50 protein-coding genes (1 of these 50 cut by a window edge) are annotated in these 56786 nt (G+C 65.1%); 19 read left to right on the top strand and 31 right to left on the bottom strand.

Features of this window, described 5'->3' with window-relative positions:
* Positions 1 to 13: 13 nt before the first annotated feature.
* The 4 genes from AC5WJ1_RS07510 to AC5WJ1_RS07495 form a co-directional block, all read right to left on the bottom strand.
* The gene (locus AC5WJ1_RS07510) at positions 14 to 1273 is read right to left on the bottom strand and encodes an MFS transporter (RefSeq protein ID WP_135706266.1); all 1260 of its coding nucleotides are present in this window, start codon (positions 1271 to 1273) and stop codon (positions 14 to 16) included.
* A 95-nt stretch (positions 1274 to 1368) separates the two neighbouring features.
* The gene (locus tag AC5WJ1_RS07505) at positions 1369 to 2037 is read right to left on the bottom strand and encodes a DUF4286 family protein (protein ID WP_135705167.1); all 669 of its coding nucleotides are present in this window, start codon (positions 2035 to 2037) and stop codon (positions 1369 to 1371) included.
* Between the two features lie 161 nt (positions 2038 to 2198).
* Entirely contained in the window at positions 2199 to 3110 is a 912-nt protein-coding gene (locus AC5WJ1_RS07500; protein ID WP_434032808.1) for a LysR family transcriptional regulator, read from the bottom strand.
* 133 nt (positions 3111 to 3243) lie between these two features.
* Positions 3244 to 4146, bottom strand: coding sequence for a LysR family transcriptional regulator (locus tag AC5WJ1_RS07495; protein ID WP_133098238.1), 903 nt, complete (start codon positions 4144 to 4146; stop codon positions 3244 to 3246).
* Between the two features lie 170 nt (positions 4147 to 4316).
* On the opposite strand from AC5WJ1_RS07495, the gene sdhC reads away from it, so the two are divergent.
* Genes sdhC through AC5WJ1_RS07475 form a run of 4 tightly spaced genes read left to right on the top strand, consistent with a single transcriptional unit; the run spans position 4317 to position 7619 of the window.
* A complete protein-coding gene (sdhC, locus tag AC5WJ1_RS07490) occupies positions 4317 to 4724 on the top strand; it encodes a succinate dehydrogenase, cytochrome b556 subunit (protein WP_271815643.1) in 408 nt (135 codons plus the stop codon).
* Between the two features lie 11 nt (positions 4725 to 4735).
* Positions 4736 to 5101 (top strand): succinate dehydrogenase, hydrophobic membrane anchor protein, encoded by a 366-nt coding sequence (gene sdhD / locus AC5WJ1_RS07485; RefSeq protein ID WP_135705164.1) that lies wholly within the window; start codon positions 4736 to 4738, stop codon positions 5099 to 5101.
* A 3-nt stretch (positions 5102 to 5104) separates the two neighbouring features.
* On the top strand, positions 5105 to 6883 hold the full coding sequence (gene sdhA, locus AC5WJ1_RS07480) for a succinate dehydrogenase flavoprotein subunit (RefSeq protein ID WP_135705163.1): 1779 nt from the start codon (positions 5105 to 5107) through the stop codon (positions 6881 to 6883).
* A 34-nt stretch (positions 6884 to 6917) separates the two neighbouring features.
* The gene (locus tag AC5WJ1_RS07475; RefSeq protein WP_133098578.1) at positions 6918 to 7619 is read left to right on the top strand and encodes a succinate dehydrogenase iron-sulfur subunit; all 702 of its coding nucleotides are present in this window, start codon (positions 6918 to 6920) and stop codon (positions 7617 to 7619) included.
* A 136-nt stretch (positions 7620 to 7755) separates the two neighbouring features.
* Here AC5WJ1_RS07475 and AC5WJ1_RS07470 read toward each other — a convergent pair whose 3' ends face one another.
* Positions 7756 to 8496 (bottom strand): FadR/GntR family transcriptional regulator, encoded by a 741-nt coding sequence (locus tag AC5WJ1_RS07470; protein ID WP_133098579.1) that lies wholly within the window; start codon positions 8494 to 8496, stop codon positions 7756 to 7758.
* A 267-nt stretch (positions 8497 to 8763) separates the two neighbouring features.
* On the opposite strand from AC5WJ1_RS07470, the gene uxuA reads away from it, so the two are divergent.
* Both uxuA and AC5WJ1_RS07460 read left to right on the top strand, forming a co-directional pair.
* Entirely contained in the window at positions 8764 to 9804 is a 1041-nt protein-coding gene (gene uxuA / locus AC5WJ1_RS07465; protein WP_494476477.1) for a mannonate dehydratase, read from the top strand.
* A 47-nt stretch (positions 9805 to 9851) separates the two neighbouring features.
* A complete protein-coding gene (locus AC5WJ1_RS07460) occupies positions 9852 to 10871 on the top strand; it encodes a Bug family tripartite tricarboxylate transporter substrate binding protein (RefSeq protein ID WP_135705160.1) in 1020 nt (339 codons plus the stop codon).
* A gap of 196 nt (positions 10872 to 11067) precedes the next feature.
* On the opposite strand, the gene AC5WJ1_RS07455 is transcribed toward AC5WJ1_RS07460, so the two are convergent.
* The 4 genes from AC5WJ1_RS07455 to AC5WJ1_RS07440 all read right to left on the bottom strand — a co-directional run bounded on the left by AC5WJ1_RS07455 (position 11068) and on the right by AC5WJ1_RS07440 (position 16514).
* The gene (locus tag AC5WJ1_RS07455; RefSeq protein WP_494476476.1) at positions 11068 to 11859 is read right to left on the bottom strand and encodes a transcriptional regulator; all 792 of its coding nucleotides are present in this window, start codon (positions 11857 to 11859) and stop codon (positions 11068 to 11070) included.
* Between the two features lie 781 nt (positions 11860 to 12640).
* Complete coding sequence (locus AC5WJ1_RS07450) at positions 12641 to 13762, bottom strand: hypothetical protein (RefSeq protein WP_434032854.1); 1122 nt, start codon at positions 13760 to 13762, stop codon at positions 12641 to 12643.
* A gap of 170 nt (positions 13763 to 13932) precedes the next feature.
* A complete protein-coding gene (locus AC5WJ1_RS07445) occupies positions 13933 to 15591 on the bottom strand; it encodes a hypothetical protein (RefSeq protein ID WP_218959781.1) in 1659 nt (552 codons plus the stop codon).
* A gap of 320 nt (positions 15592 to 15911) precedes the next feature.
* Entirely contained in the window at positions 15912 to 16514 is a 603-nt protein-coding gene (locus AC5WJ1_RS07440) for a transcriptional regulator (RefSeq protein WP_255519982.1), read from the bottom strand.
* A gap of 859 nt (positions 16515 to 17373) precedes the next feature.
* Between AC5WJ1_RS07440 and AC5WJ1_RS07435 the strand changes: the two genes are divergently transcribed.
* Positions 17374 to 18753 (top strand): undecaprenyl-phosphate glucose phosphotransferase, encoded by a 1380-nt coding sequence (locus AC5WJ1_RS07435; protein WP_195432161.1) that lies wholly within the window; start codon positions 17374 to 17376, stop codon positions 18751 to 18753.
* Between the two features lie 74 nt (positions 18754 to 18827).
* Positions 18828 to 19940, top strand: a complete 1113-nt coding sequence (locus tag AC5WJ1_RS07430) for a glycosyltransferase (RefSeq protein ID WP_494476475.1) — start codon at positions 18828 to 18830, stop codon at positions 19938 to 19940.
* Positions 19941 to 19961: 21 nt separating this feature from the next.
* Here AC5WJ1_RS07430 and AC5WJ1_RS07425 read toward each other — a convergent pair whose 3' ends face one another.
* The 7 genes from AC5WJ1_RS07425 to AC5WJ1_RS07395 all read right to left on the bottom strand — a co-directional run bounded on the left by AC5WJ1_RS07425 (position 19962) and on the right by AC5WJ1_RS07395 (position 28617).
* Complete coding sequence (locus AC5WJ1_RS07425; protein WP_494476474.1) at positions 19962 to 21128, bottom strand: hypothetical protein; 1167 nt, start codon at positions 21126 to 21128, stop codon at positions 19962 to 19964.
* 130 nt (positions 21129 to 21258) lie between these two features.
* Complete coding sequence (locus tag AC5WJ1_RS07420) at positions 21259 to 22467, bottom strand: lipopolysaccharide biosynthesis protein (protein WP_135705155.1); 1209 nt, start codon at positions 22465 to 22467, stop codon at positions 21259 to 21261.
* The gene (locus tag AC5WJ1_RS07415; RefSeq protein ID WP_195432152.1) at positions 22467 to 23699 is read right to left on the bottom strand and encodes a polysaccharide pyruvyl transferase family protein; all 1233 of its coding nucleotides are present in this window, start codon (positions 23697 to 23699) and stop codon (positions 22467 to 22469) included. The genes AC5WJ1_RS07420 and AC5WJ1_RS07415 overlap by 1 nt, the downstream gene beginning before the upstream one ends.
* Positions 23662 to 24741, bottom strand: a complete 1080-nt coding sequence (locus tag AC5WJ1_RS07410) for a hypothetical protein (protein ID WP_195432150.1) — start codon at positions 24739 to 24741, stop codon at positions 23662 to 23664. The genes AC5WJ1_RS07415 and AC5WJ1_RS07410 overlap by 38 nt, the downstream gene beginning before the upstream one ends.
* Positions 24742 to 24789: 48 nt before the next feature.
* Entirely contained in the window at positions 24790 to 27024 is a 2235-nt protein-coding gene (locus tag AC5WJ1_RS07405) for a polysaccharide biosynthesis tyrosine autokinase (RefSeq protein WP_494476473.1), read from the bottom strand.
* A gap of 19 nt (positions 27025 to 27043) precedes the next feature.
* Entirely contained in the window at positions 27044 to 27481 is a 438-nt protein-coding gene (locus AC5WJ1_RS07400; protein ID WP_135705151.1) for a low molecular weight protein-tyrosine-phosphatase, read from the bottom strand.
* Positions 27478 to 28617, bottom strand: coding sequence for a polysaccharide biosynthesis/export family protein (locus AC5WJ1_RS07395; protein WP_494476472.1), 1140 nt, complete (start codon positions 28615 to 28617; stop codon positions 27478 to 27480). The genes AC5WJ1_RS07400 and AC5WJ1_RS07395 overlap by 4 nt, the downstream gene beginning before the upstream one ends.
* Before the next feature lie 770 nt (positions 28618 to 29387).
* Between AC5WJ1_RS07395 and galU the strand changes: the two genes are divergently transcribed.
* From galU to AC5WJ1_RS07380, 3 genes are read left to right on the top strand one after another with little or no spacing between them, the layout of a single operon-like run.
* Positions 29388 to 30284 carry a UTP--glucose-1-phosphate uridylyltransferase GalU gene (gene galU, locus AC5WJ1_RS07390; protein ID WP_494476471.1) on the top strand — a complete coding sequence of 299 codons (897 nt, stop codon included), beginning with the start codon at positions 29388 to 29390 and terminating at the stop codon, positions 30282 to 30284.
* 11 nt (positions 30285 to 30295) lie between these two features.
* A complete protein-coding gene (locus AC5WJ1_RS07385; protein ID WP_195432149.1) occupies positions 30296 to 30649 on the top strand; it encodes a hypothetical protein in 354 nt (117 codons plus the stop codon).
* Positions 30650 to 30682: 33 nt separating this feature from the next.
* Positions 30683 to 31498: an undecaprenyl-diphosphate phosphatase gene (locus tag AC5WJ1_RS07380; protein ID WP_195432147.1), complete on the top strand. Its 816-nt coding sequence runs from the start codon at positions 30683 to 30685 to the stop codon at positions 31496 to 31498.
* A gap of 89 nt (positions 31499 to 31587) precedes the next feature.
* Here the strand turns inward: AC5WJ1_RS07380 and AC5WJ1_RS07375 are convergent, their stop codons facing one another.
* Positions 31588 to 32682, bottom strand: a complete 1095-nt coding sequence (locus AC5WJ1_RS07375) for a hypothetical protein (RefSeq protein ID WP_494476470.1) — start codon at positions 32680 to 32682, stop codon at positions 31588 to 31590.
* Between AC5WJ1_RS07375 and AC5WJ1_RS07370 the strand changes: the two genes are divergently transcribed.
* Together AC5WJ1_RS07370 and AC5WJ1_RS07365 are read left to right on the top strand one after the other, a co-directional pair.
* Positions 32681 to 32950: a hypothetical protein gene (locus tag AC5WJ1_RS07370; RefSeq protein WP_240745959.1), complete on the top strand. Its 270-nt coding sequence runs from the start codon at positions 32681 to 32683 to the stop codon at positions 32948 to 32950. The genes AC5WJ1_RS07375 and AC5WJ1_RS07370 overlap by 2 nt on opposite strands.
* Before the next feature lie 729 nt (positions 32951 to 33679).
* The gene (locus tag AC5WJ1_RS07365) at positions 33680 to 34327 is read left to right on the top strand and encodes a cysteine peptidase family C39 domain-containing protein (RefSeq protein WP_255519980.1); all 648 of its coding nucleotides are present in this window, start codon (positions 33680 to 33682) and stop codon (positions 34325 to 34327) included.
* A gap of 32 nt (positions 34328 to 34359) precedes the next feature.
* On the opposite strand, the gene AC5WJ1_RS07360 is transcribed toward AC5WJ1_RS07365, so the two are convergent.
* The 6 genes from AC5WJ1_RS07360 to AC5WJ1_RS07335 all read right to left on the bottom strand — a co-directional run bounded on the left by AC5WJ1_RS07360 (position 34360) and on the right by AC5WJ1_RS07335 (position 42180).
* The gene (locus AC5WJ1_RS07360) at positions 34360 to 36570 is read right to left on the bottom strand and encodes a penicillin-binding protein 1A (protein ID WP_135705146.1); all 2211 of its coding nucleotides are present in this window, start codon (positions 36568 to 36570) and stop codon (positions 34360 to 34362) included.
* Between the two features lie 409 nt (positions 36571 to 36979).
* Positions 36980 to 38020 (bottom strand): AraC family transcriptional regulator, encoded by a 1041-nt coding sequence (locus AC5WJ1_RS07355; protein WP_494476530.1) that lies wholly within the window; start codon positions 38018 to 38020, stop codon positions 36980 to 36982.
* 156 nt (positions 38021 to 38176) lie between these two features.
* A complete protein-coding gene (locus tag AC5WJ1_RS07350; RefSeq protein WP_133098587.1) occupies positions 38177 to 38512 on the bottom strand; it encodes a hypothetical protein in 336 nt (111 codons plus the stop codon).
* A 100-nt stretch (positions 38513 to 38612) separates the two neighbouring features.
* Positions 38613 to 39857 carry a complex I 51 kDa subunit family protein gene (locus AC5WJ1_RS07345; protein ID WP_133098588.1) on the bottom strand — a complete coding sequence of 415 codons (1245 nt, stop codon included), beginning with the start codon at positions 39855 to 39857 and terminating at the stop codon, positions 38613 to 38615.
* A 19-nt stretch (positions 39858 to 39876) separates the two neighbouring features.
* On the bottom strand, positions 39877 to 41526 hold the full coding sequence (locus AC5WJ1_RS07340) for an FAD-binding protein (protein ID WP_494476469.1): 1650 nt from the start codon (positions 41524 to 41526) through the stop codon (positions 39877 to 39879).
* A gap of 15 nt (positions 41527 to 41541) precedes the next feature.
* Positions 41542 to 42180, bottom strand: a complete 639-nt coding sequence (locus tag AC5WJ1_RS07335; RefSeq protein ID WP_135705144.1) for a 2Fe-2S iron-sulfur cluster-binding protein — start codon at positions 42178 to 42180, stop codon at positions 41542 to 41544.
* 105 nt (positions 42181 to 42285) lie between these two features.
* On the opposite strand from AC5WJ1_RS07335, the gene AC5WJ1_RS07330 reads away from it, so the two are divergent.
* The 6 genes from AC5WJ1_RS07330 (at position 42286) to AC5WJ1_RS07305 (ending at position 49745) form a co-directional block, all read left to right on the top strand.
* Positions 42286 to 43728, top strand: coding sequence for an anion permease (locus tag AC5WJ1_RS07330; RefSeq protein WP_494476468.1), 1443 nt, complete (start codon positions 42286 to 42288; stop codon positions 43726 to 43728).
* A 17-nt stretch (positions 43729 to 43745) separates the two neighbouring features.
* Positions 43746 to 44681 (top strand): DUF2950 domain-containing protein, encoded by a 936-nt coding sequence (locus tag AC5WJ1_RS07325; protein WP_494476467.1) that lies wholly within the window; start codon positions 43746 to 43748, stop codon positions 44679 to 44681.
* Complete coding sequence (locus AC5WJ1_RS07320) at positions 44678 to 45820, top strand: DUF3300 domain-containing protein (RefSeq protein WP_494476466.1); 1143 nt, start codon at positions 44678 to 44680, stop codon at positions 45818 to 45820. Before AC5WJ1_RS07325 ends, AC5WJ1_RS07320 begins: the two co-directional genes overlap by 4 nt.
* Before the next feature lie 449 nt (positions 45821 to 46269).
* Entirely contained in the window at positions 46270 to 47190 is a 921-nt protein-coding gene (locus tag AC5WJ1_RS07315; protein WP_494476529.1) for a TauD/TfdA dioxygenase family protein, read from the top strand.
* A gap of 24 nt (positions 47191 to 47214) precedes the next feature.
* Positions 47215 to 48276, top strand: a complete 1062-nt coding sequence (locus AC5WJ1_RS07310) for a beta-keto acid cleavage family enzyme (protein ID WP_133098594.1) — start codon at positions 47215 to 47217, stop codon at positions 48274 to 48276.
* 149 nt (positions 48277 to 48425) lie between these two features.
* Entirely contained in the window at positions 48426 to 49745 is a 1320-nt protein-coding gene (locus AC5WJ1_RS07305) for a multidrug effflux MFS transporter (protein WP_494476465.1), read from the top strand.
* Positions 49746 to 49791: 46 nt separating this feature from the next.
* Here the strand turns inward: AC5WJ1_RS07305 and mdcH are convergent, their stop codons facing one another.
* The 8 genes from mdcH to AC5WJ1_RS07265 form a co-directional block, all read right to left on the bottom strand.
* On the bottom strand, positions 49792 to 50724 hold the full coding sequence (mdcH, locus tag AC5WJ1_RS07300) for a malonate decarboxylase subunit epsilon (RefSeq protein WP_135705138.1): 933 nt from the start codon (positions 50722 to 50724) through the stop codon (positions 49792 to 49794).
* Positions 50712 to 51368 (bottom strand): malonate decarboxylase holo-ACP synthase, encoded by a 657-nt coding sequence (locus tag AC5WJ1_RS07295; protein WP_195432130.1) that lies wholly within the window; start codon positions 51366 to 51368, stop codon positions 50712 to 50714. Before AC5WJ1_RS07295 ends, mdcH begins: the two co-directional genes overlap by 13 nt.
* The gene (gene mdcE, locus AC5WJ1_RS07290; RefSeq protein ID WP_494476464.1) at positions 51356 to 52192 is read right to left on the bottom strand and encodes a biotin-independent malonate decarboxylase subunit gamma; all 837 of its coding nucleotides are present in this window, start codon (positions 52190 to 52192) and stop codon (positions 51356 to 51358) included. The genes AC5WJ1_RS07295 and mdcE overlap by 13 nt, the downstream gene beginning before the upstream one ends.
* Complete coding sequence (locus AC5WJ1_RS07285) at positions 52189 to 53040, bottom strand: biotin-independent malonate decarboxylase subunit beta (protein WP_494476463.1); 852 nt, start codon at positions 53038 to 53040, stop codon at positions 52189 to 52191. Before AC5WJ1_RS07285 ends, mdcE begins: the two co-directional genes overlap by 4 nt.
* Positions 53037 to 53354: a malonate decarboxylase subunit delta gene (locus AC5WJ1_RS07280; protein WP_195432127.1), complete on the bottom strand. Its 318-nt coding sequence runs from the start codon at positions 53352 to 53354 to the stop codon at positions 53037 to 53039. Before AC5WJ1_RS07280 ends, AC5WJ1_RS07285 begins: the two co-directional genes overlap by 4 nt.
* The gene (locus tag AC5WJ1_RS07275) at positions 53354 to 54301 is read right to left on the bottom strand and encodes a triphosphoribosyl-dephospho-CoA synthase (protein ID WP_195432126.1); all 948 of its coding nucleotides are present in this window, start codon (positions 54299 to 54301) and stop codon (positions 53354 to 53356) included. Before AC5WJ1_RS07275 ends, AC5WJ1_RS07280 begins: the two co-directional genes overlap by 1 nt.
* The gene (gene mdcA, locus AC5WJ1_RS07270; RefSeq protein ID WP_133098601.1) at positions 54301 to 55959 is read right to left on the bottom strand and encodes a malonate decarboxylase subunit alpha; all 1659 of its coding nucleotides are present in this window, start codon (positions 55957 to 55959) and stop codon (positions 54301 to 54303) included. Before mdcA ends, AC5WJ1_RS07275 begins: the two co-directional genes overlap by 1 nt.
* A 134-nt stretch (positions 55960 to 56093) precedes the next feature.
* Positions 56094 to 56786, bottom strand: the 3' portion of a protein-coding gene (locus tag AC5WJ1_RS07265) for a LysR family transcriptional regulator (RefSeq protein ID WP_135705132.1). Its footprint extends 225 nt past the window's final position; only the last 693 of its 918 coding nucleotides appear in the window; its start codon lies off the right edge, out of view; the stop codon is at positions 56094 to 56096.

The following is a 56786-nucleotide window of genomic DNA, read 5'->3' as shown; positions in this document are numbered from 1 at the left end:
GGCCATGGCCGGCCTAGTGTTCGAGCGGCTTGTGCGCCGTTTCGCGGGCAACCAGCAGCGCAACCAGCGTCACGCCCAGTGCCGCGCAGACGTAGAGCGACACCGCGCCGGTCGTGCCGTACGCCTTGTACAGGCTGGTGATGATGAGCGGAGCGAAGCCGCCGCCGAGGATGCCTGCCAGGGTGTAGGCCAGGGACGAGCCTGCATAGCGCACCCGCGTCGGAAACTGCTCGGTCACGAACGCTGCCTGCGGGCCGTACATGACGGCGTGGATCTGCAGCCCCAGCACCACCGCCACGCAGATCTGCCACGGCTGGCTGCTGTCCATCAGCACGAAGAACACGAACGCCCATACGATCCCCAGCAGCGCCCCGACGATGTAGACCGGCCGGCGGCCGAGCTTGTCGGACAGCGCACCGAACAGCGGCACCGTCAGCGCATTGCCGGCCGCGCCCAGCATGGTCGCGGTCAGTGCCAGCGGTCGCGACAGGTGCAGCACGCTGGTGACATAGGTCAGCGTAAACACCACGACCAGCGCATAGAGCACGTCCGAGCCGATCCGCACGCCGCCGGCCACCAGCAGGCGCCGCCAGTGCGAGACGAACACTTCCTTCAGCGGGGTCTTGGCCTGCGCATTGTGCGCAGCCATTTCCTTGAACGCCGGCGTTTCCTCGACGCCGCGCCGCAGCCACAAGCCGAACACCACCAGCGCCACGCTGGAAACGAACGGAATGCGCCAGCCCCACGCCAGGAAGTCCTCCGGGCTCAGGAACAGCGACACCAGCGCAATGAAGCCGGTGCCCAGCAGCGTGCCGGCCGACGGACCCACCTGCGTAAAGGAGGCATTGCGCCCACGCTGGTCCTGCCTGCCGTGCTCCATCGCCAGCAGCACCGCGCCGGCCCACTCGCCACCGATGGCGGCGCCCTGGACAAAGCGCAGTGCCACCAGCAGCAGCGGGCTCCAGATGCCCCACGATGCATAGGTCGGCAACAGGCCCATCACGCCGGTGGCGATGCCCATCAGGATCAGCGTGGTCACCAGCACAAAGCGGCGGCCGAGCTTGTCGCCAAGATGGCCGAACACCATGCCGCCGAGCGGCCGGGACACATAGCCGACGGCATACGTGGAGAACGCCAGGATCGTGCCCGTGAGCGGATCGAAGGACGGAAAGAAGATGACGTTGAAGACCAGCGCCGCCATCAGGTTGTAGACGGTAAAGTCGTACCACTCCAGCGTGGTCCCGATCGAGCTGGCCGCGGCCAGGCGGCGCATCCTTGCGCTGGCGTTGGCGTTGGCGTTTGCGTTTGCATTTGCCTCGTGCGCGCCGGCTGCGGAGCCGACGTCGGCTGCCGTAGAGATCATTTCGCTCATGACGTCAGTTCCTTTGCGTAGAGTTTCCACTTGAGGATGTAGCGCGTTGCGCCTGCGGCATCGGCGTGCAGGCCCTGCGCCGCGATGCTCAGCGCAAGCTCGCTTGCCTGTTCATCGCTGCTCTCCACGACGAACAGGGGAAGCAGCTCGCGGCCTTCCAGGCTCTCGTTGGGCAAGGGTTGACTGAGTTCGTCGTCGGGGACCAGAAGATAGGAGCGGACATACCCCGCGCGCAGCGAGAGTTCATCTCCAACCTCGCCGGCCCGTTCGATGAGGGACACGGCATCGTCTGCACGCGGCAGTGGAAGGACCGCGATCCAGCTGCCGCTGCCCTGCCCCACCGAGGCGTTGACCGCGCACACGCGGCGCATCGGCCTGCGCATGCGCCCGAGATTGGTGACCGACCACGGGGTCTGGTGCCGGAAGGCTTGCCTGTAGGCGGCCGAGGTGAACGCGGCCAGCGATTCGGTGCGATAGAGGCCAAGGTACTTCGGGCCGCCGTGCACCGCCTGGTAACGCGCGGCCGAGATAAAGCCCGGCACGCGTGCACGCTCCTCTACGTGTTCGCGGTCGTACCACAGGTTGAAATCGGCTTCATCCGCCGCGTCCACATCGGACGCGACGAACAACAAGCCATGTTGGGGAATGGCCGCAGGATTGCTCATCTGACTCTATCTCCTCTGATGGGGTGATCGCCGTGTTCGGCGGATGAGTCGATGATCGTTGCAGCAGCGAGTCAGGACAAACGGGAAATTGTTGGTCCTTCCGATCAGTTTTTCTTGTGGATGCGGCCGGGAAACCGCACCAGGCTGGCGCAATGGCCGCTCTAGGCACCCGAATATGGTGCGGGCAGCGACTCGACGAACCGGTCCGATTCGCGGCAGGCCAGTTCGGCAACGAAACGGATGGCCTCGGAAACGCCGTGGTCGTGATAGCTGACCACGACGCGCTGCGGTGGCAGCGGGACATCGCAGGCAAGCAGGCGCAGTTCGCCACGCTCCACCTGCTCGCGCACCGGCGCCAGCGGCATCAGGGCATTGCCGAAACCGCCCCTGACCAGCCTGACAATGGCAGCGATCGAGCTGACGCAATGCACCTTGCCCACCGGCAGTCCGGCCTTGCGATACAGCTCCTTGAGCGCAACATGGGGTTGCGAGCCCCGGCTCATGGTGATGGTCGGATGCTGCAGCAGCCCGGCCAGCACGCCCTCACCCGGCTGCGGCTCGCCCGGCGGGCCAACCCAGCCCATCGCCATCGACAGGCAGGGCATGCTGGCAATGCCTTCGCCGACAGCGGTGTCGGTCTGCAGCGCGATATCGATGGCGCCGGCGCGCAGGCTCTTGTGCAGCCCTTCGGTCGTCTCGGAGGTGATCTGCACCTCGATGCCGGGATAGGTCGAACTCAGGTGCCGCAGGAAGTCGACCAGCCAGGTATGCACCACGGTTTCGATGGCGCCGATGCGCACCAGCCCGAGCAGTTGCTGGTCGGAGCGGCCCAGCACCATGATCTCGCGCTGCAGTTCGAGCATCCGCTCGCCATAGCTGAGCAGGCGCAGGCCAACCGGCGTCAGCCGCAGGTCGCGGGCCTCGCGTTCAAAGACGCGGGCTCCAATTTCCTGCTCGAGCGAGGCGATGCGGTTCGACATGGCAGCCTGCGTGATGTGCAGGTGGTCGGCAGCGGCGCGGAAGCTGCCAAGCCGCGCGACCCACATGAAGGCCTCGATGAAACGTGTATTCAAGGGCACCTCTGCGCCAGGCGGCCTGAAACCACACCAGTCATGGTGTTGTCCCCTCTTATTTATGTGTCGATTTTCCGGGGATTGTACCTGCGTGCCCGGCGCGTCCGTTCGAACGACTGCGGTGCCCTACGGCTCAGCCTGCGTTGGCGCCGGCACGGAATCCCTGAGCCATTGCCAGAAAATTGGCCGTTTTCGCAGGCGTCGACTCGATCCGGGAAGCCAGTGCCAGCCGGATCGAGACCGGGCTGCCAACGATGTCCTTATAGACAACGCCCTCGACCTGTATCTGGCAAACCGAGGCAGGAACGATGGAAACGCCGAACTCCGCTGCCACGAGATTGACGACCGAAGAGAGCTGCGGCGCTTGCTGCCCGGCGATGAGATCAAATCCGGCCTGCTTGCAAGCGCCCACAATGACGTCATGCAAGGTCGGACTCGCTTCGCGGGGCAGCAGGACAAACTGGTCTTCCGCCAGTGCGTCGAGGGATATCCGGCGCCGCCTGGCAAGTGGATGGGTTGCAGGGAGCACGACCTTCATCGGTTCCACCGCAATGTGCTGCAGTTGAACCCCGGCCGGCGACTGCCCGCTCAATCGGACAAAGGCCACATCGACCCGGCCATCGTTGAGAAAGGCGAGGAGCTGGGATGTATTGCCTTCCGCCAGGGTGAGGACAACGTTGGGGTAATCCTGCCGAAACGCGCGGATCAGCCTGGAGACCACCGGGTTGAACGCGGCGGAGCCGGTAAATCCGATATTGAGTCGCCCGATCTCGCCCCGTCCGGCGCTTTGCGCTTTTTCTACGGCTGTGCGCGTGTCATGGAGGATGCGCCTGGCATCCGTTGCGAACGCCTCGCCCGCTTCCGTCAGTACCACGCCATGCCCGGTCCGGCGAAACAGCTTGACGCCCAACTCCTCCTCCAGCGCGTGAATCTGCTGGCTGAGGGGCGGCTGTCCAATGCCGAGCCTTTCCGCCGCCCGCGTGACGTTGCGCTCGTCGGCGACGGCGAGGAAGTACCGAATATGCCGCAGCTCCATGCGATATCTGCCGTTTTATATATCAGAAAGATGCGATAGATATTGGACAGTATATCAGCGGAAGGCCAAAATACGCGCGTATCACCCCTTGCCGGGTACTTCACGGTGTCGAAGACCGTGTTGTTCGCGGCAAAGGCGGCGAATCACCCCACGACAAGAATCAGCGCCCCATGGAAAAGCAACTATCCACCAGGCCCGAATACCGGAATATCGGTATCTCGCAGATCGCGAAATACCGGTTGCCCTGGGCCGGCAAGGTATCCATCCTGCATCGCGTGAGCGGTGCCTTGATGTTCCTCCTCCTTCCCTTCGTCCTGTACCTGTTCGAGCAGAGCATTACCTCCGAACTGAGCTTCGCAAAGTTCTCGGCCCTGTTGTCCGGCGGCTTTGTCAAGCTGGTTGTGCTGGCCCTGATCTGGGGTTATCTGCATCATTTCTGCGCCGGTATCCGCTTTCTGCTGCTGGATGTGCACGTTGGTGTTTCCAAGCCCGCCTCGGCCAAGTCTGCCATCAGCGTGCTGGTTGTCAGCCTGCTGCTTACCCTGATTTTCGGCCTGAAGCTGTTCGGCCTGTTCTGAGGAGAATCACGGTGGCAAACAACAATATCGGTCCCAAGCGCCTGGTCGTCGGCGCCCATTACGGCCTGAAAGACTGGCTCGCGCAACGCGTCACGGCCGTGATCATGGTGGTGTTCACCGTGGTGCTGGCCATTGCCTTCCTGCTGTCGAACGGCGCTTCGTACGAAGCGTGGGCAGGGCTCTTCGCCAACCAGTGGATGAAGATCATCACGTTCCTGACCATCCTGTCGCTGCTGTATCACGCCTGGATCGGCGTGCGCGACATCTGGATGGACTATGTCAAGCCGATGGCGGTGCGCCTGGTGCTGCAAGTTCTTACGATTCTGTGGCTCGTCGGTTGCGCGGGCTACGCTGCTCAGATTCTCTGGAGGGTGTAATAAATGGTCGCAGTCAAGACTGGATTGCCGCGTCGCCGCTTTGACGTGGTCATCGTCGGTGCTGGCGGCGCCGGGATGCGCGCATCCCTCCAGCTCGCGGAAGCCGGCCTGAACGTGGCCGTGCTGTCCAAGGTGTTCCCGACCCGCTCGCACACCGTGGCGGCGCAGGGCGGCATCGGTGCTTCGCTGGGCAACATGAGCGAAGACAACTGGCACTATCACTTCTACGACACCATCAAGGGCTCGGACTGGCTGGGCGACCAGGACGCGATCGAGTTCATGTGCCGGGAAGCGCCGAAGGTCGTGTACGAACTCGAGCACTTCGGCATGCCGTTCGACCGCAACCCGGATGGCACCATCTACCAGCGCCCGTTCGGCGGCCACACCGCCAACTACGGCGAGAAGCCGGTGCAGCGCGCCTGCGCCGCGGCGGACCGTACCGGCCACGCGCTGCTGCATACGCTGTACCAGCGCAACGTGCGCGCCAAGACCCACTTCTTCGTCGAGTGGATGGCGCTGGACCTGATCCGCGACCAGGACGGCGACGTGCTGGGCGTGACCGCGCTGGAAATGGAAACCGGCGAGGTCTACATCCTCGAAGCCAAGACCACGCTGTTCGCGACCGGCGGTGCCGGCCGTATCTACGCTGCGTCGACCAACGCCTTCATCAACACCGGTGACGGCCTGGGCATGGCCGCACGCGCGGGCGTGCCGCTGGAAGACATGGAGTTCTGGCAGTTCCACCCGACCGGCGTGGCCGGCGCGGGCGTGCTGATCACCGAAGGCGTGCGCGGCGAAGGCGGGATCCTGCGCAACAAGGACGGCGAGCGTTTCATGGAACGCTATGCGCCGACGCTGAAGGACCTGGCGCCGCGCGACTTCGTCTCGCGCTCGATGGACCAGGAAATCAAGGAAGGCCGCGGCTGCGGCCCGAACGGCGACTACGTGCTGCTCGACCTGACCCACGTCGGCGCCGAGACCATCATGAAGCGCCTGCCGTCGATCCGCGAAATCGGCATGAAGTTCGCCAACGTCGACGCGATCAAGGAACCGATCCCGGTGGTCCCGACCATCCACTACCAGATGGGCGGCATCCCGACGAACTACCACGGCCAGGTCGTGGTGCCGAAGAATGGCAGCCCGAACGAAGTGCTGAATGGTTTCTACGCGATCGGCGAATGCTCGTGCGTGTCGGTGCACGGCGCCAACCGCCTGGGCACCAACTCGCTGCTCGACCTGGTGGTGTTCGGCCGTGCCGCCGGCAACCACATCATCGCGCAGAACCTGAAGCAGAAGGAACACAAGCCGCTGCCGGCCGACGCCGCTGACCTCGCGATGTCGCGCCTGGCCAAGCTGCAGGCCACGTCGTCGGGTGAATACACGCAGGACGTCGCCAACGACATCCGCAAGAACATGCAGTCGCATGCCGGCGTGTTCCGCACCCAGAAGCTGATGGACGAAGGTGTCGACCGCATCCTGGAAGTGGCCGAGCGCGCCGACAACATCCACCTGAAGGACAAGTCCAAGGTCTTCAACACCGCGCTGGTGGAAGCCCTGGAAGTGGCCAACCTGGTGGAAGTGGCCAAGGCCACCATGATCTCGGCGGCCGCCCGCAAGGAATCGCGCGGTGCGCACGCGCACAGCGACTTCCCGAACCGCGATGACCAGAACTGGCTCAAGCACACGCTGTTCTACAGCGAAGGCAACCGCCTCGACTACAAGCCGGTGAAGATGGAACCGCTGACGGTGGAAAGCGTGCCGCCGAAGGCCCGTACCTTCTGAGCACCGCATCGTAGAGACAACAGGACCCACAGAAATGAAGCGTATTTTCGAAGTCTACCGCTACGATCCGGACAAGGATGCGGCGCCGCGCATGCAGACCTACGAGGTCGAACTCGACGGTCACGAGCGCATGCTGCTGGACGCGCTGGTCAAGCTCAAGAAGCTGGACGAGACCATCTCGTTCCGCCGTTCGTGCCGCGAAGGCGTGTGCGGCTCGGACGCGATGAACATCAACGGCAAGAACGGCCTGGCGTGCCTGACCAACATGCGCGAGCTGCCGGACCGCATCGTGCTGCGTCCGCTGCCCGGGCTGCCGGTGGTGCGCGACCTGATCGTCGACATGACGCAGTTCTTCAAGCAGTACAACTCGATCAAGCCGTTCCTGATCAACGACGAGCCGCCGCCCGAGAAAGAGCGCCTGCAGTCGCCGGAAGAGCGCGACGAGCTGGATGGCCTGTACGAGTGCATCCTGTGCGCCAGCTGCTCGACGTCGTGCCCGTCGTTCTGGTGGAACCCGGACAAGTTCGTCGGCCCGGCCGGCCTGCTGCAGGCTTACCGCTTCATCGCGGACAGCCGCGACCAGGCCACCAATGAGCGCCTGGACAACCTGAACGACCCGTACCGCCTGTTCCGCTGCCACAGCATCATGAACTGCGTCGACGTGTGCCCGAAGGGTCTGAACCCGACCAAGGCCATCGGCAAGATCAAGGAACTGATGGTTCGCCGCGCGGTGTGACGCGTCGCGACGCCGGTCAGTGCGGTTGGTTCGCCTTGCCCTGAGGTGACTTTCCGCGCGACCGGCGGCTTTTACACCCTCCGCTCCTGGAGCGGCCCGGCGTGGAAAAGCCGAACTACGCCCAACGGGCTATCTGTCAACGCCACGCCTGGGTGAACTCGCTGATCACCCTCTCCAGGTGGTTGCGCATTGCCGCCCGCGCCGCCATCGCGTCGCGGGCCATCACCGCCGCGAAGATCCGCTGATGGTCTTCCTGCGATGCCTCCCGTAGCCCGGTGGTATGGAAGTGTTCCTCGATCTTGCTCCACAGCGGATCGCTGCGCCCGCTATCCCACAGTGCGGCGACCATATGCAGCAGGACCCGGTTGCCGGTCGATTCGGCAAGGCACAGGTGGAACTGGCGGTCCGCCGCCTCGTTGGCCTGCTTGTCGTCCATGTGCTCGCGCATCAGGCTCAAGGCCGAGAACATGCGGTCAAGATCGCTGTCCTTGCGCTCGCTGGCCGCCAGGCCGGCGACTTCCGCCTCGATCAGGGCCCGGGCGCGCAGCGATTCGATAGGCCCCGGCCGCCACGGCATCTCAAACGGCTCGGGACCGGGCGCGGGCGCTCCTGCGCAGACGTAGATTCCGGAGCCGCCGCGCACTTCGACCAGCCCCTGGACCTCCAGCGCGATGATTGCCTCGCGCACCAGGGTACGGCTGACGCTGAACCGCTCGGCCAGGGTGCGTTCGGACGGCAGCCGCATGCCGGCGGAGAACTCTCCGGATGCGATCAGTGCCTGCACCTGGCCGGCCAGGCTCAGGTACGACCGGTCGCTGGCCGCTGGCGGGTTCTCGACTGACGGACGGGTTGCAGGATCGCTGGTGGAATGTCGCATTGCAGGTAAGGCGGCGGCTGCCCAATGTCATCACCGGTTGACCAATCGCCACAAAAACGCGGCATGGCCGGGCAGTGCCTGATGCATCCCATGGTAAACCATGACGGCAAAATTGGGCAACCTGTTCATAATTGGTGAACCAAATAACCCAATCCGGTACACCAATGCTGCGTGGCCTCCGGGCCATGCCGCGCGCCGGTTCGCACTACAGGTCGGGGTTTTTCCGCCCTGTTCTGCCGCAACAGAGTCGCCCCAAGGATGCCCCCCATGAAGATGTCGTTCCGCTGGTTTGGCCCGTCCGACCCGATTCCTCTCGAATACATCCGGCAGATCCCGGGCATGACCCACATCGTCTCGGCCATCTACGACGAACCCGTCGGCGAGGTATGGCCACTGGACAAGATCCTGGCGCTCAAGTCCACCATCGAGGCGGCGGGGCTGCAGTTCAAGGTCGTGGAATCGGTTCCGGTCCATGAGGACATCAAGCTTGGCAAGCCGACGCGCGAGCGGCTGATCGCGAACTACCAGCAGAGCATCAGGAACCTGGCCGCCGCGGGCATCGAAGTCATCTGCTACAACTTCATGCCGGTATTCGACTGGACCCGTACGGAACTGGCGAAAAAGCTCGATGACGGCTCGACCTGCCTCGCCTTCAGCACGCGGGAGGTCGAACTGGTTGACGTCAGCCAGGGCATCGCCCTGCCCGGCTGGGATTCCAGCTACGAGCCAGGTGAGCTGCAGTCGCTGCTGGCTGAATACCGCGGCATCGACGAAGCCAGGCTCTGGGAGCATCTGGAGCATTTCCTGCACGCGATCATTCCCGTGGCGCAGGAGTGCGGGATCAAGATGGCCATTCATCCGGACGATCCGCCGCGCCCCATTTTCGGGCTGCCGCGCATCGTCAAGGACCGCGACGACCTGGCACGCATCCTCGGGATCGTCGACACGCCGGCAAACGGCCTGACGCTGTGCTCGGGCTCGCTTGGCGCCGGCCCGCAGAACAACGTCGAGGCGCTGGTGCGCGAGTTCGGCGGCATGGGCCGCATCCACTTCGCCCATATCCGCAACGTCAAGATCACGCCGGAAGGCGACTTCGAGGAAACCGCCCACCTGTCGAGCTGCGGCTCGCTGGATATCGCCGCGATCGTCAAGGCGTACCACGACGTCGGCTTCCAGGGCTATTTCCGCCCCGACCACGGCCGCATGATCTGGGGCGAGACGGGCAAGCCGGGATACGGCCTCTATGACCGGGCACTCGGCGCGGTCTATATCAACGGGATGTGGGAAGCGATGGAAAAGACGGCCTGAAGCGCCGTGGGGCTGCGGCCCTGTCAAAACATAATCGGAGACCTGTCATGACAATCACCAAGAAATCGCCCGTGAATTCGCGCCGTTCCGCGTTGATCCTGGGCGTCGCTGCGCTCGGCCTTGGCGCGCTGGCGACGACGGCCGCCTGGGCACAGACCACCTGGCCGACCAAGCCGGTGACACTGCTGGTCGGCTTCCCGCCCGGCGGCCAGACCGACTTCGCGGGACGTGCGCTGCTTAACGGCCTGCAGAGTTCGCTCGGCCAGCCGTTTGTCATCGACAACAAGGCCGGTGTGAATGGCAATATCGCCTCCATTGAGGTCATGCGCGCGGCGCCGGACGGGAATAAGCTGCTGGTAGGCAACGGCTCGATGACGATCATGCCGCACGTCTACACCAAGCTCGGCATCGTCGACCCGCAGAAGCTGACGCCGATCGGCGTGATGCTGCAGTCGCCGCTGGTCCTGGTCGTGCCCGCCAGTTCGCCCATCAGGACGTACGCGCAGTTTGTCGAGGAGGTAAAGGCGCGGGACAAGTCCGGCAAGACCATCGACTATGGCTCGGGCGGCACCGGCGCATTGCCGCATGTCACGATGGAGCTGCTGCGCGAGCGCATGGGCGGCCCCAAAATGAACCACGTGCCTTACAAGGGCAGCAGCCCGGCGATGGTCGACCTGATGGCCGGGCGCCTGGATGCGATGTTCGATGCAACCTCGGTCGTCGCGCCCTTCATCAAGTCGGGCCAGCTGCGGCCGCTGATGGTCACCGGACCCAAGCGCGTGGCCATGATCCCGGATGTACCGACGGCCACCGAGAGTGGCATCAAGGACTTCACCATCATCTCGTTCATCGGCCTGTACGGGCCGCCGGGCCTGAGCCCCGACATCGTCAAGAAGGCCAACGGCGCGTTGAATACGGCGCTGAAGGACCCTGCCGTCGTCAAGAGCATCGTCGACCGCGGCGACGAGCCCGGCGGCGGCACGCCCGAGCAGCTCGCAACGCTGACCCGCACCCACTACAAGATGTGGGGCGAGGTGGTGAAGGCCAACAACATCACGGCTGATTGAGGCCGTGCAGGCCGGCGCATGCCGGCCTGCCGCCAGCGCCGCGTCGCCCGACTGCGTTCCACCCTCCACGCAAAAAAAAAGACACCGCGCTAACGGTGCCTTCAATGGGAAATTCAATGAATGAAGATTGCGAATTGTCTCAAGTATTTTGACTCGGGAAAATTGAAAGTTTTTTACATCAGTTTTTCGGGTGGCACTAGACGAGGGATTCGCAATTTCCCGCTCGCGCGGGTTCATTAGCCGGAAACATTGGCCGGACACGTTCCACCGGACGACTACCACCCGCTTCGGCAGGCAGCCTCCTCGTCTCACAGCGCTCCGGCAGGCGCTCCGCCCTGGCCGGCGCTCCATCGTCGACGGCATCGAGCTCGGCACAGTGCCTGAAGTCGCTCTCCGCCAGCCGCATGCCCAGAAACTTTCCGAACGCATCGAGTTGAACCTGCGACGTCATCCCGGCGCTACCGCCGATTGCCGGGCAGATGATCCACGTCGTCCCGTCCTTGGTGAAGAGGCGCAGGCGCCTGACCTGGTCTGCCGGCTGGAGTGCATGCTCCTCGCTGGCGAGCCCGCCTAGCGAGAAGGCTTCGATGTATTCGTCGGCATGGCGATGGCTCAGGCAAATGACGACCTTCGGGCGCCAGCGGGCGCGTGTCTTTGCGAGAAACCGGAAACGTTCGCCATGCCGGCACAGATCCAGGTAGCGCGACTGCGGGATCAGTTCAGGCTGGCCCCGGAACGCCTTGGACCACGTCGTTCGTCCGTCGACATGGGCAGGCAGCGGAAACAGGCTGAGCCGGAACTCTGCGCCCCTCGGCGAGTAGAGATGGCGCCGGTAGTATTGCTCCCAGTCGTTGTCCCCGAGCCGGACGCGCAGCGCCTCGGCCCGCGCGGCCGCCATGATGCGCGCCATGCACTGATGGCCGAACCACTTGCCCATGTCTTCCCGGTGCTGGTGGCGGAACACGGCGTCCCAGGCCGGCGGTGCCATACGCGGCTGTAGCGGTGCGACGAGTGGCTCGGAGCAGGCTGGGCTTCTGTCGCATATCCAGACCGGAGCCTTCGGATTTCCGCCTTCCATCCCAACGTAGGAGGCAAAATAACGATCCAGGTCCGGACGCGCGAACACCTTTGAATGCTGCATACTATCCCTTGCTGCTTGGTGGGACCCCCGACAGACAATGCCGCGGCATGCCGCGGCCTCTGTGGCGCGCGTGCTGCCGTGGTCTTTCGCAAATCGTTATTGGCAGGTACGGTGCGAGGAATTCAGTGTGCCGCCGCATGCGACATCCTCGCGCCGACCGGGTCTTTTCAAATGCCCGGATCTGCTTGTTTTAATGATGGTTCGGGCTGGAACCCGCCTCCGATGCCCACCTGACACAAAATCCGGTCAGGCGGGGCGCCGAACGCAGTCGCGGGTTCGAGGAAATACGGTGAGCCCACGTCATCCTGTAACACAGGATTATTCCCATCCTTGTTTGAACTTCTGCCATGGAGGAAAAACGCCTTCCCTGGCATCGCACGCTTGGCGATGATTTACGCCGAAGATAAAAATGATATTTATCTGAACGCGCGCCCGGCGACTTTAGCAAAACTGAATAGAGCTATATAGATTTTTTCGATTGAATTAATTCTAACCCAGCCTCACCCATTTAGGAATTTCAATCTTCTAAGGTCTGACATAAGTGATTTGCTGCGATGCAATATCCCTGGGATTGCGTTTTCTATCCCCTCACCCGAGGGGATAGAAAACCGCGACCTGCTTCACAAACTCAGAACCCGGAGAAACGAATGCCGATCGAGCCGTAGCCGTAGTAGCGATCCAGCTTGCCCGCGGTCGTCGCGTTATAGAGGAACGGGATGGTGCCGACGAAGTTGTACAGCGACGCCTGGCCGCGCAGGAACACTTCCACGTTCTTCACCACCGCATACGAGACCTCCAGGCCCAGCGTGTGGTTGGAGCGGATTGGCGAATTACCGTAGCTTTGCGTGCGGCTGTCGACATTGCTGCGCAGCAGGTATTGGAACTGGTATCCGAGCCGCGCCGCGAAGCGCTCGTATTTCCAGCGCCATGACCCGCCCAGGTTCAGATAGCCGGCTGTGTAGTTGAAATCATCGTTGAAGTTCAGCCCGAACTGGCTGGCGTCGACCGAGAACGACGCCGACTGCAGGGTAACGTTGCCCACGTTGCATGGCGCGGCCAGTTGGCCATTGGCGAGATTGTCGGAGCCGATAGCGACATTGAAGTTGCAGTTGCCTCGCTGCAGGCGGGTATTGATGCTGCCGATCGACACGCGGCTGATGCCGAGGCCGATGAAGCCGGTGAGCTGGTTGCGCTCGGTCAGCTCGCCGGAGAAGATGACGTCGGCCTGCGCCTGGACGTCATTGGCGTTATTCACGGTGAGGCTGTTGAACGTCGTATTGCGGACCATCACCGGCGACGAGCGGTTCAGGCTGCCGGAGTGGTCTCCCCATAGCGAGAAACGCAGCATGATGCGATCGCGAGCACCGGCCTCGGCGAGCGGGTCGTAGTGCATCGCCAGCATCCAGGTATCGATCTGGTTGTGGTCTTGCCCATAATCGATGCCACGGCGCCAGTAGGTGGCCGACCCCGACCAGTGCGGCGAGAACTTGTAGCCCAGCATCAGCTTGCCGCCGCGATAATCGCCGGCGTTGTCCGACACCGGTCCCTGCCGCCCGCGCAGGTTGAAGACATCGACAGTGCGATCGACCATGTCGTAGCTGGCCTCCACCCGCACCGAGGTGAACTCCCCGGTGGCGGGCTCGGCCTGCATGAACACATCGTCGGGCGCGGCACTGGCCGTGCCCACGCACGACAGGCCCAGCATCAGGGCGCAGGCGTGGTCCAGCCGGCGCTTGCGAATCAGCTGCATAGAAGACTCCGAGGCCACTGGGCGAGCCTCATGCGTCGCGCGCTCCTGCGAGATGCCCGACACAGACACAAAAAAGCCCGGTCACCCGCGGCGCGGCCTTGAGACACGCGTTCGGATGACCGGGCGGCCTGGCCTTCCCCATCCGGGCGGAAGGCACCGCTACGCGCCGGTCACGGGTTCAGCGTCACCGTGGTCTTGAGGCCGTCACCGACCACCATCTCGGCGTCGGTCTTCACCAATGCCGTCTTGGCGAATTCCACGTCGCCGTTGACCAGCATGCCCACCTTCACATCCCTGCCCTGGGCACCGGTGGTTGTGGCAAACGTCACGGGGAACGTGCTGGTGGCAGTTGGCGTGAGAGCGTCAACCTGCGCCTGGCTCAGCGCGCCGGCAGACCTGAGCTTGCCGAGGAACACCGTGAACGGCAGGTTCAGCGAGCCGCCGTTTGCGGTGGAGAACAGGCTGTCGGCGGCGCTGTTGGTCAGGCTTGCCGCGGCAGACACGTTGCCACTGATCCGGAACGAATAAGCAGTATTGGCAGGCACCACCGCATCCACCAGTTGCGACCCGTTGAACGTCAGCGTCACGTTCTCGATGATGACATCGACCTGGTTGCCGCCGTAGGTATAGCTCAGGCCAGCGCGCAGTTGCGACGGGCCGCCGTTGAAGGCGTTGCCATTCTGCGTCACCGCAACCTGGATCGCGCCCAGCGTGCCGCCCGTGGCCGAGATCGTGTCGGTGATCGGGTAATTGACGCCGTTGATCGTCAGGTTTGACAGCAGCAGGTAGTTCTTCAGCCCGACCGCGTTTGCCACGTTGTTGATCGCGCCGGCATCCACCGTGCTGCCGAGTTCAGCAGTGACCTGCTGGATCTCGGCGGTGTTGCCGGTCGACACCGCTTCGCCGAGTTCAGCCAGCCTGGTCGTGATCGATGCATCGCTCAGCCCGTCGGTCGTCACCGCCTGGACCAGCGCCGTGGTCGTCGTCGACTGCGCGCTTTCGGTCACGATGTTGAGCGATCCGCTTTCCGTCAGCGCCGACAACGTCGCGGTCGGGCTGCTACCCAGATCGACGGCCTCCAGCGCCGTGCTCACGCTTGCCACCTGGGTTGTGATTACCGGCGCGGCCAGTGCGGCCACATTGGCGGCCACGACACCGATGTCCGAGCGCAGTTCGGCAGGCAGGCCGGCCTGGGCGTTCTGTACAGCGCTGGACACCACATTCGTGACCAGCGCAACGCTGGTCAGGTCTGCCGTGCCCGGAGTGCTCGCCACGGCGTTGGCGACTGCCTTGGAGGCGGCCGCGGCCGTATCCGCGGAAGTCAGCGTGCCACCCGTGCCCAGGCCGGTCAGCGTCTTGGCGACATGGTCGACAAGTTGCTGCACAACGACCGCCGCCCGCAGCGCCGCCGCGTCCTGCATCGGGTCGAGCGTGTTCAGATCCTTGCCTGCCAGGCCTAGGCCGGCCGCCAGGGGGGCCGCCTGACCCGAGCCGACCTGGACCGCCAACGTGGTCAGCGGCGAGACCACCTGGATTACGCCCTCCTTGCTATCCAGCGCCGGTGCCTGCAGTACACCGGCGAACGGCTGGTTGGTACCGATATCGGTGCCGCCGGTCACTCTCAGCGCACTCTTCGCGCAACCCGCCGGGAAGGTAAAGTCCCCGCTTCCATTCGTGACCGCGGTCTTGTTGTCGCAGTCAAGGAAGGTGACAGTCGAGCCGGACAGGTAGAAGTCCACCGCCTTGCCGCTCACGGTGGCGGGCTGCGAAGGCGGCGGCGAATCGTCGCCGCCGCCGCAAGCCACGAGCGTTGCCGCGGCGCTGGCCATGATGCCAAGGATGAAGATGTTCCGGGTTTTGGTTTGCACGCTGCTCTCCTGAGATCGATACTTCGCTACAACGAAACATGGTGGGGACTACTGCGACGGAGTACTGCCGCGCACGGTCTCCGGCGCCCTACGCTGCCGCTGATGCCACGCACGAGACTGGCGAGCGGGTGCAGTGGCAGCGATCTTGCAGATCGCGGCAGCCCGCAGATAAACGCATCCACCAATCCGTGTCACCCCTACATGGCGGGGGAAAGCCAATCATTTGCTGCACAGACCGCGCCACCAGGCGAACGGTATCGGCGACCCGCGCGCGCCATGACTCATGACGCCCTCGCGATCGGCTTCTCTGTACCGGTCGAGAACCCGAGGAAATCGTCCGGCCGCAGCCAGCGCGTGATGTACTGCCCCATCGCGTCGAGCAGGACATCGGACATCATTCCCGCTGCGCCAGCCAGTGGCGGACAGATGATCCATGTGGTGCCGTCGCGCTCGAGCACACGCAAGGTCTTGGGCTGGTCGGCAGGCTGCAGGACGTGGTCGGTGGCGCGCGCCTGCGCGAGCACGAACGCCTGCACGAAGTCGTCGGCGTGCCGTTCGCCCAGGCATATCACCACCTTCGGCTTCCAGCGCCGGCGGATCCCGTCGATGAAGGCAAAGCGCCGGCCTTCGCGGCACAGGTCGAGGTAACGCTGCCTCGGCAAAAGCTCCGGCTGGCCGCGAAACGCCTTCGACCACGGGGTCTGATTGATCAAGCGCGCCGGCAGCGGGAACAGGCTGAGCTTGAACTCGGCGCCGTGCGGCGCGTACAGATGATGATCGAAGTAGTGCTTCCAGTCCTGCTCGCCCATGGCCGTGTTGAAGACCTGTGCTCGCGCCGCCGACATGATGCGGGCAATCCTCTGGTGCGACTGCCAGCGCTCCATGTGATGACGATACTTGCAACGGTAGGCGGCATCCCATGCGCCGGGTTGGCGGCGAGGAACCAACGGGGCCAACAGCGACGCCCCGCTCGGATGCGGAGAGCTATCGCAGAACCATACCGCAGCGCCTGGGTTTCCACCTTCCATCCCTACGTACGAAGCGAAATACGCATCCAGCTGTTCCCGCGTGAATACCGTATGTGGCTCTGTTTTCTTTCTCATTTCCTTGCCGCGGTTGAGTGAAGGATGCCCGGCTGCCGAGCCGCATCGGCCTTTCACGGGCATCACACAAACTCGGCGGTCCCGAACCTGCTCGCCAATGCTTTTTATTCTCACCCCCGGTGCGGGGGGTGTGCTGGCCTCTCGCTTCCCTCCTTGAGCGGGGTAACGCTGGAGTCAGCGTCACGGCATTTTCGCGCGCGGAAAATCGACGAAGCCCATCGCGAATAGCGGCCGAACGCTTCATCGGCCAAGGCCAGGCTTTCCCTTCTGATGAAGGGTACCGAGGCATTTCGCTGCATCGCACTATTCGCACCTGAAAACACGAAGCACGCCGGTGCCATCAGCGCGCCGGCAGCAAAAAGAGCGTTGCGGTTCCGTGGACGGCCCTCAAGGATGCGGCCGTGGCCGGTCGTCAGCTGACCGCCGCCACACCATGGAACCGGCTGCCGCAATGCAGCCCCGCACGACTCTGCTTTGTCCACACCTTGAGCATGCACAGCAACGATGCATGCCATGCAACGAGCCTGGACGCCACTGCGCGCGGACCGGAGGTTCGGAGGAGACAACAACGGCATGGGCACTCGATTGAACGCCCATTACTCAACGCTTCTGGGGGAAGCAATTGGGTATCTATCGCGATATGTTTGCCAGGCACCATGATCAGCTCGCGCTGATGGCCCGCCTGCTCGACGCCGGGGCCATCTGGCTTGCGGCAATCCTGGCCAGTGAAGTGCGGTTCTCGACCGCGCACGCGCCAATCCACCAGTTCATCCAGTACTTTGGTTGTGCGATCGCCTTTATCGTGCTGCCCGGGTTCGACGTCTACACATCCTGGCGCGGCCGCAGCCTGATCTCGCTCGCCGCGCGGCTGCTGTCTGCGTGGAGCCTGGTCTGGCTGGTCAGCTTGCTGCTGACCTACCTGCTCCATCAGGCCGACTCCCTGTCCCGCCTGTGGATGGTGTACTGGTACGCCTTCTCGCTGGGCGCCCTGGTGGGCCTGCGCGTAGTCACCCGCGCCGTGCTAAACCTGCTGCGCGTTGCCGGAGCCAACAACAAGCGCGTAATCATCGTCGGCTTCGGCCGGACCGGCCAGGAGATGTACCGCCGCGCGACCGCCCACCACACCACCGGATTCAAGGTCAGCGGCATTTATGCCGCAGAAGGCGAATCCACGCCGGAGGGACGCCGGCGCATCGCCGACAGCGCTCACATCGCCGATTTCGCCCGCGAGCACGGGATCCATGAGATCTGGATCACCCTGCCGATGAGCGAGCACCGCCTGATGCAGGAGATCGCCTTTTCGCTGCGCAACGACTTCATCGACATCAAGTGGATGCCGAGCGTGCTCGACTTCGACCTGCTCAACCACAACGTCGGCAACTTCCTGGGCATGCCCGCGGTGGAGATGAACAAACCGCCCTCGCTCGGCGTGCGCGGCACCATCAAGGCCGTCTTCGATCGCACCTTTTCCGCGCTCGTGCTGGTCGCCCTGTCGCCGCTGTTCCTGCTGATCGCCATCCTGATCAAGCGCGATTCGCCGGGGCCGGTCTTCTTCAAGCAGGAACGCCTCGGCATGGATGGGCGCGTCATCCACGTCTACAAGTTCCGCAGCATGAAGGTGCATAGCGAGCATGGCGTCGTCACACAGGCCACCCGGGGCGACAGCCGCGTGACGCCGATCGGCGCCTTCCTGCGCCGTACCAGCCTGGACGAACTGCCGCAGTTCATCAATGTGCTGAAGGGCGAAATGAGCGTGGTCGGCCCGCGGCCGCACGCCATGGCACACAACAACATGTACAAGGAGCAGCTGGACTTTTACATGCTGCGCCACCGCGTCAAGCCCGGCATCACGGGCTGGGCGCAGATCAATGGCCATCGCGGCGAGACCGACACGCTTGACAAGATGGCCAAGCGGGTGGAGCACGACATCTTCTATATCCGGAACTGGTCGTTCTGGCTCGACCTGCGCATCATCTTCTGGACCGCGTTCCGGGGGTGGGTGGGAAGCAATGCTTACTGAGGCCGCCCCCTTCCATTACGCAGCAACACGCATCCCAAATACGCATCCCAATACGCACCAATTTGCGCAACCCAATGATTAAAGTCCTGCATGTGACCGAGTGCCTGGGCGGTGTCGAGACTTACCTCCACCTGCTGGCATCCCATATCAACGACGAGAACATCAGCTTCCACTTTGCGCTGCCGAAGCAATGCTCGATCTCGGCCGTTGCGGATGCGCGAAACTTTGGCGTCAGCTACCTGCCGATTCCCCGCAAGCTCGACCCGGTGAACGACCTGAAGGCTGCGCTCAGGTTGCGGGCGCTGGTAAAGAGCGTCGCGCCGCAGATCGTGCACCTGCACAGTTCGAAGGCGGGACTGGTGGGCCGGCTGGCATGCATCGGACTGGACGTGCGCGTTGTCTATACTCCGCATGCCTATTACTACCTCGGCCTCAGCGGGATAAAGCGCCGCGTGTTCCTGATGGCGGAGCGGTTTCTGCATCGCCTTACGGACGCGGTGCTGGCCACCTCGCCGTCCGAGCGGCATCGTGCCATCCACGAAGTCGGGCTGCCGCAGGACCGCGCGCACGCGATACTGAACGCCGTGGAACCCCGCTTTCCGCCGGCGGAAAGGCGGCTTGGCGACGGCGTCAAGCGCGTGATCATGGTGGCGCGGATCAGCCGGCAGAAGAATATCCCCATGTTCCTGGACGTGGCCAGGCTGTTCCAGGGCCGCCGGGACATCGAGTTCATGCTGGTTGGCTACGGCCACTACGAGGATGACCGGGCAACGCTCGACACGCTGCTGCGGGAGCGCGGCCTGGTCGAGGGCAAGGATGTGACGGCAATCCCGTGGATGAGCCGGTCCGAACTGCTGGAGTTGCTGGGTTCGGCCGCGGTCGTGGTGCTGACCTCGCACTACGAGAGCTTCGGCTATGTGCTGGCGGAGGCCAACGCCCTGGCGATTCCGGTGGTTGGCACCGACGTCGACGGTATCAAGGACATCATCGTCGATGGCAGCAACGGGTTCATCGTGCCGGTCGATGACGCCCCTTCCATGGCGAACTGCATTGAGGCGATCGTCGGCGACGCCGCGCTCTGGCAGGCCATGTCGGAGCACGCGGTGACACGCGCAAAGTCGGAGTTCAATATCGTGACCCAGGCCAGGAAGTTCGAGTCCTTCTATTCAAGCGAAGTGCTTGCCTAGCACAGGCACCGTGCGTGCTGGTCAGGGCTGCGCAGTGCCTGCTGCCAGGCTAACCAGCACAATGTCCCCGTTGGAATATTCCGTGTCGGCCTGCAGCATCGCCGCGCAAGGCCGCGCCCCGGCGGAAGTGCCCAGGGCCCTGACCTTGCAGCCGTCCGCCCTTTCCTTGCCCAGCTCCTCGCGCATCATCGCCCTGCTCTGCGGTCCCCAATAGATGCGATGGACAGCGCCATCCTTGCGCAGCGACAGCACAAAGCTGCCGTGATGCTCGCGCCAGGACGCATCGGTCGCACCGGCAAGGACGCCCAGCAGATCGCGCAGCATGGCGACGACCGGCTTTTCCGACCCATCAACCCTTAGCAGGCCGAAATTCGCCTCCCGGTCCCAGCGCGCCTCGCCCCGGTCGCGCCAGGAATAGATGCCCAGCATGGGCACCTGGGAGATGACACCGGACAGCACCTGCCTGGCGATCAACGCGGCCTGCGTCGCTTCGCTGCGAACCGGAAGATAGGAGGCATAGCCCCATTCGCTGACAATCAGCTCGGCGGACGGACGTGCTGAATTGCGGATCCGGCCGCTCAGTTGCCGGTAGTCCTGCAGCAGCGTCTCCGGCGTTGGCCGGTACGGATGAATGCTCAATCCCCGGAAGCAGCCCAGCCGCGGATCCGCCAGCAGCCGGGTCAGCGACAGCTCCGCGGCCGGGTTCCCCGGCTTCGGCAGCCGCGCAAGGCCGAACAGGTACAGGGGCGGCGGCGGCGCGACGCCCTGCTGCGCCAGTTTGTCGCAAAGCCTGCCGGCGGTCGAGATCAGTCGCGAGATCGGTACCGAGGGATGCAGGAAGGTTTGGTTGTCCGGCTCGTTCCAGATCTCATACGACAGGTCCGGCCCCTTGTTGCGCAGCATGAAGCGGGCAGCGAACCCGGCGAACTTCGCCTCGTTCGCATCGCTCGAACCGTCCTGGCCGGTATCGCCCCAGATATACCGTCCGCCGTAAAGCGTGATTAGCATGTGCAGGCCAGCCTGGCGCGCCATGCTGATGACCTGCAGGTAGCGTTCCGCCGGCAGATGCCCCCGCACCACGTCGGGCCGCACGCCGAACCGCACCAGCGAGAATCCCAGGCCCTTGATCGTGGCCAGGTCGTGATAGGACACCGTGGCGGGATCGATCTGCACGGCAAAGGCAGGCATCGATGCGATCCGGCCCGGAGCCGGGCGCGGTTCGGCGTGCGCGTGCTGGCAGGGCAAGAACCCAGACAGGGCCATGTGCGCCGCCGTGGCGAGCGCGCCCGCCAGCGCCCGGCCGTGCCCGGAGGCAGCCCTATGCCGTCCCATGCCTGCGAAGGACGCCCATTGCGAGCGCACCAGTCTGAATCAGCGCGATGACGAGGAACGACAACAGCATGACCTGCGCTGCCACGAGGTAGTCGAGCCGGGGATAGCGCCATGCCCCAAGCCCGATCCCGGCCACCAGGCCGATGCCCGCGGCGAGGAAGATGGCACGGGCCATGCCGAATGATTTCAGCAAGGTCCTCAGGCACATCACGACTGCGAACACGACAGGGAACAGGGCAAAGAAGCGCACATCGAGGTCGCCGTACGCCGCGCCGAACAGTATGACGACGATCCGGTCGCCAACCAGCAGCAGCAGCACGCTCAGCGCGCCGGCCAGCGCGACGCCGCCCAGCACGAACAGTAGGGACGTCCTGGCCAGCGTCAGCGTGTCATCCTGCCGGAACGAGGTCGCGAACCTTGGCATCAGGTGATAGCCGAGCGCCATCAGGATGTATTGGGCCGGCAGCAGCACCGTCAGCAGGATCCGGAATTTCGCCGAGTCGGCAAAGTGTCCCAGCGATCCCAGCAGCACGACCAGCCCCGGCCCGACCAGCCAGCTCATCAGCTGCGCGCTGGCCGAGCTTGCACCGAATCCCAGCCATTGCCGCGGGGACGCCGGCCTTCCCGGGATGATTTCAATACGGCCATTGCGCATATCGCGCCGGATGGCACCGGCCCCCAGCAGCGTCGGGAGCAGGATCGCGGCGGCGAGCATCAGCATTACCGCGGACTCTTTCTGTGTGCCGGAAGCCAGGCCGATCACGGCAACGCCGCCACCGATCAGCGTGTGGCAGGCGAGCAGCCCGGTATAGCCCCTCGCCTTCGCGCCTACGGTCCTGAGCACCCAGTATGCGGTGTAGCTGGCGAACAGCACGGCGGCCGCGGCACATGCCGACGTGCTCAGGCCATGCCCGTACAGGTAGAGGATCGACCCCGCGGCAACCGGCAGCACGGTCAGCAATGCAACTTCTATCGAAAAGCCCACGCGCAGCTTCAGCCCCTCGATCAGCGCCGGCTCATGCAGGAAGGAGACATAGAAGATATTGATGAACACCACCAGCGACAGCACCACCGCAACCACGCCATAGCCGGCCACATCCATTGACCGGGCCAGGGCCACGTTGATGCCGAACTGCACTGCCGTATAGGCGGCCTGCTCGAACACCGCGCCAAGCGCCGACAGCATGCGGCGCATTACTGCATCCCCCCGAGCGAAGGCGCGGCCTTGATCTCTGTCCGGCATGCCGGGGATGGGCCCGGCATCGCCGGGCTCCGGGCAAAAAGCATGGACAGGCCCTGCCTGATTTCCTGACCGAGCCGCGCCGAACGCTTGAACTGCGCGGCCCCCAGGGACCGGGCGTATGCCAGCCGTTCGATCAGGTCGTCAGCGCTGGCCGTCTGCCGCATCGCGAAATCCCCGCGCCCGCTCAGCTTGAAGAACGAGGCGACCTTGGTGTCCCAGACAATGCCGACGGAAGGCACGCCGAAGCTGAAGGCGATGATATTCGCGTGCATCCGGTGGCCCACCATGCTCCGGCATCCCGCGATGACCGAGACCAGTTCCGCCGGGGACCTTGGCAAAATGAAGTCCACATCATCAACGCCGAGCCGGCTCCTGACCGCAGCCGCCGCGATATTGTCTTCCGCCGCGCCGTTAGTGAACAGAACGACGCGTTGCCCGCTCTGCCGCAGCTTGGTCACCAGCTCTGCGAACATGCCAATGCCCCGGCCCTGCTCCGATACGCTGACAAGGTCCGCGTTGTAGTGCAGCGCTTCGACGTCCGACACGCAGATGCCCACATCCCAGCGTTTTTCCAGTCCCTTGTCGGCATAGAGCGCCGAACTCAGGATGGCCGGGTCCGGAATGATGGTCACGTCGGAACAAGTGTCCCCGGCGACGCGGACGATATTGCGGCGGGAATTTTCATCACGAACGGAAATGAACCGTGGCGCCGCCTGCTTGAAGAATCTGGACAGCAGATACTTCCCCGCGCCGGACCAGTTGCCCGCCACGCCTACCGATACCAGCGCGACCTCGGCCTTCTTGCCAAGGCACTGGGCCAGCAGGTAGAGCTTCAGGGGGAAATTGAGGTCCACATCGCACAGCAGCTGGCCGCCGCCGATCACCACCACATCGGCATCGGCGAGCTGCTGCTTCCACCTGGCGCGCCATTGCCGGCGGTATTTCATCCCGATGGCAAGGGTCAGCGCGGGCACCCGTGCCCAGCCAGGCAGGCTGGAGAAGATCCGCATCAGCCGCCCCTTCTTCAGCGAGCTTTCGCCGAGCTGGGTGCGCCCCGCGATATCGAGGTAGCTGATCCGGCAGTCCGGCAAGGCCTGGCGGATCAGGAAGCCCAGTGTTTCGGCTATCACGGCATCGCCGAGGTTGTCACTGTACGGCACCGCGCATATGACGACGTGCTTCATCTTGATTGGCCGAGGGCAAAGTTAGCAAGGGAATGAGAAACAAGCTGACCGAGGTGAGATGGCGGACATAGCTGCCCAGGTCTGGCTCGAATATGAACTGCACCAGGATATGCGCGACAATCAGCGTGGCAAACCAGCGGCGCTTGCGGTAGTCGTCACCAGCCGGCAACGTCCCGGACAAGCCGCGCAGCGCAACCCGGATGATCGCGAAGTGCATCAGCATCATGGCAAGATCGACCGGCGCGCGGAAGCTGATCACCGGCAACACGAAGATGGCGGATGCATACAGGTAGTTGACGATGAAATTGATACCCGAGGTGGGCGGGTACAGGTTCCAGATCATCGTCCGGTTTTCGCTGCCGATGCTCAGCGCGTAATTGTTTGAGATATCCCTGGGCGACTGAAGGATGTACAGGATCTCCGAGGGCGCCACCAGGATCGCGCCCAGCACGCAGGCCAGCACCGCGGCTTTCCATCCCGGCTTGAGCCCTGCCGACGCGCGGATGCCAAGCGCAAGCACCAGGATCATCGCATAGTAGTTCCGGATGAAGAAGGCGTAGCACCCGTAGATCACGATGACAATGACGACAAGTCCACGGGATGACACGGCCCTGGACATGCCGCATGCGACCAGGATGATCGACATGGCGATCACGACGGTCTCCTTGCCGGGTGCGAGCAGGTTCAGCAGCATGCACGGGAGCACGAACAGCCAGCGCACGGCCAGCTCGCGCAGGCTCGCGATGCGGCTCGACGCCACCACAAGGTAGGCAACGCCGACGCTGGCGGTGACGACGTTCACATACTCGGGGCCGAAGAAGGAGAACACGCGTGCTGTAGCGGCGAACGAATCGTCGAAGTTGGACGAGCCGGTCACCAGGAATTCCAGCATCTTGTTCGAATCGGTCACCCACTTCTCGGGAAGCGATTCGCGGCCGAAGAAATAGATCGCCAGATAGAGGATGCTCAGCAGCATGCTGGCGACTGCGGCCAGCCCACGCTCGGCAAGCACCCAGTCCGGATTCAGTCTCGTGGCATGCATTTCGATCCCCCGCTAGCGGCGTTCCACGATGGCCAACGCGCTTCGACGTTACGATTTCTCGCCATTGCCGTAGCCGTAGTAGGCATAGCGATAGCGCCCGTATTTGGAACCGTAGCCATAGCGGAAGGCATTGGGATCCAGTCCGTTGAAGATCACCCCCTTGACACTCACGTTTACCTGTCCAAGCTGCTTGGCGCACTCCGAGATCTCGCCGATCGAGCTCTTGCCGAAGCGCGTGACCAGGAAGACCGTGGCGCAACGTTCGGCCAGGATCGCAGCGTCGGCGACCGCCAGCACGGGGGGCGTGTCGATCATGAGCATGTCATAGCGATCGCTGAGGCCTTCGAGCAGCCTGACCATGCGCTCGCTGAGCATGAGCTCGGCAGGATTGGGCGGTATGGTCCCCGTGCCGATGAAATCCAGCCCCGGGACGACGTCGCGGTGAACGACCTCTTCCAGCGCAAGCTTCCCGGCGAGCACGTCCGACAATCCTGGATCCCGGTCCTTGCCGAAGTACTGGTTCAGGTAGCCCTTGCGCATGTCGGCATCCACCAGCAGCACACGCTTGCCGCCCGACGCCATCAACGCCGCCAGGTTGACCGAGACGAAGGACTTGCCCACGCCGGCCGTCGCGCCGGTCAGCAGCACGCGGTTGTTGTTCGCATCCAGCATGGCAAACTGCAGTGATGTCCGCAGGCTGCGCAGGCTTTCCACCGATGGCTCGTTCGGGTAGCGGTCCGCCAGCAGATACTGGCCCCGCTTGCGCGAATGGATTTCCTTGCTGAGGCTGATCTGGTGCTCGGATTGCGGAACGGTGGCATACACGTTGAGGCCGGTATGTTCCTCGATGTCCTTGGGATCCGTGATCCCGCCGAACAAGGCATTGCGGACAAAGGCCACGACCGCGCCCGCCAGCAGGCCCAGCACCGCGGCCAGGACGATCACCAGGGCCTTCTTTGGCTTGACCGGCTCCTCGGGGACCGGCGAGCTATCCACGAGGCGCACGCTGCCGACCTTGCCGGCCTTCACCAGCTTGAGCTGCTGCATATTGTTCAGCATGCCGACGTAGAGGTCGTTGTTGACCTGGACGTCGCGCATCAGGCGCAAGGTGTCCTGCTCCAGGTTGGGCAAGGCCTTGACACGGCTGGCGATCGATCCGACCTTGGTACCGAGCGTGGCGATCTGCTGGTCCAGGGCCTGCATGGAAGGATGGCCCGGCGCGAAGCGCGTCAGCAACTCGGCACGCTTCTGCTTGAGTTCGAGCAGCGAGGTCTCGGCCGTCACACTCTCCTGCAGGAATGCCTTGCCCTCTTCGCTGAGGTTGAAGGTGCCACGCTCATTGCGCATGGCGTTGTACTTGACCTCGGCGCGTTCGAGCTCGCCCTTCAGCTGCGGCAGCAGGTTATTCAGGAACAGCAGGGACTTTTCTGCTTCCGCGGCCTTGCGATTGATGTTCTGCGCCACGTACTCGTCACCGATCTCGTTCAGGATCGCCGCGGTCAGCCTGGCATCGTTGCCTTCGAGCGAGGCCCCGATCATGCCGCTCTGCTTGCCCTTCTCCGCGATATTCAACTGGAGCTGCAACTGCTCCACTGTCTTCAAACGAGAGTTCCGCACAAGGTTGAAGACAATGCCGGGCTTCGCCTTCAGTGCGCTCACCAGCAGCCGGATCTTCCCGACGGCATGGTCCGCTTCTACGGTTTCCCCGACACGGCCGTCGATGGGCTTGTCGAGACTGCTCTGCTCGAGCCGGTAGCGGCCATCACCCAGGCTGGTCAGTACGAAGCTCTCGCCTTGCAGTTCCTCGGGTACGTCGAACGTGGAAACCGCGACGGATTCCGAACCCCAGGCATATCCTCCCGTGCCAAACAGGCCCGGCTCGGAAAGCCCTTTTGGCTGGCTCGCGATCCATGGCCCGATCAACGGGAAATACTTTGGCTTGGCATCGATATAGAGCCGCAGATTGTCCACCGCCTTGCCGACGATCATTCGCGAGCGCAGGATCTCGATTTCCGCGGTCGCCTGCGTCTTGACGTCGAACAGCGAGGAGACGTCGCCCAGCAGGCCGTTGGGACTGTTCTGGCTGTCTTCGACCTGCACGAGGATATTCGCCTCGTAAACCGGCCGCGCCAGGAACGCATAGCTCACCCCAAGCGCAAGGATGGCAATGGCAATCGCCGCGATGAGCCAGCGGCTTGCCACCAGCACGTCCAGATAGCGAACGAGGGCGATCTCTTCTGACTGACTGGGCGCCGCGACAGGAACGTAAGTGGAATTGTTCATTGGAGGCAGGACAGTATGTTTAACCCAGGGCCCGGATGCGAGGCACCCACGATTCCACGCCGCGCCGGATCAGTTGCAGCGCATTTTCGAAGGCCGGACGTGGCTGGCGATAGGGATCCGGCACATCGAACTTTCCCAGTTCGCCCAGGCGGAACACGCGCCCCGTGGTAGCGGGGTGCAAGCGCTGAATCTCCTGGCGCTGGGCGCCGTCCATGACGAGTATCAGGTCCGCGCGCCGGATCATGGCGTAACTGAGTTGCTGGGCCCGATGGCCCGAAATGTCCACGCCCTGCTGACTCATGAGGTCCACCGCCTTCGGATCGGCAGCCTGTCCGGCAAGCGCACCCAGCCCGGCGGAGCCGACGTCGCCCTCGGGCAGCGCCTGCCTGAGCAGGCCCTCTGCCATCGGACTCCGGCAAATATTGCCGATGCACACCACGAGTACGGTCTTGATCATTTGACTGCGTTCGCCGTGGACGTGAAGAAGTTTCCGCTCGGCAGCAGTTGGTTGATCACACGGCTCCAGCGGACCACGCCCGCGGCATCCACGTAGACAACGTCCCTCGGCTTCAATTCGAACGCTTCGGCCAGCGCAAATGCCACAGGCGACTTGCCGTCAAGGTGGAACACCTCGGCTTGTCCGTCCGTACCCTTGCGGATCACGTAAAGTTCCTTGGCGTTGGCGGAGTTGGGGTTCAGGCCACCAGCTTCACCAATCGCTTCGCTGAGCGTGAGCCGGCCGTTCCGCGGCATTACCGGGGTCGGCTTCACGACTTCGCCGGTCACGAAGACCTTGCTGTCCTCACGTTGCTCCACGCGCACGATGTCGCCGTTGCGCAGCAGGATGCTGGCCGGGTCGATGCCTTGCTGCAACAGCGCAGGCAGGCTGACGAAGTAATTTTTCCCGTCGCGCGAGATGCGGATGCGGCTGTTATCGCCGGTCAGGACGTTGACACCGCCAGCGCGGTTGAGCGCTTCGACCAGGGTCATCGGCACGTCGTCGATATTCTGCGGGCCAGGCGTCTTCACTTCGCCGTCGAGGTAGACACGCTTGCTGCGAAAGGCGAGCACACGTACGGTGACCTGCGGCATGTTGACGACGGGCTTTAGCTGGGTGCTCAGTTGCCCGCGGATCTGATCCGGGGTCTGGCCGAGAACCTTGATCACACCGGCATAAGGAAACTGGATGGTGCCGGCAGGGCTGACGACATAGCCCGGTATGTTGGCGGCACCGCTGTAGCTCGGTATCTCGTAGGCCGCACCGATCGAGTAAGTCTGCGTGGGGAACACCAGCTCCGGGTGGTCCCAAACAACGATCGACAGGATGTCACCGACGCCCACGGTATAGGGCTTTGGAACGTCGTACAGCTCCTCCACCCCGACGTTTACCGATGGCGTGGTGGCCTTCAGCGTACGCACCAGCGCCGGCGTGATCTGCGTGATCCTGGGCACCGATTCCGGATCTTCCGGGTCGAGCGGACGCTGTGGGTCGAAGCGCATGCCTGGCGCGAGTGCGCAGGAAGCCAGCAATGGAATGATCCCCACGCACATGGCGGCCCTGCCAAACCTCAATCTGCTTGAAAGCTTTAGCACGTCTCGATGATTCCCTTGTTTGCAAGAAGACCCGCATTGCCCGCCGTCTCCCTGGCGGGTTGAGCAGCGGCGGTTCCGCTGGTTCGACATGGCACACGGGGGTGCCTTTCCGCTTGTTTGCATTGCCTGCGGACTTGAACCTGGCGGTGTTGGCTTCGTGTTGCACGGCGCGGAGGCGCGCTCTTTTTGCACTGCGTCATTTCGCAAATGACCGGCGAAGTTTATGGCCCGTGGGACTACATCTTCAAGGCGCAACCGGCGTTTTCAGTAAGTTTCCGATCCCCCCATCAGAGTGGAAACGAAAAATGGAATGGACGGCAATGAAGCGGTGTCGGGGTCGACGGGCGCCTCGCCGAGCAGGCCGCCCCGGGCCTAATGCCCTGCTTCGCGCAACTTGCGAAAGCCCAAAAAAGAGGGCGTAGACGCGGGGAAGCGTCTACACCCTTACGGGAGCGGCAACGGGGTCAGTGCTTGCCGGCCTTGATTATTGAGGGGCGGCGAAACCCGTCTTACCCCGTTTCGGTAGGCCCCACACCGAGGTGGGGAAAGTTTCCAATGATCGGGCTGACTGACAATTGCCGTCGCGCCAACCACGTTTTTGCCTTCTTCCTGTCCCAACGCGTGGGGGGTACCGTGGATGCTGCGACGCAGCACAATTCCCGGTGGCACCCCGTTGCCGACTTAAGGGTGTAGGCGATCGATTCCCTGTTGCGCCTACACCCTCTTTCTTTGCCGTTAGCAGCATTATCAAATAGAAGGGAGCAACTCAAATGACGAGTCGCGTCAGCAAAGCCGTCTTCCCGGTTGCGGGCCTGGGCACCCGCTTCCTGCCCGCCACCAAGGCCAGCCCGAAGGAAATGCTGCCGGTGGTGGACAAGCCGCTGATCCAGTACGCCGTGGAGGAAGCCATGGCCGCCGGCATTACCGAGATGATCTTTGTCACCGGCCGCTCCAAGCGCGCCATCGAGGACCATTTCGACAAGGCCTTCGAACTGGAGGTGGAACTCGAGGCCAAGAACAAGCGGGCACTACTGGACGTAGTGCGCTCGATCAAGCCGGCCAACGTGGAGTGCTTCTACGTGCGCCAGTCCGAGGCGCTCGGCCTGGGCCATGCGGTACTGTGCGCGGCCAAGCTGGTTGGCAACACGCCGTTCGCGATCATGCTGGCCGATGACCTGATCGACGGCAACCCGCCGGTGATGAAACAGATGGTGGATGCCTACAACCACTACAACTGCTCGGTGCTCGGGGTCGAAGAGATCTTGCCCGAGCAGAGCCGCTCCTACGGCGTGGTCGAAGGCCGTGAATGGGGCGAAGGCGTGATCAAGGTATCGTGCATCGTCGAGAAGCCCGCGCCGGAAGAGGCCCCTTCGAACCTGGGCGTGGTCGGCCGCTACATCCTGACGCCGCGCATCTTCGACCACCTGCGCGCACTGAAGCCCGGCGCCGGCGGCGAGTTCCAGCTGACCGATGCGATCCAGTCGCTGCTGAGCCACGAACAGGTGCTGGCCTACCGTTACCAGGGCACGCGTTACGACTGCGGCAGCAAGCTGGGCTACCTGAAGGCGACGGTCGATTATGCGCTCAAGCACCATGAAACCGGCGCAGAGTTCCGCAGCTACCTGGAGCGGCGTGGCTGCCTTTACGCTGACAGCGTGATTGCCTAGAAGCAGACGCGATGATCCTCGCTCCGCCCGAGCATACTGGAAACACCCGGATGTCTGCACAAAGCGAAATTGCCAAGGCGCTCAGGCAGTGGCTCACTCATCCGTCCTGGTACAGCGCACACCCTGTCGATGAGGGCAGGTTCTACCGCGCGATGGCTGAGGTCATTGCCCACGCGGGAACGGTCTGGACCGACTCCGAGTTCGCCGAAGCCATCTACGATGTGATCGGCAGGAACCCGAAGGCAGCGCTCGAAGAATACGTCCACGCATACACCAGCATCGCGATGCGCATCCGGGACTACGAGACGGTTCGGCCTGATCCATTGTTTGCTTACGGCGGCGGTGGCTCATATGCCCGCTTGTAATCTCAGCAACGCAACCAGAGAGGCAGCAGCCACATGATTGACTGGATCCACGTGGGCAAGGCGTTCTTTCTCGGCATTCTCGAGGGCTTGACGGAATTCCTGCCCGTATCGAGCACCGGGCACCTGATTCTGGTCGGAGACTGGATCGACTTTGCGTCCAGCGAGGCGCGCGTGTTCGACGTGGTGATCCAGCTCGGCGCCATCCTGGCCGTGTGCTGGCTGTACCGTGCCAAAATCACGCACCTGTGCGAGGGCGTGGTCCGAAGGGATCCGGAGGCGCTGCGCTTTGCCACGGCGGTGCTGGTCGCCTTCCTGCCAGCAGCGGTCATCGGCGCACTGCTCATCGGGCCCATCAAGCACCGGCTCTTCCATCCCCCTGTCGTCGCGGCTGCGTTGATCGTGGGCGGCCTGGTCATTCTCTGGGTGGAGCGGCGCAGGGCAGTGCCTCGCATTCACACCATCGAAGATTTCGGCTGGAAGCAAGCCATCGGCATCGGCTTTGCACAGTGCGTGGCCATGATCCCCGGCACGTCCCGCTCGGGCGCCACCATCATCGGAGGCATGCTGTCGGGCGTGTCGCGGCAAGCCGCCACCGAGTTCTCGTTCTTTCTCGCCATCCCCACCATGCTGGGCGCCGCCAGCTACGACGCCATGCGGCACTACCATTTGCTCAGCATGGCAGACCTCTGGGCCATTGCCGCCGGTTTTACCGCGGCGTTCATCTCGGCGCTGTTTGTCGTCAATGCGATGATCCGCCTTGTCGCGCGACATTCGCTGCAGGTATTTGCCTGGTATCGCATCGCACTCGGCCTGCTGATTGCAGTCATGACCGCTGTCCCATCGCTTTGAGCCTGGTCTGGGCCCGCAATATGGCAAGCCGCGCCTACGTGGCCGGGCAATTCGATGCCCGGCCACGGGACGCGCCTGATCCAGCCAGCTTACTTGGCGCAGGCGAGGTTGACGGCCAGTCCGCCCCAGTCGGTGGCCTGGTTGGTGTCCACCTGGACCTGCAGCTTGTCGTTGTGGAGAACGGTTCCGGCGGCCACCTCCCGGGTGCAGTTCTGCAGGCCGTTGGTCACCTTGCAACTCAGGCTGCCAACCTCCGACAGGCTCGCTGTAACGCCCGCCCCCGTCACCTTGTACACCGAGATGTCCAGCGATCCCTGCACCTTGCCAAGCGTGCTGGCAGTGAGCGTGACGCGGGTGCAGTCATATGGAATCACGACACCGAAGTCTGACGGCCGTGGCACCGCACCGCCGGCGCCGGTCATGACGTAATGGCCGCGGGTAAGCGTGTCCGGTACGTTGAAATTGCCGTTGTACACAGTCGACGTCGTCATCGTCACGCCGGTGGTCGGCCACTTGCCGTCCTGCTTCGGCCCGTACATCGTCGAAGTCGAGGTATCGAAATAGAAATCGCCATCGACGCCGATGCTGTCGGTCGGCGCACCGCTGCCGTACAGGATGTGGCCGCCATTGCCGACCGTGCCGCCACCGGTACCGCCCGTGCCGCCGGTCCCGCCGCTGCCTGACTGCCCCACCAGCGACACCCCCGCCGGCCACTGGTCGTTGGCCTTGGGCCCGTACAGCGTCCAGGTGTTGGTATCGAGATAGAAATCGCCATTGTTGCCCACGCTGTTGTCCGGAGCCCCCGCGCCGGTCAGCACGGTGCCGCCGCCGGGGCCCGACGATCCGGTGCCGCCACCCAGCGGAACACCCGGCGGCCAGGTGCCGTCCGCCTTCGGCCCGAACAGGGTCGAGGTCGAAGTGTTGATGTAGTAGTCGCCATTGTTGCCGACGCCGTCAGTCGGATCGGTGGAGCCGGACAGGATGGTATTGCCCGCCAGGCCCGTATTGCCGCCGGTGCCGGTGTTGCCCTGGGCGCCGCTCCCGCCCGCCGGCCCTGCGATCGACACCCCCGCCGGCCACGCGCCGTTTGCCTTGGGCCCGAACAGCATCCAGGTCGCGGTATTCAGGTAATAGTCCCCGTCCTTGCCGATTTCGGGCCCGGGGTCAGTGGTACCGGACAGCATGGCGCTGCCCGCGTCGGCTGGCGCTGGCGCGTTCGTGGACGTGGACGGCCCGGTGTTGCCCGTCGTTGTCGCGGCGGAATTGGTGCTGGCGGGGGCCGAGTCGCCCCCGCCTCCTCCGCAACCGGCCACCGTGAAAATCAGACAGGCAAACGGTACCGCTGCGAGCCTCATGTGGATGCGTTTCATGAATACCCCCTTTTTCCCGGCTTTTTTTAGCTACATTGAGATCCGATCGCTTGCGCTGACGCCAACGATGCGTTCAATCTAGCTGGCGGAATTGGAAAGAAAAATCGCCCCTATGGACGAGCGCCGGGTACGCGCCAGGAGCGCCCGCAGCGTGCATCGGACCGGGTCGGAGGCGGTTGCCGGAGCGCACGATGGCCATTGCATGCGGGCCGGTCGACGGGCCTCGCGGATTCCCACAAAGCCTTTACGTACAAGGCTTTTCGGGTCATCGAGGCCACTATCGCGAGTTCGGGCACAGATTGCGTGCACACGCTGTCTACCCCGCGAAAGCGGGAGCTTTATTCCGCCCGGGACCGCGCATCGGCAAGCCAAGGGCAGACTCCCCCGAAAGGATGTTCGGAGAATGAAACGTGGGTGTCATCAACACGCCGGCCGCCCCGGCTTGCGGCAAGGATCACGGCTTGTTCTGCCCACTTGTCCTCGCGGTTTGGCGGCACTGGCCCGGAGTGCATGATCCAGGCGATGTTTCAAAGCCGAATCAGCCTCGAAGTCCCCTGTCTGAATGATGGGAACGGGTGCCCTCGTCCACTACGCTTGCATGAAACTGCCACACCACTGAAACCGGGGGGGAATCATGGGTGAGTGGAACCCGTGCGGGCCGCACGAGCCTGCCGAGCTTCTATTGTGCGAGGCGCCTGAACCAGTTGGAACACCGACGCCAAGGTCGACCCAGAAGCGGCCCAAGGCGTCACGTGTCGCACCACCCTGGACAACACCCATTGTGTGGCCCGGCAGTTTCGAGTGCGACGCCATGGCCGGACACCGCGAGCCTGCGGGCGGGGACCGTCTGACGGGCGCGGATGATCCGCTGCTGGGCTGCCTGTTGCTGCTCAACCGGGTATGGCAGCGGCCAATACCGACGGGCGTCCTGAAAGAGCTGCCACACCGCCTCACGTTGCCGCAGCTGGGCGACGCGGCGGCGCACGCGGGCTTGTCGACCCGGCTCGCGGAGATGGAGTTGGACACGATCCCTGACCGCGTACTACCGGTAATCCTGCTGCTACACAAGCGCAGACCGTGCGTACTGCTGGAGCGCCGCGAGCACGGACGCCTGCTGGTCGCGCTGCCGGGTTGGGGCGGCGGTGAACAGGAGGTTAGTCGGGATGAGTTGCTGGCCCAGTACAGCCGGTACGCCATCCTGGTACAGCCTTTATCGCAGGCAGAAGGGCGGGCAGAAACGCAGGCAGAAATGCAGGCAGAAATGCAGGCAGAAGCGCAGGCGGAAACTCAGGCAGAAGGGCAGGCAGACATGGAGCCAGCGCAGCCGGGCCGTTCGACCGGTACCGCGACGCGCCCATCCTGGCGCCACCATTGGGACCGGCTGACTGCCTCTGCGCACAAGGTGTTCCGGTCGCGGCGCAGGCGGCGTGCGGACGAGGCTGCCGTCATTCGCAGCTAGCCATGCCGGAAAGCGATGGGCGCCAAGCCTTTTCAGTCGCCCCAGAACAGGAAGCGCCGATGCCGCGGCGTATGGACCTTACGAGACGCCCGGGTCTCGGGACTGAAGCGCGCCTCCGGGTCGACCGCTCGTGCGCGCAGCGCCATGTCGTAGAACGCGCCCACCATCGGCAGGGCGCTGCGCGCGCCCTGCCCCCAGTAGTCGCCGAGCGTCACACGTCCATCATCGAAGCCCACCCAGGCGCCCGCGACCAGTTGGGGATGCATCAGAATGAACCAGCCGTCGGCATTGTCCTGCGTCGTGCCCGTCTTGCCCGCCACGTCGGCGCGAATGCCGAAGCGCGTCCGGATCTGCGCTCCGGTGCCCCGGACCACGACGTCGCGCATCACGTCGACGAGTGTTTGCGCTGCGCCTGCGGGTAGTGCCTGCTCCGGCGATGCGCTCTTAAATTCGGCGAGCACCTTGCCCTCGTGATCCTCGATGCGGGTGACCATGCGCGGCTCGACATAGGCGCCGCGGTTGGCAATCGTGCTGTAAGCCGAGACCATTTCCTTGAGCGTGACCGGGCTCGTGCCCAGCGCGAGCGACGGTACCCGTTCGAGCGCGCTTTCTCGCACACCCATCGCGTGCGCAAGGCGCGCGACCTTCTCGGGCCGCGTCTCCTGCATGAGTTGCGCCGTGACGCGATTACGCGAGTACACCAGCGCGTCGCGCAGCGTGACCGGCCGGCCAGTTGGCGGCTCCGCATCGGAAGGCCGCCACATCGCCTGCCCGCGCAGTGGGATGGCAACGCTGCGGTCTACGAGCGTATCGTCCGGGCGGGCGCCGTCCGCGAACGCCGCCCCGTAGACGAAGGGCTTGAACGTAGACCCGGGCTGGCGCCGGGCCTGCTGCACGTGATCGAACGGCGCGTCAGTGAAATCACGACTACCGACCCATGCCTTGATATCGCCGTTGCGCGGATCGATCGCGATGAATCCCGCCTGGACCTGGGTCTTGCTTCGGCAGAGGTCACGGACAAACGCCGGGTTCCTGCCTAGCCTCCTGAGCGCCGTCTCATCCGACCGACCCGCATCGCGTGCGGTGCGGTATTCCGGCGTTTGCCGCATGAACGTCCGGAACAGGTCGTTGTCCGGCCCACAGCCCCGGCGTTCGCTCCAGGCCTCATTCGCAATCCATTGCAGCTGGCTGGCCTGCCAGTCCACCGCCTGCAACGCCATGGCCTGCAGCCGGAAATCTATGGTCGTGCGCACGACCAGTCCGTCGGCGTAGATGTTGTAGCCATTGCGCTCGGCCCATGCGATCAGCCATTTGCGCAACTGCACGGAAAAGTGCGGTGCTGCGCTTCTCGGCGCGGGCTGCACCGCGAAATTGACCCTGAGCGGTTGCCGGCTCAGCCAGATATGGGCATTGGGTCTGAGCTTCCCGTGCTTGCTCATCTGCCCAAGCACAGTGTTTCGCCGCTGCACGGCGCGCGACGGATTCAACACGGGGTTGTAAGTGCTGTTGGCCTTCAGCATGCCGACAAGTGTCGCGCCTTCGAGGATATCGAGCTGTTGGGCCGATTTGCCGAAGTAGGTGCGCGCCGCCATTTCCACGCCGTAGGCGTTGTACAGGAACGGTACATTGTTCAGGTACGTCTCGAGGACCTGGTCCTTGCTGTACACGGCTTCGATCTTGAGCGCCGTTATCGCCTCCCTGACTTTGCGCGCGAGGGTCGGCGCGCGGCCAACCTGGTCGGGGTACAGGTTGCGCGCGAGCTGCTGCGTGATCGTCGAACCGCCCTGGCGTTCGCCGGACAACGTATGCAGCGCAGCCGCCGCCATGCGCAGCCAGTCAATGCCGTGATGCTCGTAGAACCGGTGATCCTCGGTTGCGATCAATGCGTCCAGCACGTACGGCGAGATCTGCCTGAGCGACACCCACTCGCGATTGACCGGCTTGAACTCGTCGAGCACCCTGCCATCGGCGGACACGATGATCGCCGGGCGGTCGATGCGAGCTTTCCGAATGTCGCCGAGAGCCGGTGTGGACGGTACGAGCGCGAGCACGTACAGCAGGAACAGCGCGGGCACTGCAGCAAGGGTCAGCAAGATGCCTCGTCGCGTTGGGCGGCGAAGGCGGCGCAGTGCGCCGCTGAAGGCGCGCCTGGCTGTCAGGATGCTGGCAGCGGCCAAGGGTCGGATGCGGATGAGCCACCGTGCGCAGAACTCTCGAAACAACGATACAGGGCGGCGATTCACGACGGCGGGACGCTTGGCGGAAAGAGCGGGATCCTACCAAAGCACCGGAACCCGTCTGTTGCCAAATGCCCGCGTAAGTCGCGGCACTAACATTCGATTACATCTGTTTCATTTGGACAGAGTTACCGGCGTTTCCCACGAAGACTGGCTGTCGGACAAAGCCGGATAGCGCCGCGACAGGGGAGCGGTTAAATTGGGCCGCTCGATCGGGCATCTTCATGGGAGGCATAGGCATGCAAGACATTCTCATCCTGACCGTCGGCACTCTATTGCTCGCAGCCCTCCTCTTCCCTGGCCGCAAAAGCCGGCGAGGCAAGTAGACAAGCTCGCGCACACGGAACTCGTGCCGGCGGCGGCCAGGTCGCCGCCGGCAACCGGAACGTCGCATCTGGCATGGCTTGCCGCGGTGCTAGGTGTTGGCCTGCAGGGAACCGGCCGGCCGGCGCATTGCGCCCCGCGCCGCCCTGCTCTCCTTGGGACTGCAGCCAAATTGCGCGTGATACCAGCGCGAAAATCCGCTTGGCGCGGAGAAACCGAGCAGGGTCGCCACCTCGGTCAACGGGCGATCGCTCTCCAGGACATGGCGCGTGGCGAGTTCCGTGCGGATGTCATTGACGATCGACGAAAAGCTCTGCCCTTCTTCCGCCAGCCGGCGCTGGACCGTGCGGCACACCACGCCCAGGTGGTCCGCCACCTGCTCGATGGTGCAGCGCCCGCCGGGCAGCAGCAACGGGATGATGCGCCGCACGTCATCGAGCATGGTCACTTGCCGGGAAATGGCAAAGGCATCCACCAGTTGTTGCGCGTAGCGCGCCATGGCGGGATCGGCGGAGGGATTGCGGGCGTCGAGATCGGCCTTCGTGCAGATAATGCAGTTGAATTCATGGTCGAATTCGATGCAAGGTCCGAAAAACCGCTGGTGCGTACCGAGGTCGCGTGGCGCGGGATGTTCGAAGCAGACGCGCCGCGGTTCCCAGTCCGGTCCCAGCAGCTGCCGGATCAATCGCACGATGACCCCGAGTGCGAGCTCCGCCCTTTGGCGCGTGGGCTGATGGGCGTTGCCGGCGATGACCGCCTCGCGGATAATCACCAGCCCGTCGCATTCCTCGACCGCCAGCGAGAGCGCACTGTTGAGCAGGGTCTGATAGCGCATCAGGACGCGCAGCGAGTCGCGCAGGGTCGCCTGGTCGCGGATCAGCAATCCTACCGGCCCGAGGTTGGACAGCAGGCGCGACTCGGCCATGCACAGTCCGAAACTTTCATTGCCCGACAGGGTCGCGGACGCCTGCAGCAGCCGCCCGACGCGCTCGCCCGGGATCATCAGGTCCGGCTCGCGCAGGACGCTCGGGCTCAGGCCCGCGTCAAGGAGCATCCGCACCGGATCCAGCCCGGCAGCCAGGGCGACCTCGCTGTAGTTGGTGAGGGCCGCAGCGCGGACAAGAGACGACATGGCAGGGCCGAGTGAAACAGTGACAGGGAATGATAAAAGCCTGTCATCCACTGTCAAGCGGGAGAAACCCGTGGCGTCCGGCCTCCGGCGGCGATTATCCGGCGGCGATTGCTGCCGGGATCACCAGCAGATGGCGGACGCCTGCCGCGGCGCCTTTCAGCGCCCCATGCGGCGGTCATAGCTGCGGGAAACGCGCTCGATCAGGCCTGGATCGCGCGTGCTTGCGGCATTGAACTCCACCCGCACGCTGCCGTCGCCTTGCTGGCGGACAGTGGCCGTGACGGTATCGCCATCTTTGCTGCCGACGACCGTGCCGGCCATCGCGTCCTGATTGGCGATCACCAGGCCCTGGTCGCGCATGGCATCCGCGGCCGCATAGAACGAACGATCGTAGCTGGCCGGCGCGCCCGCCGTGGGTGGATAGCCATAGTACGTGCAGCCCGCCAGCGACAGCATGGCAGCGGCAATCAGGGCAATGCGCGTGGGCTTCATGGTGGTACGCTCCTCTTCCAGTGGTGGCCGTGGCCAGGGGGCCGGCGCGCCCAGGGCCTCGCGAAGCACCGGACGTCTGCTTCGTGCCTGCTTCGTGCGGCTATGCCATCAGAAGCGCCTCATATTCTTCCCGGAACTGGTCGAGGGAGCTGTCTACCACCGTCACGGCGCCGTCGATCAGGCCGCAGCGTCCGCTGCCGGGAAGGATGCGGCACAGGTTTTCCAGCGCTTCCACGTCGGCGCGCACGCCGCGGCCGGTATCGATCCGGTTGAGCAGGCGCATCAGCTGGAAGGTGCCGCCCTTGCATGGCGGGCACTGGCCGCACGAACCCTGGGCGAAGAAGCTCACGTACTCGGCCACCTTGCGGACGATGCTGGTGCCTTCCGACACCACGATCATCGCGCCGGTCCCCAGCCGCGAGCGCCGCTGCCGCACGGAATCGAAGTCCAGTGCCACGTCGAGGTCGCGCTTCGTCAGCAGGGTATTGGAAGGCCCGCCCGTGAAGACCGCCTTGAATTCCTTGCCCTGGAGCATGCCGCCGCCATGCCCGAACACCAGCGTCTCCAGGCTCGTGCCCATCGGCAGCTCATACAGCCCGGGCCGCAACACGTCGCCCGACAATGAATACAGCTTGGTGCCGGCGGCGTTGCCGATGCCGAGACTGCGATACCACTGCGCCCCGTGGCGCATGATGCCGGGCACGTGGGCCAGCGTCTCGGTGTTGTTGACGACGGTGGGCGCGCCATGCACGCCGTGCTGGGCCGGGAAAGGCGGCTTGCGGCGCGGGAACGGGAACCCGCCCTCGACGCTTGCGATCACCGCGGTTTCCTCGCCGCCGATGTACAAGCCGGAGCTCGGCACGACGCCGAGCGATACCGGCCCGCCTACCAGTTGCGCCAGCTCGGCGAACTGCGCGTGCGCCTGCCACTGCCGCACGGCCTGGCGCGTCATGTCCAGCGCAAGCGGCTGGTGCGGATTGACGTACAGCACGACATGGTTGGCACGGGTGGCGGCCGCGGCGATCAATGCGCCCTCGATCACCTGGTGCGGCGTATGCTCCAGCAGGAACCGGTCCTTGAACGTCCCCGGCTCGTCTTCATTGCCATTGCAGATGATGTATTTGTCGCCATCCGGGGCCGCTGCCACCGGTGCCCATTTGCGATGCGTGGCGAAGCCGGCGCCGCCCATGCCGCGCAGGTCCGCCTGTTCGATTTCGGCGATGATCGTGGCCGGATCGCGCAGCGCCCTGGCCAGCCCCTCTCCGCCGCCCCGCGCAAGCCAGCGCTCCAGGTCCGCACCGACGCGGATTTCCTTGTTGAGGAGTACCTGATTCAGGGGTTCCATCGCGCGCTCCGTCGATCGCTCACCGCGTGCCGCCGACCGTGCGGCCCCGTACGCCGGCGCCCAATCCGGCATCGACACGCAGGTCGAAATGCGCGTAGCCGGGGAACAGCTGCGGTGCCTTGACATGCAGCGGCAGCCCGGCGAGCGTCAGTTCCCGCTGCCACGCATGCACGTGGCCGATGCCGGCGCGCACGGCCATCGCGCCGCGCCCTGCCTGTGCCGCGCTAACTCCGGCACGCCGGCCCATGCTCAGGATGTCGAGCAGCGCGTTGCCCATCAGCCGGTTGCGCCCGTGGATGCCGCCCGTGACCTCGCCCACGCAGTAAAGTCCCGGCACGCTGGTCGCGCCGTCCTTGTCGATGGCAACGCCACCATTCTGGTAATGCAGGGTCGGATAGACCAGGAAAGGCTCCTGCGCCGCGTCCTGCCCGCACTTGTGCGCGAGATGGCGCAGCGTGACCAGGCGCTTGGCCAGGATGCCGGGGTTTTCCATTTGCAGCGTCGGCGTGTCGAGGAAGACCCCGACCTGCCCGCCCCGCTCGATGCCGCGGCCCTGCGCGCATTCGCGCAGGATCGCGGAGGCCACAATGTCGCGCGGCTTGAGCTCATCGACGAAGCGCTCGCCCTCGCCGTTGATCAGCCGTGCGCCGGCCGAGCGCGCGGCCTCGGAGATCAGGCCGCCCGCCAAGTGCGGCGGGTAGGCGATGCCGGTGGGGTGGTACTGGAACGAATCGAGCTCGCGCAGCCGCGCGCCGAGCCGATAGGCAAGCACCAGACCGTCCGCGGTCGCGCCGTAGTGATTGGACGTGGGGAAGCTGTTCAGGTGCAGCCGCCCCGCCCCGCCGGTGGCGAGAATCACGGCACGGGCGCGCACCAGCATGAAGGTGCGCCATTCGAGGTTGTAGATCACGGCGCCGGCGCAGCGGCCGCGCTCGTCGGACAGCAGCTCGACCGCGGGGCAGCGGTTCCACACTGCAACCCCGGGCTCCAGGTCCACCGCCTCGCGCAGCACGCGCATCATCTCCAGCCCGGTGTAGTCCCGATAGGACAGGATGCGCGCGGCCGACGCCCCGCCCGGCTTCTTGCGCAGCAGGTTGCCGCCAAAGGGCCGGTCTTCTTCCTGGTCGAACATCATGCCCAGCCGGATCAGCCAGCGGATCACGTCGGGCCCGTCCATCACCATCTGCGCAACAAGCTCGGGCTCGCCGCGGAAATGCCCCGCGCGCAGGGTGTCCTCGAAGTGAAGCTGGGGACTGTCATCCTCGCCGATGGCCGCCTGGATGCCGCCCTCGGCCATCACGGTATTGCTGTCGCCAAGACGCAGCTTGGTGGCAAGGATCACCTGCGCGCCCTGCCCGGCGGCGGTCAGTGCCGCCGCGCAGCCGCCCCCGCCGCCGCCGATGATCAGCACATCGGTGGAGACCAGCTGCGCACCGGCGATGTCGACATCGTCGATCAGCGCGTTAGCCTGCAGGCAGCGCGCGAGATCCGGCTGGCAGGGTTCGCCGCGGTTCACGCCGACGGCCAACGCGACGCGCGCATTGGGCCCGTGGTCGGGGTGATAGGCCTTGAGCAGGGCGTCAACGTTGGTCTCGTCGCTGCGCATCGGCGCGGCCACACCGGGCCGGTAGCGCCGGCGCGCTTCGTCGTAGGGGATGCCGGTCGGCATGGTCGTGTGCCTCCGTCAGCGCGGCGGCTGTGCGCCGGGCGCGTCGAAGTCGATCGTCATCGCCCCGCTTTCGATCTGCTGCAGGCGCAGCATCAGGTTTGCCGGCCGCAGTGTCTGCGCCGCGATCATGCGGCGCACGAACAGGCCGAGATGATTGGGGCGGATGTGTTCCGGGCAGGCCAGCGTGCAGAGGTTGCACATGACGCATTCGTCGAAGACCTGGCTGGCAGCGGTGAGCTTGCCTTCGACGGCGAACTGCACGCCCTGCTGGACCTCGAGTTCCTTCGGGCAGGCGCGGTCGCAGCCGCTGCAGTGGCGGCAATGCGCGGCCTCGGGGAAGGTCGTGGAGATCGCCTGCAAGGCCTCCCAGCTCTCGCCGATCTCTTCCATGCGGTAGACGTGCCGCTCCGTCGCCGTAAAGTAGTCCAGGAACGCGACCTGCATGCCGTCTTCGACGAGCGTCTCGCACGCCAGCGCCGTGCGCACGTCCTGCTCGCCGCTGCGCCGCACCATGACCCGGCACGAGCCGCACACGCCCTGGCCCATGCATCCCACGCCTTCGACCAGCGTTTCCCCCGCGTGCAGGAAGGCCTGCAGGATGGAGCAGTTCGCCGGTGCTTCGATCTGCCGCCCTTCGATGCTCAGACGTACCATCGCATGCCCCGTGGAATCGGCGGCGCCCACTTCACACTGGCGCCAGGGTCGAAAAGGTCATATAAAACCATAGCACACCGAAGGTCTTTGCCTAAGGGAGCCGTAATGGAAACCTGGCTGAAGGCGCTTGCGCCCGTCATTGCAGCGATCGTAGTCGCCGTGATCCCGGCGCCAGAGGGACTTGCGCTGCACACGTGGCTATACTTCGCGATCTTCGTGGGCGTCATCGTCGGGCTGATGCTCGAGCCGCTGCCCGGCGCCGCCATCGGCCTGCTGGCGGTGACGCTGGTGACGGTGCTGTGCGAATGGGTGTTCTACAGCCCCGAGCAACTCGCAATGCCAGGCTTCAATCCTGCGAACGCGGCCCTGGCGTGGGCACTTTCCGGATTCGCCAACAGCACGGTGTGGCTGATCTTCGGCGCCTTCATGTTCGCGCTCGGATACGAAAAGACCGGGCTGGGCCGGCGCATCGCCCTCTTGCTGGTGCGGGCCATGGGGCGCAGGACGCTGACGCTGGGCTATGCGGTGATGATGGCCGACGCACTGCTGGCGCCGTTCACCCCTTCCAATACCGCGCGCAGCGGCGGCACGATCTTTCCCGTCATCCGCAACCTGCCGCCGCTCTATGACTCGAAGCCGAACGATCCGTCGGCGCGGCGGATCGGCTCGTACATCATGTGGACCGCGATTGCCAGCACGTGCGTAACCAGTTCGATGTTCCTCACCGCGCTGGCGCCCAACCTGCTCGCCGCCGAGCTGATCCGCAAGACGGTCCAGGTCGACCTGAGCTGGATGCGGTGGTTCATGGCCTTCGCGCCGGCAGGCATCGTGTTGTTGCTGGCCGTGCCGCTGCTCGCATACCTGCTGTATCCGCCGGAAGTGAAGCAAGGCACCGAGGTGCCGGCCTGGGCGGCGCAGGAACTGCAGAAGATGGGCCCGCCAAACCGGCGCGAGCTGCTGCTTGCCCTGCTGGTGCTGATCGCGCTGGCGCTGTGGATCTTCGGGGACAAGCACGTCAACGCGACCACCGCGGCGCTGATGGTGATTGCCCTGATGCTGGTGACCGGTGTCGTGACCTGGGATGACATGCTGTCCAACAAGCAGGCGTGGAATACCCTGGCCTGGTTTGCAACGCTGATCGCGCTGGCCGACGGCCTGAGCCGGACCGGCTTCGTCAAATGGTTTGCCGACACCATGGCAAGCCACATGAGCGGCCTGTCGCCGATGACGGCTGCGGTAACGCTGGTGCTGGTCTTCTATTTCACGCACTACATGTTCGCCAGCGTCACCGCCCATACGACGGCAATGCTTCCGGTCATGCTCAGCGTCGGCTCGACCATTCCCGGCCTGCCAATGGAGTCCTTTGCGCTGATGCTGGCCCTGACGCTGGGCATCATGGGCATCCTGACGCCTTATGGCACCGGTCCGAGCCCGGTCTACTTCGGCAGCGGCTACCTGCCCGCCGGTGATTACTGGCGGCTTGGCGCCATGTTCGGCGTGATCTACATCGCCGCGTTCCTGGCGCTCGGCGTGCCGCTGCTGCTTTGAAACGGAGCCCTCCAGCCATGCCCTACGAACCGAGTCCCCCGCATAAGCCGGCGATTGCGCGATCCCGGGGTTTTTCGCCTGGTGCAGCCACCGCCGTGGCCTGCCTTTGCCTGCTCGCACCAACTCCGGCGCATGCCCAGGCGCGCCAGGTCTTCGCTTCGCCCGATGCGGCAATGGCGGCTTTCGGCCAGGCGGTGCGCGCCGACGACGAGGCCGCCATGCGCCGCATGCTGGGGCCGAAATTCCGCGACATCATTCCGCCGGCCGGCGCCGAAGTACGGAAACGGTTCGACACCGCCTGGGCGGAATCGCATCGCTTGCAGCAGGCGGACAAACATGCCCTCATCGCGGTCGGCGACGATGGCTGGACCCTGCCGGTGCCGCTGGTCAAGGCGCCAGGCGGCTGGCAATTCGACACGCGGGCGGGTGTCGAGGAAATGCGCGTGCGCCGCATCGGCCGCAACGAGCTTGCGGTGATCCAGACCATGCAGGCGATCTGCGATGCTCAAGCGGAATACGCCCAGGCGATGCACGATGGCGAGAAGCGGCTGGTCTACGCCAGCAGGCTGTCCAGCACCCCGGGCAAGCATGACGGGCTTTATTGGCCGACCACCTCGAACGAGTCACCGAGCCCGCTCGGCCCGGCTTTCCGCGACGCCGGCACGCGCAATGCAAGCAAGGACGGTTACCACGGCTACCACTACAAGCTGCTGACCGCGCAAGGGCCGCATGGCGACGGCGGTGCGCTCAATTATGTCGTCGACGGCAAGCTGTTCGGCGGCTTCGCGGTCATGGCCTGGCCGGTGCGCTACGGCGACACCGGCGTGATGAGCTTCATCGTCAGCCACAAGGGGCAAGTGTACGAACGCGACCTGGGGCCCAACAGCGCGGCCAAGGCCGCTGCAACGAAAACCTTTGACCCAGCCCCGGGCTGGAGGAAGGTGTCGCCATGATCCATCGCATCCTCACCATGGCCTGCTGCGGCGTACTGGCACTGGCCGGATGCCAGGGCGCCGGGCCGCCGGCCGCAACGCCGGCGTCCGCGCTGCCTGGCGGCGGCCCGACCCAGGTCCAGCGCGAACCCGCCCCGTACAAGGCAGAAGAAATCGAGGCCCTGGTCGCCCCGATTGCGCTCTACCCCGATCCGCTGCTGTCGCAGGTGCTGATGGCGTCCACCTATCCGCTGGAGGTCGCCCTCGCCGCGCGCTGGCTCAAGGAGCGCCCTGACCTGAAGGGCGATGCCGCGGTCAAGGCGGTGCAGAACGAGACCTGGGACGTCAGCGTGAAATCGCTGGTGGCGTTTCCGCAGATCCTTGGACCCATGGGCGACAAGCTGGACTGGACCCAGAAGCTGGGCGATGCCTTCCTGGCCCAGCAGAAGGACGTGATGGCTGCGGTGCAACGCCTGCGCGTGCGCGCCCAGCAGGCCGGCCACCTCAAGTCGGGGCCGCAGCAAACTGTGATCGTGGAACCCGCGACCGCGGCCGAATCCACGCAGCAGACCATCGTGCGCATCGAACCGGCGCAGCCCGACGTGATCTACGTGCCGGTGTATGACCCCGCCATTGTCTATGGCGGCTGGGGCTATGCAGGATACCCGTACTACTATTGGCCACCCTACGGACCCTACTATCCTGGCGACGCCTTCCTTGGCGGCATCGCATGGGGCGTCGGCCTGGCCGCGGCCGTCGCCATCTTCGGCGACTGCGACTGGAACAACGGCGGCGTCCATGTGGAGCACCACAAGGCCCGCAATATCGACCGCAACTTCGACGCCAGCAAGCTGGACCAGGGCCGCTGGCAGCACGACGCGCGGCACCGCCAGGGGGTGGCCTACCGCGACAGCGCCACGCGCGAACGATTTGGCAGGAGCACCGCCGATGCGTCGGGCCGCGCCGGCTTCCGCGGGCGCGACGCCACCGGCGGCCGGGACAACGGCTTCCAGGGCGTGGGCCGCGGCGGCAGTGCCGTGCAGCGTGATGTCAGCCGCGGAAACCAGAGCCTGCACTCGGGCGGCGGCCGGGCCGGCGGATTTGGCGGCGGACGCGGCGGAGGCTTTGGCGGCGGGCGTGGTGGCGGTGGACGACGTTAGGGAACCAATGCCCGTTTGGAGTGGTGCACTGGCACCTGGCTCCCGACATGACCGGATTCCCGAAGCGCAAGGGAAATCCATCGGCACAAAGACGCAGAATATCCATCCTCGCGCCCCCTCCTTCGCGCGCTGGAATGACGCCGGCGCCAGTCGCGTCAGCCGAGAGATCCTTATTCTTGCCGGCTAGCCGCCCTGATTTGACCACGATCAAGTCCGAATCATCCAGCGCCGTTTCCTGGCGCCGAACGCAAAGCTTCTGGCATGGAAAGCAAAGTCCGGACGTAGCCCCCACGCTTACCTTGATGACAACGCAATATGCGTTGGACCCATATCAAGAGGAGACACAGAATGGCTACACCCGGTTATTGCATTGCGCATCTTGTTGCCGAAGTCTGCCTTGCTGAATTAGCACATTCCGATTCAGTCATGGTGCGTTCGGAGGCCGAATGATGCGCGTAGAACAACTGACCGCCAGCATCGGCGCCGAACTCGTTGGCGTGAAACTCTCCGATGCCATTCATGACGATGGCTTGTTCAATGAGATCCGCGCCGCGTTGCTGCGGCACAAGGTTCTGTTCCTGCGAGACCAGGATATTTCTCGCGCCGAGCATGTCGCGTTTGCCGAGCGCTTTGGCAAGCTCGAAGACCATCCCGTTGCCGGCAGCCATCCGGAGCATCCGGGTCTCGTCCAGATCTACAAGCGGCCGGACCAGCCGATGGACCGCTACGAAAACGCCTGGCATACCGATGCCACGTGGCGCGAGGCACCTCCGATGGGCTGTGTCCTTCGCTGTGTAGAAACCCCTCCGGTCGGCGGCGACACGATGTGGACGAACATGGTTCTCGCGTACGAGAACCTGCCCGGTCACGTCAAGGCGCAAATTGCCGGCCTGAGAGCACGTCACAGCATCGAGGCGAGTTTCGGCGCGGCCATGCAAATCGAGAAGCGCCTGGCGCTGAAGGCGCAGTACCCGGATCCCGAGCATCCGGTGGTACGAATCCACCCGGAAACCGGCGAGCGGATCCTCTTCGTCAATGCCTTTACCACGCATCTCACCAACTTCCATACGCCTGCGTACGTGCGCTATGGCCAGGATTACAACCCCGGTGCGGCCGACCTGCTGCGTTACCTGGTGAGCCAGGCCTTCATTCCCGAATACCAGGTGCGCTGGCGCTGGAAGGCCAACAGCATGGCGATCTGGGACAACCGCAGCACCCAGCACTACGCGGTAATGGACTACGCGCCCTGCCATCGCAAGATGGAGCGCGCCGGCATTGTCGGCGACAAGCCGTTCGGCATTGGCGAGAAGCCATTCGGAATCGGCGAGGGCGAAGTCAAGCGACACGCCGCACAGCCGGCCCAGGCCTGAACTATTTATCCCAAGGAGAGAGACATGGATTTCATCGACGGTTCGCTGTTCCCGGAGAACCAGCAGAAGCTGGTCATCACCGCAGCCCCTTATGGCCCGGAATGGATGCCTTCGGATTTTCCGCAAGATATTCCGGTGACGATGGAGGAACAGATCCAGAAGGCAGTGGACTGCTACAACGCCGGCGCTACCGTGCTGCACGTTCACGTACGCGAAGCCGATGGGAAAGGCTCGAAGCGCCTGTCCAAGTTCAATGAGTTGCTTGCCGGCATCCGGGCACGCGTGCCGGACATGATCCTGCAAGTGGGCGGATCGATCTCGTTTGCGCCGGAGAGCGAGGGGGATGTGGCCAGGTGGCTGTCGGACGATACTCGCCATATGCTTGCGGAACTGAAGCCGACGCCGGACCAGGTGACGATCGCGATCAACACCAACCAGATGAATGTGGTCGAGCAGATGTGCGCGGCAGATGTGGCCGGAACGTCCCTGGCCGAGCCGGCTAATTATCGCGCCTATCGCGAGATGACCATCCCCGCCGGACCGGAATGGGTGGAAGAGCATATCCGCCGGCTCAGCAGCAACGGCATCCAGACCCACTTCCAGCTTGCCAACATCGCGCAACTTGAAACGGTAGAGCGGATGATGCGCCGGGGCACCTGCAACGTGCCACTGATCCTGACCTGGGTGGCAATCGGCGGCGGCTTCGAAGCGCCCAACCTCTACAACCTGGCGAACTTCGTGAGGGCCTGCCCCAACGGCTCGGTGCTGACCCTGGAAACCTCGATGCTCAACGTGCTTCCGCTCAACATGATGGCTATCGCCATGGGGCTGCACGTGCGTTGTGGTATCGAGGACAACATCTGGACGCAGCGGCGGGACCGCAAGACGGGCACGGTCGAACAGATCGAGCAACTCGTGCGCATCTCGCGGGAGTTCGGCCGGGACGTTGCCAGTGCGAAGGAAGCGCGTGAGATCTACAAGATCGGCACGTTCTACGACGGCGCCGACGAGACGCTGGCGCAGAATGGTTTCGCGCCGAACCGCAAGCCTGGCCAGGTCGGGTTCACCCAGCACGCACGCCGTTGATCTGAAAGGATCAGGCCGCGTGGAGGTACAGAGATCCTCCGTCCCTGTACCTGCCCTGATCGCGTCTAGCATGTGAAGCGCCCGCACCCGGCGCGCTCCACCTGCTGGGGAAGACAGTCGGCTCGTTATATCCAGCCGGATATTCATGTATGGATAGCACGATGTCACGCGAAGATTCCATGAGCCTGCAGTATCCGGAGACACGCGCGCAGGTGTCGGCCACAACCAGCACCGGCCCTCGCTTTACGATACTCGTGGGCGGCCTTGTGATGCTGGGCCAATTCGCCATCGGGACCTATCTACCAGCCTTCGGCTCGCTCAGCACGTCTTTGTCGGCCAGTCCGGCACAAGTACAGCAGTCTCTGACGGCATACATGCTTCCTTTCGGGCTGATGATGCTGTGGCATGGAGCAATCTCCGACGCAATCGGGCGTCGCAGATCCGTCCTCGCCGGACTCGCGCTGTTCGCCCTGGGGTCGCTGGTCTGTGCAGCGGCTTCGCAAATAGAGACCCTGTACGCCGGCCGCATCATGCAGGGGCTGAGTGCGGGAGTTGGGGCCGTCGTTGGCCGGGCCATGGTCCGGGACGTTGCCAGCGGGGCAACCGCTCAAAGGCAACTGGCACTGGTCGGCATGCTGTTCGCGCTGGCCCCGGCGCTGGCACCAGTCTGCGGTGGCTGGCTGCTGGCCTGGGCGGGCTGGCGCAGCATCTTTTTCTTTCTTGCTCTGCTGTCCGCAGGCTTGCTCGGGGCCTGCTGGCTTTGGCTGCCTGAAACCCTGCCGCCACCTGAACGGCATGTGCTGCATCCCATCCGGCTTGCTCAGGCGTATGGCAACGTTCTTTCGCATCGCAGCTTTGTGTTGTTGGCGCTGGCCAATGCTAGCGTCAACATGGCCATCTACGTCTATGTACTCGGTGCTCCCAGTTTCGTTACGCAGCACCTCGGATTGAATGCGCAATCCTTCGCATGGCTGTTCGTGCCGATTGTTGCGGGATTGCTGCTAGGCTCGCTCGCGCTATTTCGTCTTGCTGGCAGGGTGAGCCCATGGAAGACCATCGCGGGGGGGCACATCGTCATGTTCGCCGCGGCATTGGTCAATCTTTCCCTCGGCGTGTTCCATGCATCCGCGCTGCCGTGGATCGTGACGGCTCTTCCCTGCTTTGCCTTCGGCATGATGCTGACCCAGCCGAGCCTGCAATTGCTGGCTCTGGATTGCGCCCCGGCGCGCCGAGGCCTGGCGGCCAGTTGCTACCTGACGTTTCAACAGGTCGGGAATGCGTTGTTGTCCGCGCTGGTCATGCCGCTCCTTGCTGTCTCCCTTACGCGAATGGCACTTGGCATGCTGTCGATCCAATGCCTTGGCGCGCTCCTGGCCTACTTGGCGCTACGTTCAATGGACCGATCGCAATCCATGAATGGGGCCGGCGGATCTGGCGGCGGGAGAGGCGGGAGAGGCGGGAGAGGCTAGCGGGAGCCGGTGCGAACGCCTCTGTCCGCTCTGGTTTGGACCTGCTTCAGGGACTCGCCCGCGTGCGCCGCATCAGCGCCACGATCGAATCCAGCCGCGTCCGGTCGCACGCCAGCGGCATGCCGTCGGCGAACATTGGCTGGGCCAGGCGCGTCAGCACGTCGCCCGGCGGCGCTTCCACCACCAGCCGTGCGCCATTGGCATGTGCCAGCAGCATGGTTTCATGCCAGCGCACCGGCGTGGCCATGTTCAGCGCCAGGTCGTCGGCGATCCTGCGCGGGTCGCGCAGCTCGCGCGCCTTGCTGGCGCTGAAATAACGCAGCGAGGGCGCGCACAGCGCCACGCCCTGCATGGCCTGTTGCAGCGCCTGCGCCGCGGCATCGAGCAGCGGGCAATGCGATGGCACATGGATGGCGACCGGCTTTGCGGCCTGCGCGCCGGCGGCAAGCGCCAGCGCTGATACCTCGGCCATCGCCGCCTCGCTGCCGGCGATCACGATCTGCGTCGGGGCGTTGAAGTTAGCCAGGTATACCGGCCGTTGCGGCGAGCACACCTGCGCCACCAACGGTGCGAGCCGGTTGCGGTCGAGCCCCAGGATGGCGGTCATGCCGTAGCCGGCGGGATAGGCCTGCGCCATCAGTTCCCCGCGCAGGCGCACCAGGCGCAAGGCATCGGCAAAGGAGAGCACGCCGGCAGTCACCGCGGCGGCATACGCGCCGATTGAAAGTCCGGCCACGGCGTCGGCGCGGGCGTCGTAAGCGGCCAGGCATCGTGCCATCGCCACGCCCGACGTCAGCAGGCACAGCTGCGTCCAGACCGTCGATTGCAGGCGCTCGGGCGTATCCATCCCTGCCGCCGGTACTTGCAGGACCTCCTCCGCTTCGGCCAGCACCGCCGCCACTGCCGGGTCGGCTGGCAGGTCCTTCAGCATGCCGGGGCGCTGTGTCCCCTGCCCGGGGAACGTGATCAGGACTTGCATGGCGATGGCTGCCACGGATCGTCGCACAGGCACGGTCCGTGGTCCGTCTTCAGCAGCACCCTGCCCCCGCTGCGCAGGCGTTCCAGCAGCGAAAAGCCGCCGTACGGTGTCGCGATCTGGATGTCGACGCGGACCGGCGCGTTGCGCTGCAGTTCGCCAAGCAACTCGAGATGGCCCGCCGCCAGCGGCTGGTCTGCCGTCACGACCAGATCCAGGTCGCTGTCGGCATGCAGCACGTTCTGCGCGCAGGCCAGCGAGAAGCCGGCGCTGCCGGTCACGCCCCAGCGGATGCCTGCGGCGTCGAGCCGGCCGGCGATGGCCTCGAGCGCGCGGATTGCCGGCAATGCCGCCAGGTCCGGGCGCAGGCGCCAGGCGCGCTGGGCGGCCAGCTCCATCGGCGTGACGAGCTTGCGCATCGCCGACGGCGCAATCCACGTGCCGAAGCGCTCTGCACGCGAGCGGCCGCGCAAGCCAACGGGGATCTCCCCCGGCCGGCGGCCGTCGCGACGCACGACCACCGGCGTGTCGTGCAGCGCCGGCAGCGAGACCCACGCCGGCAGCGCCGCGCCCTCCAGCGCGCTGGCCGGGTCGTCCAGCCAGACCAGGTCGTGCGGCGCGGGCGGCGCGAAATTCACGCTTGCCATTGCCGGGACAGGCACGCGCGTACCTCTGCCGACGCCTTCCGGTTGGCCCCGCCGAGGCGGCCTTGCAGGCCCGGCGTCGGGTCGCGGCGGATGTCGGCCAGCGCGGACAGGATGGTGTCGCGCGCGAGGAGCGCATCGGCCGCCACCGGCGCACTGGCCGACTCGACCTCGATCAGCCGCCACAGGATGCCCAGCGTGGCGAAGTTCTCGATGTCGTAGGCCATCGGCGGTACTGTCGACGCCAGCGCCTCCAGGTCCTCGACCGTGCGCATGGTGATGCGGGCCGCGGCTTCCTTGCCCATCGCATGCACCAGCACGCCCGGGTCATTGAGCGCGATGATCCGGTTGGCCTGGTAGCCGTGCGCGAGGAAGGCGCCCGACATGGCGCGCCCGACAATCAGCGCCACCACCGGATGCCCGGCCAGGCGTGCCTCGGCATACGCGGCCACCGCGCCGGCCAGCGACTGGTGGATGCCCAGTGCCTCCTCGCGCCGGCCGTAGGCCTGGCTGGGCGTATCGACGATCGCCACGATGGCGCGCTTGACCGGCGCGGCGCGGTCCGCCTCGATCGCCTCGCGCACCGCGCGCGCCAGCGACCAGCCCTCGAGCAGTCCGGCTTCGCCGTTGCGCGCGCGCGGGAAGCGGCTGGCGGCATCGGGCACCAGCGCAATCCAGCGCACCGCGGCGCCGGCCAGTTCGCCGTCGGCCACCTGCACGGAATCCGGATAGCCCGGCTGGCGCGACGCCGCCGGCGCCAGCGCCTGCAGCCAGCGTTCGCCGCGGCTGGCTTCGCGCGCGGCAGCGGGATGAAGTGGTGCGTTCATGCGTCGGTCCCCCGTTGAAACAGTGCCTGCACCTGGGCGGGCGTGGGTTGGGCGCTGGCGTCGTACGCCTGCAGCGCGGCCAGGTATCGCGCGACTTGCTCGCTGCGATGGCTGGCGGCGACCGGCCCGCGCAGCAGCGCGGCAACCTGCGCGCGCATTGCGTCGCAGTCGTCGTCGACATACGCATCGGCGAAACCGGTGGCGACGCGCTGCGCGCCGCCGGTGAAGCTCCAGATAAAAGGCCGGTCGCGCGACTCGTACTCGGCGATGCCCGCCTCCTGCTCGATCACGGCCGGGCCGTTCAGCCCCAGCCGGCCCTCCTGCGTCATCACCAGCGCGCTGCACAGGCCGGCTGCGATCGACATGCCGCCAAAGCAGCCCACCTGCCCCGCGATCACGCCGACCACCGGCTGGTAGCGGCGCAGGTCGACGATCGCCGCGTGGATCTCGGCAATCGCCGCCAGGCCAAGATTGGCCTCCTGCAGGCGCACGCCACCGGTTTCCAGCAGCAGCACCGCGCGCGTCGGTTCGCCGCGGCGGTTGTCTTCGGCCGCCAGTTCCAGCGCCCCGGCGATCTTGGCGCCACCGACCTCGCCCATGCTGCCGCCCTGGAAGGCCCCCTCGATGGCCAGCACCACCACCGGCATCCCGTCGATGCGCCCCTTGGCCACCACCACGCCGTCATCGCTCTGCGGCACCACGCCTTGCGGCGGCAGCCACGGCGACTGCAGGCCGTCGAACGGCCCCGCCAGTTCGCGGAAGGTGCCCGGGTCGAGCAATGCACGCGCGCGCTCGCGTGCGCCGAGTTCGATAAAACTGTTGCGCGCCAGCAGTTCCGCGGTGTTCATGCGCTGTCTCCTTGCTGCGGGCCGCCCAGCGCCTCGAACGCTTCCGCCAGGCGCATGCCGACCACGCCGGGCGTCGCGCCAAAGTCGTGGATGCGGATCTGCATCGATGCGCGCGGCTCGGCGGCGAAGACGCGCGAGAGCTGCGCATCCCAGACGCGGCCGTAGCCATTGACCGAGGTGGTGACCTCCACCGTGGTCCTGCCGCCCTGGCCCGGCTCGACCACTACCTCGAGGTCGCCCGACCCCACCACGCCGACCAGGACGCGTCCGGTAGCGGGTTGCCCCGCCGGGAATTCAAATCGCAGTTGTTCCATCACAGTCCCCTGAAGTCGTTTTTCGCTGCCGTCACGTTGGCCGTCCCGTCCAGTGACAGCCGGTCGAGGAAGATCGTCGCGGCCAGCAGGTCCGCCGCGCCGCCCGGCGAGGCCCTGCGGGCCAGCATGCCGGCATCGAGGCTGCGCAGATGGCGCCGCCCGGCGACCGTGCCCGCGCCGCCTGCCGACAACACCGCCTTCGCGCCGGCCTGCATGTAATCCAGCCCTTGCCGTCCTGACCGGGCCAGCACGCAGGTATCGTCCAGTTCGCTCATCAGCGCGAGCAGCGCGTTCAGGCGGGCCGTCGACTCGGTATCGCCGCGCGCGCGGCTGCGCTGCAGCGCCGGCAGCGCCAGCCGCGTCACGTGCGGGAAGCCCGCGCGCGCCTGGGCGCGCGCGCCGCCGACACCGTAGGCCAGACAGGCGAGTTCGCCCTTGTTGCCGGTGAGCCTTGGCCGGTGCCGGTCCGCCAGCGCGGCGATGGCGCCGGCCGTGGCGCTGATCGTCCCGGCACTGGCGGCCAGCCCTGCCGCGCTCGCGTGCGCCGCGGCGCCGACCAGCAGGCCGATGCACCAGATCGCTCCACGGTGCGTGTTGACACCGCCGGTGGCGGCCAGCATCACGGCCTCGGCCTCGCGGCCGAGCGCGCCCAGTTGTTCGCGCAGGCCATAGCCCACACGCGGCGCCCGCAGCCCGGCATCGGCCATGGCCGCGAACGACGGCCCCAGCGCGTGCGCCGAGCGCAGCATCAGCGGCAAGGTCAGGTCGGCATGGGCCCCGCTGCCGCGGCTGTCGACCAGGCCGGGCTTGGGCGAGAGCCGCGCTTCTTCGGCAATGGCGCCGACGGCGAGTCCCGCCAGCGCCTCGGCATGGGCCGAGGCCGCCGGGCGCTGCGCGGGCGCGTACGCGGCCTGCGCTTGCAGGATCCTTGCGGTGGCGGCTGCCATCACCAGCTCCGGAAGCGTGCCGGCGGCTCGTACAGCCCGCCGGACCAGTCGACCAGGTCGGCCATGCTCTTGGCCGCCAGCAGGCTGCGCGTGGCCTGGCTGCGCTGCACGCCCAGGTCTTCCGGCAGCGCGATCAGGCCGTCGCTGCGCATCCGGCGCGTGGTGGCGGGATCGTGCTTCAGGCCGATGGGCGTGACGCCGGCCACGGCGGCAATCATCCGGCGCCGCTCCTCCAGCGATTGCGCCTTGTAGAGGTAGGCGATGCCCTCTTCGGTCAGCACGTGCGTGACGTCGTCGCCGTAGATCATCACCGGCGCCAGCGGCATGCCGCTTTCGCGCGCGACCTCGACCGCATCCATCGATTCGACAAAGGTCGGCTTACCGCCGGCCTGGAAGGTCTCGACCATCTGCACCACCAGCTTGCGGCCGCGCGCGAGCGGGTCGTCGGTTTCGATCAGGTCGAGCCACGCCGGCGTCGGGTGGCGGCGCCCGCCCGGCTGGTGGCCCATGTTGGGCGCGCCGCCAAAGCCGGACAGCCGCCCGCGCGTCACCGTGGACGAATGGCCGTCGCCGTCGATCTGCAGCGTCGAGCCGATGAACAGGTCCACCGCATACTGGCCGGCAAGCTGGCAGAAGGCCCGGTTCGAGCGCATCGAGCCGTCCGCGCCGGTAAAGAAGACGTCCGGCCGCGCGGCGACGTAGGCTTCCATGCCCAGCTCGCTGCCGAAGCTGTGCACGCTCTCGACCCAGCCGGTCTCGATCGCCGGAATCAGCGTCGGGTGCGGGTTGAGCGTCCAGTACTTGCAGATCTTGCCCTTCAGCCCGAGCGACTCGCCGTACGTCGGCAGGATCAGCTCGATCGCCGCGGTGTTGAAGCCGATGCCGTGGTTGAGCGACTGCACCTGGTGGCGCTCGTAGATGCCGCGGATCGCCATCATCGCCATCAGCACGTGGACCGGCTTGATCAGCCGCGGGTCGCGCGTGAACAGCGGTTCGCAGAAGAATGGCTTGTCCGCCTGCACCACGTAGTCGATCCAGGAGCCCGGCACGTCGACGCGCGGCAGGCCCGCGGGATCGTCGACGATCTCGTTGACCTGCGCGATCACGAGCCCGTCGCGAAAGGCCGCGGCCTCGACCAGCGCCGGCGTGTCCTCAGTGCTCGGACCGGTGTAGAGGTTGCCCTGGCGATCGGCCTTGTAGCCGGCGATCAGCACCACATTGGGCACCAGGTCCACGTACAGCCGCGAATACAGCTCGATATAGGTATGGATCGCGCCGACTTCGAGCTGACCGTCCTCCAGGAACTGCGAGATGCGGATGCTTTGCGCCCCCGCGTACGAAAAATCCAGCTTGCGCGCGATGCCGCGTTCGAACAGGTCAAGGTGCTCGACCCGGCTGACGCTGGGAATGATCATGTGGAGCGCATTCACGCGCGCCGGATCGACCTGCGCCAGCGAGCGCGACAGGAAGTCGGCCTGCTTCTGGTTGTTGCCCTCCAGCACCACGCGGTCGCCGGACGCCAGCACGGCTTCCAGGAACGCGACGATGTCGCTGGTCGGCACCACCTTGCCGTCGGCAATGGCTGCGCCATTCTGCTTGCGGCGCGCCTTGGCTTGCCTGCGGGTATTCCACTGGCGGCCCGTGCTGGTGTTGGTCATCGCGTCTCCGGCTGGTGTCTGTCTGATGGCTCCACCTTAAACAGGCGGCGTCCGGCAAACAATCACGCCAGCAAATGAACCGTTACGCTGGCCGGAAGCGAGACCAGGGAGTGGGCGAAAAGCCGCCCGCGCCCCTACTGGTCGGCTTCGCGCATCGCCATCCGGCACGCCGCTGCCAGCGCCAGCAGGTTGGGATCGCGCTCGCGGCGGCGCAGGAAGTTCAGCGCGATGGTCTGCTTGATGTCGTACTCGCCGGCCAGCGGCACGAACGCCACATTGCGCGAATACACGCCCTTCACCCGGCCCGGCAGCAGCGTGTATCCGATGCCGCCGCCCACCAGGTTCATCAGCGAAAAGATGTCGCCGACCTTCATCACCACATTAGGCGTGAATTCGGCAATACGGAACGCCTCGACAAAGCCGCTGTAGGTGACGAAGCCCTCGCTCAGGCTGACGAAGGGCTCGTCGCGGCAGGCACGCAGGTCCACCGCGGGCATCGAGGCATAGGGCGAACCGGCCGGCGCGGCAAAGAAGATATCGTCCTCGAACAGCGGGATCGACTCGATCTCCGGATCGGGCTCGGGCACGGCCATCAGCGCGGCGTCGATCGAGCCCTGCTTGAGCTTCTGCAGCAGGTCCGCGTTCGATCCCAGCATCAGCTCGGTCTGCAGCTCCGGGCGCCGCAGCTTCAGGCCGATCACGATCCTGGGCACGGTCTGGACCGTGAGCGAATAGAGCGAGCCGATCTTGAGGTGGTCGGCCGAAAAGCCGGCGGCCTCGCGCGTGGCGCGGATGCCGTCGGCCATGGCCTTGAGCACTTCCCTTGC

This window comes from Cupriavidus sp. MEYA8 (genome assembly GCF_059278825.1).
This window is presented reverse-complemented; position numbering and strand designations above follow the sequence as displayed.

Bases quoted from the DNA above. Each gene is read 5' to 3' on its own strand.
- AC5WJ1_RS07510 (WP_135706266.1), bottom strand. From the start codon at position 1,273: ATGCGCCGCCTGGCCGCGGCCAGCTCGATCGGGACCACGCTGGAGTGG.
- AC5WJ1_RS07505 (WP_135705167.1), bottom strand. From the start codon at position 2,037: ATGAGCAATCCTGCGGCCATTCCCCAACATGGCTTGTTGTTCGTCGCG.
- AC5WJ1_RS07495 (WP_133098238.1), bottom strand. From the start codon at position 4,146: ATGGAGCTGCGGCATATTCGGTACTTCCTCGCCGTCGCCGACGAGCGC.
- sdhC (WP_271815643.1), top strand. From the start codon at position 4,317: ATGGAAAAGCAACTATCCACCAGGCCCGAATACCGGAATATCGGTATC.
- sdhA (WP_135705163.1), top strand. From the start codon at position 5,105: ATGGTCGCAGTCAAGACTGGATTGCCGCGTCGCCGCTTTGACGTGGTC.
- AC5WJ1_RS07475 (WP_133098578.1), top strand. From the start codon at position 6,918: ATGAAGCGTATTTTCGAAGTCTACCGCTACGATCCGGACAAGGATGCG.
- AC5WJ1_RS07470 (WP_133098579.1), bottom strand. From the start codon at position 8,496: ATGCGACATTCCACCAGCGATCCTGCAACCCGTCCGTCAGTCGAGAAC.
- uxuA (WP_494476477.1), top strand. From the start codon at position 8,764: ATGAAGATGTCGTTCCGCTGGTTTGGCCCGTCCGACCCGATTCCTCTC.
- AC5WJ1_RS07460 (WP_135705160.1), top strand. From the start codon at position 9,852: ATGACAATCACCAAGAAATCGCCCGTGAATTCGCGCCGTTCCGCGTTG.
- AC5WJ1_RS07455 (WP_494476476.1), bottom strand. From the start codon at position 11,859: ATGGCACCGCCGGCCTGGGACGCCGTGTTCCGCCACCAGCACCGGGAA.
- AC5WJ1_RS07450 (WP_434032854.1), bottom strand. From the start codon at position 13,762: ATGCAGCTGATTCGCAAGCGCCGGCTGGACCACGCCTGCGCCCTGATG.
- AC5WJ1_RS07445 (WP_218959781.1), bottom strand. From the start codon at position 15,591: ATGGCCAGCGCCGCGGCAACGCTCGTGGCTTGCGGCGGCGGCGACGAT.
- AC5WJ1_RS07440 (WP_255519982.1), bottom strand. From the start codon at position 16,514: ATGGAGCGCTGGCAGTCGCACCAGAGGATTGCCCGCATCATGTCGGCG.
- AC5WJ1_RS07435 (WP_195432161.1), top strand. From the start codon at position 17,374: ATGTTTGCCAGGCACCATGATCAGCTCGCGCTGATGGCCCGCCTGCTC.
- AC5WJ1_RS07430 (WP_494476475.1), top strand. From the start codon at position 18,828: ATGATTAAAGTCCTGCATGTGACCGAGTGCCTGGGCGGTGTCGAGACT.
- AC5WJ1_RS07425 (WP_494476474.1), bottom strand. From the start codon at position 21,128: ATGCCTGCCTTTGCCGTGCAGATCGATCCCGCCACGGTGTCCTATCAC.
- AC5WJ1_RS07420 (WP_135705155.1), bottom strand. From the start codon at position 22,467: ATGCGCCGCATGCTGTCGGCGCTTGGCGCGGTGTTCGAGCAGGCCGCC.
- AC5WJ1_RS07415 (WP_195432152.1), bottom strand. From the start codon at position 23,699: ATGAAGCACGTCGTCATATGCGCGGTGCCGTACAGTGACAACCTCGGC.
- AC5WJ1_RS07410 (WP_195432150.1), bottom strand. From the start codon at position 24,741: ATGCATGCCACGAGACTGAATCCGGACTGGGTGCTTGCCGAGCGTGGG.
- AC5WJ1_RS07405 (WP_494476473.1), bottom strand. From the start codon at position 27,024: ATGAACAATTCCACTTACGTTCCTGTCGCGGCGCCCAGTCAGTCAGAA.
- AC5WJ1_RS07400 (WP_135705151.1), bottom strand. From the start codon at position 27,481: ATGATCAAGACCGTACTCGTGGTGTGCATCGGCAATATTTGCCGGAGT.
- galU (WP_494476471.1), top strand. From the start codon at position 29,388: ATGACGAGTCGCGTCAGCAAAGCCGTCTTCCCGGTTGCGGGCCTGGGC.
- AC5WJ1_RS07385 (WP_195432149.1), top strand. From the start codon at position 30,296: ATGATCCTCGCTCCGCCCGAGCATACTGGAAACACCCGGATGTCTGCA.
- AC5WJ1_RS07380 (WP_195432147.1), top strand. From the start codon at position 30,683: ATGATTGACTGGATCCACGTGGGCAAGGCGTTCTTTCTCGGCATTCTC.
- AC5WJ1_RS07370 (WP_240745959.1), top strand. From the start codon at position 32,681: ATGGCGCTGCCCGCGTCGGCTGGCGCTGGCGCGTTCGTGGACGTGGAC.
- AC5WJ1_RS07375 (WP_494476470.1), bottom strand. From the start codon at position 32,682: ATGCTGTCCGGTACCACTGACCCCGGGCCCGAAATCGGCAAGGACGGG.
- AC5WJ1_RS07365 (WP_255519980.1), top strand. From the start codon at position 33,680: ATGGCCGGACACCGCGAGCCTGCGGGCGGGGACCGTCTGACGGGCGCG.
- AC5WJ1_RS07355 (WP_494476530.1), bottom strand. From the start codon at position 38,020: ATGTCGTCTCTTGTCCGCGCTGCGGCCCTCACCAACTACAGCGAGGTC.
- AC5WJ1_RS07350 (WP_133098587.1), bottom strand. From the start codon at position 38,512: ATGAAGCCCACGCGCATTGCCCTGATTGCCGCTGCCATGCTGTCGCTG.
- AC5WJ1_RS07345 (WP_133098588.1), bottom strand. From the start codon at position 39,857: ATGGAACCCCTGAATCAGGTACTCCTCAACAAGGAAATCCGCGTCGGT.
- AC5WJ1_RS07340 (WP_494476469.1), bottom strand. From the start codon at position 41,526: ATGCCGACCGGCATCCCCTACGACGAAGCGCGCCGGCGCTACCGGCCC.
- AC5WJ1_RS07335 (WP_135705144.1), bottom strand. From the start codon at position 42,180: ATGGTACGTCTGAGCATCGAAGGGCGGCAGATCGAAGCACCGGCGAAC.
- AC5WJ1_RS07330 (WP_494476468.1), top strand. From the start codon at position 42,286: ATGGAAACCTGGCTGAAGGCGCTTGCGCCCGTCATTGCAGCGATCGTA.
- AC5WJ1_RS07325 (WP_494476467.1), top strand. From the start codon at position 43,746: ATGCCCTACGAACCGAGTCCCCCGCATAAGCCGGCGATTGCGCGATCC.
- AC5WJ1_RS07320 (WP_494476466.1), top strand. From the start codon at position 44,678: ATGATCCATCGCATCCTCACCATGGCCTGCTGCGGCGTACTGGCACTG.
- AC5WJ1_RS07315 (WP_494476529.1), top strand. From the start codon at position 46,270: ATGCGCGTAGAACAACTGACCGCCAGCATCGGCGCCGAACTCGTTGGC.
- AC5WJ1_RS07310 (WP_133098594.1), top strand. From the start codon at position 47,215: ATGGATTTCATCGACGGTTCGCTGTTCCCGGAGAACCAGCAGAAGCTG.
- AC5WJ1_RS07305 (WP_494476465.1), top strand. From the start codon at position 48,426: ATGGATAGCACGATGTCACGCGAAGATTCCATGAGCCTGCAGTATCCG.
- mdcH (WP_135705138.1), bottom strand. From the start codon at position 50,724: ATGCAAGTCCTGATCACGTTCCCCGGGCAGGGGACACAGCGCCCCGGC.
- AC5WJ1_RS07295 (WP_195432130.1), bottom strand. From the start codon at position 51,368: ATGGCAAGCGTGAATTTCGCGCCGCCCGCGCCGCACGACCTGGTCTGG.
- mdcE (WP_494476464.1), bottom strand. From the start codon at position 52,192: ATGAACGCACCACTTCATCCCGCTGCCGCGCGCGAAGCCAGCCGCGGC.
- AC5WJ1_RS07285 (WP_494476463.1), bottom strand. From the start codon at position 53,040: ATGAACACCGCGGAACTGCTGGCGCGCAACAGTTTTATCGAACTCGGC.
- AC5WJ1_RS07280 (WP_195432127.1), bottom strand. From the start codon at position 53,354: ATGGAACAACTGCGATTTGAATTCCCGGCGGGGCAACCCGCTACCGGA.
- AC5WJ1_RS07275 (WP_195432126.1), bottom strand. From the start codon at position 54,301: ATGGCAGCCGCCACCGCAAGGATCCTGCAAGCGCAGGCCGCGTACGCG.
- mdcA (WP_133098601.1), bottom strand. From the start codon at position 55,959: ATGACCAACACCAGCACGGGCCGCCAGTGGAATACCCGCAGGCAAGCC.